General features: G+C 62.8%; 53 protein-coding genes and 1 tRNA gene (2 of these 54 only partly in view). 13 read left to right on the top strand and 41 right to left on the bottom strand.

Translation table 11 applies throughout. The features are described 5' to 3' along the window. The 21 genes from nuoN to LPA36_RS04030 form a co-directional block, all read right to left on the bottom strand. On the bottom strand, positions 1 to 1,467 hold the 5' portion of the coding sequence (gene nuoN, locus LPA36_RS04130; RefSeq protein ID WP_228874854.1) for an NADH-quinone oxidoreductase subunit NuoN. Its footprint begins 6 nt before the window's first position; 1,467 of the gene's 1,473 nt are visible here — the first part of the coding sequence; it begins with the start codon at positions 1,465 to 1,467; its stop codon lies beyond the left edge, outside the window. A 25-nt stretch (positions 1,468 to 1,492) separates the two neighbouring features. Next, positions 1,493 to 2,983 carry an NADH-quinone oxidoreductase subunit M gene (locus LPA36_RS04125; RefSeq protein ID WP_228874853.1) on the bottom strand — a complete coding sequence of 497 codons (1,491 nt, stop codon included), beginning with the start codon at positions 2,981 to 2,983 and terminating at the stop codon, positions 1,493 to 1,495. 14 nt (positions 2,984 to 2,997) lie between these two features. Further along, the gene (gene nuoL, locus LPA36_RS04120) at positions 2,998 to 5,085 is read right to left on the bottom strand and encodes an NADH-quinone oxidoreductase subunit L (RefSeq protein WP_228874852.1); all 2,088 of its coding nucleotides are present in this window, start codon (positions 5,083 to 5,085) and stop codon (positions 2,998 to 3,000) included. A 17-nt stretch (positions 5,086 to 5,102) separates the two neighbouring features. Next, a complete protein-coding gene (nuoK, locus tag LPA36_RS04115; protein ID WP_006052894.1) occupies positions 5,103 to 5,408 on the bottom strand; it encodes an NADH-quinone oxidoreductase subunit NuoK in 306 nt (101 codons plus the stop codon). A 17-nt stretch (positions 5,409 to 5,425) separates the two neighbouring features. Continuing rightward, positions 5,426 to 6,136 (bottom strand): NADH-quinone oxidoreductase subunit J, encoded by a 711-nt coding sequence (locus LPA36_RS04110; protein ID WP_228874851.1) that lies wholly within the window; start codon positions 6,134 to 6,136, stop codon positions 5,426 to 5,428. Between the two features lie 169 nt (positions 6,137 to 6,305). After that, positions 6,306 to 6,794 carry an NADH-quinone oxidoreductase subunit NuoI gene (gene nuoI / locus LPA36_RS04105; protein ID WP_007588142.1) on the bottom strand — a complete coding sequence of 163 codons (489 nt, stop codon included), beginning with the start codon at positions 6,792 to 6,794 and terminating at the stop codon, positions 6,306 to 6,308. A gap of 15 nt (positions 6,795 to 6,809) precedes the next feature. Continuing rightward, the gene (gene nuoH, locus LPA36_RS04100) at positions 6,810 to 7,874 is read right to left on the bottom strand and encodes an NADH-quinone oxidoreductase subunit NuoH (RefSeq protein WP_228874850.1); all 1,065 of its coding nucleotides are present in this window, start codon (positions 7,872 to 7,874) and stop codon (positions 6,810 to 6,812) included. Continuing rightward, positions 7,875 to 10,211, bottom strand: coding sequence for an NADH-quinone oxidoreductase subunit NuoG (gene nuoG, locus LPA36_RS04095; protein ID WP_228874849.1), 2,337 nt, complete (start codon positions 10,209 to 10,211; stop codon positions 7,875 to 7,877). It lies immediately after the preceding gene. 123 nt (positions 10,212 to 10,334) lie between these two features. Beyond that, positions 10,335 to 11,663 carry an NADH-quinone oxidoreductase subunit NuoF gene (nuoF, locus tag LPA36_RS04090; RefSeq protein ID WP_228874848.1) on the bottom strand — a complete coding sequence of 443 codons (1,329 nt, stop codon included), beginning with the start codon at positions 11,661 to 11,663 and terminating at the stop codon, positions 10,335 to 10,337. Further along, positions 11,660 to 12,145: an NADH-quinone oxidoreductase subunit NuoE gene (gene nuoE, locus LPA36_RS04085; RefSeq protein WP_228874847.1), complete on the bottom strand. Its 486-nt coding sequence runs from the start codon at positions 12,143 to 12,145 to the stop codon at positions 11,660 to 11,662. The genes nuoF and nuoE overlap by 4 nt, the downstream gene beginning before the upstream one ends. Before the next feature lie 122 nt (positions 12,146 to 12,267). Beyond that, positions 12,268 to 13,521, bottom strand: coding sequence for an NADH-quinone oxidoreductase subunit D (locus tag LPA36_RS04080; RefSeq protein ID WP_228874846.1), 1,254 nt, complete (start codon positions 13,519 to 13,521; stop codon positions 12,268 to 12,270). A 9-nt stretch (positions 13,522 to 13,530) separates the two neighbouring features. After that, positions 13,531 to 14,133, bottom strand: coding sequence for an NADH-quinone oxidoreductase subunit C (locus LPA36_RS04075; protein ID WP_228874845.1), 603 nt, complete (start codon positions 14,131 to 14,133; stop codon positions 13,531 to 13,533). A 23-nt stretch (positions 14,134 to 14,156) separates the two neighbouring features. After that, positions 14,157 to 14,636 carry a NuoB/complex I 20 kDa subunit family protein gene (locus LPA36_RS04070; RefSeq protein ID WP_006052903.1) on the bottom strand — a complete coding sequence of 160 codons (480 nt, stop codon included), beginning with the start codon at positions 14,634 to 14,636 and terminating at the stop codon, positions 14,157 to 14,159. A gap of 62 nt (positions 14,637 to 14,698) precedes the next feature. After that, positions 14,699 to 15,058, bottom strand: coding sequence for an NADH-quinone oxidoreductase subunit A (locus LPA36_RS04065; protein ID WP_090531360.1), 360 nt, complete (start codon positions 15,056 to 15,058; stop codon positions 14,699 to 14,701). A 227-nt stretch (positions 15,059 to 15,285) separates the two neighbouring features. Further along, positions 15,286 to 15,370 (bottom strand) — tRNA-Leu (locus LPA36_RS04060). 114 nt (positions 15,371 to 15,484) lie between these two features. Then, a complete protein-coding gene (gene secG, locus LPA36_RS04055) occupies positions 15,485 to 15,862 on the bottom strand; it encodes a preprotein translocase subunit SecG (RefSeq protein ID WP_228874844.1) in 378 nt (125 codons plus the stop codon). A gap of 97 nt (positions 15,863 to 15,959) precedes the next feature. Then, complete coding sequence (gene tpiA / locus LPA36_RS04050) at positions 15,960 to 16,742, bottom strand: triose-phosphate isomerase (RefSeq protein ID WP_228874843.1); 783 nt, start codon at positions 16,740 to 16,742, stop codon at positions 15,960 to 15,962. 127 nt (positions 16,743 to 16,869) lie between these two features. Continuing rightward, a complete protein-coding gene (locus LPA36_RS04045) occupies positions 16,870 to 17,886 on the bottom strand; it encodes an NAD(P)H-quinone oxidoreductase (protein ID WP_228874842.1) in 1,017 nt (338 codons plus the stop codon). Between the two features lie 130 nt (positions 17,887 to 18,016). Next, positions 18,017 to 20,158 (bottom strand): polyribonucleotide nucleotidyltransferase, encoded by a 2,142-nt coding sequence (gene pnp / locus LPA36_RS04040; RefSeq protein WP_228874841.1) that lies wholly within the window; start codon positions 20,156 to 20,158, stop codon positions 18,017 to 18,019. A gap of 301 nt (positions 20,159 to 20,459) precedes the next feature. Then, positions 20,460 to 20,732: a 30S ribosomal protein S15 gene (gene rpsO / locus LPA36_RS04035; protein ID WP_025496081.1), complete on the bottom strand. Its 273-nt coding sequence runs from the start codon at positions 20,730 to 20,732 to the stop codon at positions 20,460 to 20,462. Between the two features lie 195 nt (positions 20,733 to 20,927). Beyond that, on the bottom strand, positions 20,928 to 22,145 hold the full coding sequence (locus tag LPA36_RS04030) for a branched-chain amino acid ABC transporter substrate-binding protein (RefSeq protein WP_228874889.1): 1,218 nt from the start codon (positions 22,143 to 22,145) through the stop codon (positions 20,928 to 20,930). A gap of 242 nt (positions 22,146 to 22,387) precedes the next feature. On the opposite strand from LPA36_RS04030, the gene LPA36_RS04025 reads away from it, so the two are divergent. Together LPA36_RS04025 and LPA36_RS04020 are read left to right on the top strand one after the other, a co-directional pair. Continuing rightward, the gene (locus tag LPA36_RS04025; protein WP_228874840.1) at positions 22,388 to 22,957 is read left to right on the top strand and encodes a hypothetical protein; all 570 of its coding nucleotides are present in this window, start codon (positions 22,388 to 22,390) and stop codon (positions 22,955 to 22,957) included. Between the two features lie 86 nt (positions 22,958 to 23,043). Then, positions 23,044 to 23,655 (top strand): carbonic anhydrase, encoded by a 612-nt coding sequence (locus tag LPA36_RS04020; protein WP_228874839.1) that lies wholly within the window; start codon positions 23,044 to 23,046, stop codon positions 23,653 to 23,655. A gap of 121 nt (positions 23,656 to 23,776) precedes the next feature. Here the strand turns inward: LPA36_RS04020 and LPA36_RS04015 are convergent, their stop codons facing one another. Next, a complete protein-coding gene (locus LPA36_RS04015; protein WP_228874838.1) occupies positions 23,777 to 25,321 on the bottom strand; it encodes a 2-isopropylmalate synthase in 1,545 nt (514 codons plus the stop codon). A 160-nt stretch (positions 25,322 to 25,481) separates the two neighbouring features. On the opposite strand from LPA36_RS04015, the gene LPA36_RS04010 reads away from it, so the two are divergent. Continuing rightward, positions 25,482 to 25,646 (top strand): hypothetical protein, encoded by a 165-nt coding sequence (locus tag LPA36_RS04010; RefSeq protein ID WP_228874837.1) that lies wholly within the window; start codon positions 25,482 to 25,484, stop codon positions 25,644 to 25,646. Here LPA36_RS04010 and pssA read toward each other — a convergent pair. From pssA to LPA36_RS03985, 5 genes are all read right to left on the bottom strand, one after another. Continuing rightward, positions 25,640 to 26,506 carry a CDP-diacylglycerol--serine O-phosphatidyltransferase gene (gene pssA / locus LPA36_RS04005; protein ID WP_228874836.1) on the bottom strand — a complete coding sequence of 289 codons (867 nt, stop codon included), beginning with the start codon at positions 26,504 to 26,506 and terminating at the stop codon, positions 25,640 to 25,642. The genes LPA36_RS04010 and pssA overlap by 7 nt on opposite strands. Positions 26,507 to 26,526: 20 nt before the next feature. Next, the gene (locus tag LPA36_RS04000; RefSeq protein WP_228874835.1) at positions 26,527 to 27,165 is read right to left on the bottom strand and encodes a phosphatidylserine decarboxylase; all 639 of its coding nucleotides are present in this window, start codon (positions 27,163 to 27,165) and stop codon (positions 26,527 to 26,529) included. A 140-nt stretch (positions 27,166 to 27,305) separates the two neighbouring features. Beyond that, a complete protein-coding gene (gene ilvC / locus LPA36_RS03995) occupies positions 27,306 to 28,391 on the bottom strand; it encodes a ketol-acid reductoisomerase (RefSeq protein WP_267478600.1) in 1,086 nt (361 codons plus the stop codon). Positions 28,392 to 28,425: 34 nt separating this feature from the next. Continuing rightward, positions 28,426 to 28,917 (bottom strand): acetolactate synthase small subunit, encoded by a 492-nt coding sequence (ilvN, locus tag LPA36_RS03990; protein ID WP_137954521.1) that lies wholly within the window; start codon positions 28,915 to 28,917, stop codon positions 28,426 to 28,428. A gap of 115 nt (positions 28,918 to 29,032) precedes the next feature. Continuing rightward, positions 29,033 to 30,796: an acetolactate synthase 3 catalytic subunit gene (locus tag LPA36_RS03985; RefSeq protein ID WP_228874834.1), complete on the bottom strand. Its 1,764-nt coding sequence runs from the start codon at positions 30,794 to 30,796 to the stop codon at positions 29,033 to 29,035. A 345-nt stretch (positions 30,797 to 31,141) separates the two neighbouring features. Here LPA36_RS03985 and LPA36_RS03980 point away from each other — a divergent pair, with 345 nt between their 5' ends. Genes LPA36_RS03980 through LPA36_RS03965 form a run of 4 tightly spaced genes read left to right on the top strand, consistent with a single transcriptional unit; the run spans position 31,142 to position 33,454 of the window. After that, complete coding sequence (locus tag LPA36_RS03980; RefSeq protein WP_228874833.1) at positions 31,142 to 31,705, top strand: RNA polymerase sigma factor; 564 nt, start codon at positions 31,142 to 31,144, stop codon at positions 31,703 to 31,705. Continuing rightward, positions 31,702 to 32,148 (top strand): DUF3619 family protein, encoded by a 447-nt coding sequence (locus LPA36_RS03975; protein WP_228874832.1) that lies wholly within the window; start codon positions 31,702 to 31,704, stop codon positions 32,146 to 32,148. Before LPA36_RS03980 ends, LPA36_RS03975 begins: the two co-directional genes overlap by 4 nt. A gap of 15 nt (positions 32,149 to 32,163) precedes the next feature. Next, positions 32,164 to 32,907, top strand: a complete 744-nt coding sequence (locus LPA36_RS03970; RefSeq protein ID WP_228874831.1) for a DUF3106 domain-containing protein — start codon at positions 32,164 to 32,166, stop codon at positions 32,905 to 32,907. Positions 32,908 to 32,932: 25 nt separating this feature from the next. Further along, on the top strand, positions 32,933 to 33,454 hold the full coding sequence (locus LPA36_RS03965; RefSeq protein ID WP_228874830.1) for an RDD family protein: 522 nt from the start codon (positions 32,933 to 32,935) through the stop codon (positions 33,452 to 33,454). A 31-nt stretch (positions 33,455 to 33,485) separates the two neighbouring features. Here LPA36_RS03965 and LPA36_RS03960 read toward each other — a convergent pair whose 3' ends face one another. From LPA36_RS03960 to LPA36_RS03945, 4 genes are all read right to left on the bottom strand, one after another. Continuing rightward, positions 33,486 to 34,829 (bottom strand): ABC transporter permease, encoded by a 1,344-nt coding sequence (locus tag LPA36_RS03960; protein WP_228874829.1) that lies wholly within the window; start codon positions 34,827 to 34,829, stop codon positions 33,486 to 33,488. 20 nt (positions 34,830 to 34,849) lie between these two features. Beyond that, positions 34,850 to 36,433: a sugar ABC transporter ATP-binding protein gene (locus tag LPA36_RS03955; protein ID WP_228874828.1), complete on the bottom strand. Its 1,584-nt coding sequence runs from the start codon at positions 36,431 to 36,433 to the stop codon at positions 34,850 to 34,852. A 90-nt stretch (positions 36,434 to 36,523) separates the two neighbouring features. Beyond that, entirely contained in the window at positions 36,524 to 37,480 is a 957-nt protein-coding gene (locus LPA36_RS03950) for a substrate-binding domain-containing protein (RefSeq protein WP_228874827.1), read from the bottom strand. Between the two features lie 104 nt (positions 37,481 to 37,584). Continuing rightward, the gene (locus tag LPA36_RS03945; protein ID WP_228874826.1) at positions 37,585 to 38,649 is read right to left on the bottom strand and encodes a LacI family DNA-binding transcriptional regulator; all 1,065 of its coding nucleotides are present in this window, start codon (positions 38,647 to 38,649) and stop codon (positions 37,585 to 37,587) included. Between the two features lie 261 nt (positions 38,650 to 38,910). Here LPA36_RS03945 and LPA36_RS03940 point away from each other — a divergent pair, with 261 nt between their 5' ends. The 6 genes from LPA36_RS03940 (at position 38,911) to LPA36_RS03915 (ending at position 43,901) form a co-directional block, all read left to right on the top strand. Continuing rightward, a complete protein-coding gene (locus LPA36_RS03940) occupies positions 38,911 to 39,855 on the top strand; it encodes a UDP-2,3-diacylglucosamine diphosphatase (protein ID WP_228874825.1) in 945 nt (314 codons plus the stop codon). A gap of 62 nt (positions 39,856 to 39,917) precedes the next feature. Further along, a complete protein-coding gene (locus LPA36_RS03935) occupies positions 39,918 to 40,949 on the top strand; it encodes a glycosyltransferase family 4 protein (RefSeq protein ID WP_228874824.1) in 1,032 nt (343 codons plus the stop codon). A 20-nt stretch (positions 40,950 to 40,969) separates the two neighbouring features. Continuing rightward, positions 40,970 to 41,605: a diacylglycerol kinase gene (locus LPA36_RS03930; RefSeq protein WP_407674211.1), complete on the top strand. Its 636-nt coding sequence runs from the start codon at positions 40,970 to 40,972 to the stop codon at positions 41,603 to 41,605. A gap of 193 nt (positions 41,606 to 41,798) precedes the next feature. Further along, entirely contained in the window at positions 41,799 to 42,524 is a 726-nt protein-coding gene (locus LPA36_RS03925; protein ID WP_228874822.1) for a TetR/AcrR family transcriptional regulator, read from the top strand. Between the two features lie 2 nt (positions 42,525 to 42,526). Continuing rightward, positions 42,527 to 43,111 (top strand): LOG family protein, encoded by a 585-nt coding sequence (locus tag LPA36_RS03920; RefSeq protein WP_228874821.1) that lies wholly within the window; start codon positions 42,527 to 42,529, stop codon positions 43,109 to 43,111. Between the two features lie 43 nt (positions 43,112 to 43,154). Beyond that, positions 43,155 to 43,901: an SDR family oxidoreductase gene (locus LPA36_RS03915; protein ID WP_228874820.1), complete on the top strand. Its 747-nt coding sequence runs from the start codon at positions 43,155 to 43,157 to the stop codon at positions 43,899 to 43,901. A 36-nt stretch (positions 43,902 to 43,937) separates the two neighbouring features. Here LPA36_RS03915 and LPA36_RS03910 read toward each other — a convergent pair whose 3' ends face one another. The 10 genes from LPA36_RS03910 to kdpA form a co-directional block, all read right to left on the bottom strand. Further along, positions 43,938 to 44,669 (bottom strand): alanyl-tRNA editing protein, encoded by a 732-nt coding sequence (locus LPA36_RS03910; RefSeq protein ID WP_228874819.1) that lies wholly within the window; start codon positions 44,667 to 44,669, stop codon positions 43,938 to 43,940. 178 nt (positions 44,670 to 44,847) lie between these two features. Further along, the gene (locus LPA36_RS03905; RefSeq protein ID WP_228874818.1) at positions 44,848 to 45,258 is read right to left on the bottom strand and encodes a group II truncated hemoglobin; all 411 of its coding nucleotides are present in this window, start codon (positions 45,256 to 45,258) and stop codon (positions 44,848 to 44,850) included. Between the two features lie 37 nt (positions 45,259 to 45,295). Next, entirely contained in the window at positions 45,296 to 47,785 is a 2,490-nt protein-coding gene (locus LPA36_RS03900; protein WP_228874888.1) for an ABC transporter permease, read from the bottom strand. Between the two features lie 92 nt (positions 47,786 to 47,877). Further along, entirely contained in the window at positions 47,878 to 48,489 is a 612-nt protein-coding gene (locus LPA36_RS03895) for a DUF4126 domain-containing protein (RefSeq protein WP_228874817.1), read from the bottom strand. Between the two features lie 298 nt (positions 48,490 to 48,787). Beyond that, complete coding sequence (sugE, locus tag LPA36_RS03890; RefSeq protein ID WP_228874816.1) at positions 48,788 to 49,108, bottom strand: quaternary ammonium compound efflux SMR transporter SugE; 321 nt, start codon at positions 49,106 to 49,108, stop codon at positions 48,788 to 48,790. Positions 49,109 to 49,235: 127 nt separating this feature from the next. Continuing rightward, positions 49,236 to 49,934, bottom strand: a complete 699-nt coding sequence (gene kdpE, locus LPA36_RS03885) for a two-component system response regulator KdpE (protein ID WP_228874815.1) — start codon at positions 49,932 to 49,934, stop codon at positions 49,236 to 49,238. Then, positions 49,927 to 52,884 (bottom strand): DUF4118 domain-containing protein, encoded by a 2,958-nt coding sequence (locus LPA36_RS03880; protein ID WP_228874814.1) that lies wholly within the window; start codon positions 52,882 to 52,884, stop codon positions 49,927 to 49,929. The genes kdpE and LPA36_RS03880 overlap by 8 nt, the downstream gene beginning before the upstream one ends. Positions 52,885 to 53,076: 192 nt before the next feature. Continuing rightward, complete coding sequence (gene kdpC, locus LPA36_RS03875; protein ID WP_228874813.1) at positions 53,077 to 53,655, bottom strand: potassium-transporting ATPase subunit KdpC; 579 nt, start codon at positions 53,653 to 53,655, stop codon at positions 53,077 to 53,079. A gap of 40 nt (positions 53,656 to 53,695) precedes the next feature. Further along, positions 53,696 to 55,807, bottom strand: coding sequence for a potassium-transporting ATPase subunit KdpB (kdpB, locus tag LPA36_RS03870; RefSeq protein ID WP_228874812.1), 2,112 nt, complete (start codon positions 55,805 to 55,807; stop codon positions 53,696 to 53,698). A gap of 33 nt (positions 55,808 to 55,840) precedes the next feature. Next, positions 55,841 to 57,115 carry the 3' portion of a potassium-transporting ATPase subunit KdpA gene (gene kdpA / locus LPA36_RS03865; RefSeq protein WP_228874811.1) on the bottom strand. 531 nt of this gene lie beyond the right edge of the window, so only the last 1,275 of its 1,806 coding nucleotides appear in the window; its start codon lies beyond the right edge, outside the window — the gene reads right to left on this strand; its stop codon occupies positions 55,841 to 55,843.

Here is a 57,115-nt window from a genome sequence, read left to right as displayed (position 1 = left end):
CGGCAGGGTGTGCTGGATAGCCTGCAGGCAGACTGTCATCAGCGGGCCCGGCACGATGCCGAGCACCAGCACGGCCACACCGTTCAGCGCGAGCAGCGTGCGCTTGCAGGCGTCGCCCGTAATCGGCGACGTGTCCTGCGGTGCATCGAAGTACATCAGCTTGACGATACGCAGGTAGTAGAACGCGCCGAACAACGACGTCACCACCGCCAGCACCGCAAGCCACGTCAGGCCAGCGTTCATCGTCGCTTCCAGCACGGCGAGCTTCGCGTAGAAGCCGACCGTCGGCGGGATGCCGGCGAGCGAGAACATCATCACCATCATCACGAACGCGAAGATCGGGCTGCGCTGGTTGAGGCCCTTGAAGTCGTCGAGCGTTTCGGCTTCGAAATCGCGGCGTGCCAGCAGCATCACGATGCCGAACGTGCCGAGCGTCGTCACGAGGTAGACGATGCTATAGAACATCGCCGAGCCGTATGCGCCAGCCGCCCCACCCGCCTTGCCGTCGACCACACCCGACAGCAGACCGAGCAGCACGAAACCCATGTTCGAGATCGCCGAGTACGCCAGCATCCGCTTGATGTTGCGCTGGACGATACCCGTGATGTTGCCGACGATCATCGAAAGCGCCGCGAGAATGACCAGCATTTCCTGCCAGTCGACTGCGAGCGGCAGCAGGCCCATCACCAGGAAGCGCAGACCCCACGCGAACGCAGCGACCTTCGGACCACCGCCCGTCAGGAGCGTCATCGCAGTCGGTGCGCCTTGATAGACGTCCGGCACCCACATGTGGAACGGCACCGCGCCCATCTTGAATGCAACGCCAGCCACGATGAAGATCACGCCGAACAGCAGCACGACGTCATTGATATGACCCGACGCCACGGCCTTCAGCACTTCGCCGAGTTCGAGCGAACCAGTCGCGCCATAGAGCATCGAGATGCCGTAGAGCAGGAAACCCGATGCGAGCGCGCCCAGCACGTAGTACTTCATCGCCGCTTCGTTCGACTGCGCCGCATCGCGACGCAGCGCGATCACCGCATACAGCGAAAGCGACATCAGTTCGAGGCCGAGATACAGCGTCAGGAAGTTGTTGCCCGAAATCATCACGAGCTGGCCGAGCAGCGAGAACATGCCGAGCAGGAAGAAGTCGCCGCGGAACAGGTCGCGATCTTCCAGATACTTGCGCGAGTAGACGATCGACACCGCGTAACCCAGCGACACCACCGCCTTCATCGCGCTCGCGAACGAATCCACGACGTACATGCGCGAGAAGAAATAGTGCTGCTGCGGATCGAACGCGTTGATCGCGAACCACACGCCGGCGACCACCGTCGAGACGACCGCGATGTAATACGTCGTGCGACGGCCAGCCTGGCCGACGAACGTGTCGTTGAGCCACGCGACGACCACTGCGAACATCAGCAGCGCGTCTGGCAACAGAGCATTCATAGGGGCGTTTTGCATGATCTTTAGATTCCTCCGCTCTGTATTACTGTGACAACGGCAGCTTGGACTGCGCGACGTGGGAGAGGAGGTTTTCCACGGATACGTGCATCACATCGGTGAAAGGCTTCGGATAGAGGCCCATGAACAGCGTCAGGACCGCAAGCACAGCCAGCATGTAGAACTCACGACGGTTGACGTCGAGGAGGCCCTTCACGTGATCGTTCGCCACGGCGCCGAAGTACACGCGCTTGTACATCCACAGCGTGTAGCCCGCGCCGAGAATCAGCGTGATCGCCGCGCCAAAACCGATCCAGAAGTTGAACTGGACAGCAGCCAGGATCACCATGAATTCGCCGACGAAACCCGACGTGCCCGGCAGGCCGCAGTTCGCCATCGAGAACAGCATCACGAGTGCCGCGAACTTCGGCATCGTATTCACGACGCCGCCGTAATCGGCGATCTGACGCGAGTGCATGCGGTCGTACAGCACCCCGATACACAGGAACATTGCGCCCGACACAAAACCGTGCGAGATCATCTGGACGATCGCGCCTTCAACACCAAGCTGATTGAAGATAAAGAAGCCAAGCGTTACAAAGCCCATGTGCGCGATCGACGAATACGCGACCAGCTTCTTCATGTCCGTCTGAACCAGCGCGACGAGGCCGATGTAGACCACTGCGATCAGCGACAGCGTGATCACGACCGGCGCGAGGAAGTGGCTTGCGTCCGGCGCGATCGGCAGCGAGAAGCGCACGAAACCGTACGCGCCGAGCTTCAGCATGATCGCGGCCAGCACGACCGAGCCGCCCGTCGGCGCTTCCACGTGGGCGTCAGGCAACCACGTGTGCACCGGCCACATCGGCACCTTCACGGCGAACGCCATGAAGAACGCGATAAATAGCAATATCTGCGGCGTCATGCCGATCTGCGCGTTGTGCCACGTGGCGAGATCGAACGTGCCCGTCTGCGTGTACAGGTACAGGAGCGCGACCAGCATCAGCAGCGAACCCATCAGCGTGTACAGGAAGAACTTGAACGCCGCGTACACGCGGTTCGCCCCACCCCACACGCCGATGATGATGTACATCGGGATCAGCGTGGCTTCGAAGAACACGTAGAACAGCATGCCGTCGGCGGCGCTGAACACACCGACCATGATGCCCGACAGGATCAGGAACGAAGCCAGATACTGCGACACGTTCTTCGTGATCACTTCCCACGCTGAGACAACCACGATCACCGTGATCAGCGCAGTCAGCACGACGAACCACATCGAGATGCCGTCGACACCCAGGTGATACGTGATATTGAAGCGTTCGATCCAGTTGGCCTTCTCCACGAACTGCAGTTCCGCAGTGGTGGAGTCGAAGCCCGTCATGAGCGGAATCGTGACGATGAAGCTGAGTACCGAGCCGACCAGCGCAAGCCAGCGCGCCGGGCCGGGGGTTTCATCGGAACCAATGGCAAGGACCAGGAGGCCGAACAGGATCGGCAGCCAGATCGCGATACTGAGAATCGGATAAGCGTGCATTAGTGTCCCTCGCCTTATTTGCCGCCGAGCGTTACAAACAGGGTCAAGAGCCCCAACATGCCGATAATCATGGCAAACGCGTAGTGATAGATGTAACCGGATTGGAGGAAGCGGATCACACTGGCGAACCAGCCAATGAAGCGTGCGCTGCCGTTGACGATACCGTCGATGACCACGACATCACCCTCTTTCCAGAGACCACGGCCAATGGCCACGGCGCCCTTCGCGAAGACGATTTCGTTGATCTTGTCCATGTAGTACTTGTTGTCGAGCAGCGTGTAGATCGGACCGAACGCGCGCTTGATGACAGCCGGCAGGTCCGGGCGGACCAGATACAGGAACCACGCCACCACGACACCAGCCAGCGCGAGCCACACCGGCAGACCCGACACCGAATGCAGACCCATCGCCGCCCAGCCGTGGAATTCTTCGGCCATTTCGTGCAGCGCCTCGTGGTTTTCGCCGATGAAGATCACCTTGTCGAACGCCACGCCGTGCTGGAAGAAATCGCCGTAAATCATCGGACCGATGCCGATTGCACCGATAACGACCGACGGAATCGCGAGCAGCACCAGCGGCAGCCAGACCACCCAGGGCGTTTCGTGCGGCTCGTGGGCGTGACCGTGATCGTCGTGACCATGGCCGTGCGCATCGTGGCCGTGGCCGTGATCGTCATGACCGTGCGCGGCGTGCGCCGCAGCTTCCGCGCCCATCGGCGACTCCGGATGCTTCGGATTGCGGAAACGCTCTTCGCCGTGGAACACGAGGAAGTACATACGGAACGAGTACAGCGCCGTGACGAACACGCTCGCCACCACCGCGAAGTACGCGAAACCCGAACCCGGCAGATGCGACAGCTTCACCGCATCGATGATCGAATCTTTCGAGTAGAAGCCCGAGAAGAAGGGCGTTCCGATCAGCGCCAGCGAACCGACCAGCGACGTGATCCACGTAATCGGCATGTACTTGCGCAGGCCGCCCATGTTGCGGATGTCCTGATCGTGGTGCATGCCGATGATCACCGAACCGGCGCCGAGGAACAGCAGCGCCTTGAAGAACGCGTGCGTCATCAGATGGAACACGGCAACCGAGTACGCGGACGCGCCGAGCGCGACCGTCATGTAGCCGAGCTGCGACAGCGTCGAGTAAGCCACCACGCGCTTGATGTCGTTCTGGATGATCCCGAGGAAACCCATGAACAGCGCCGTGATCGCACCGATCACCATCACGAACGAGAGTGCCGTGTCCGACAGTTCGAACAGCGGCGACATGCGCGTGACCATGAAGATACCGGCCGTCACCATCGTTGCCGCGTGAATCAGTGCGGAGATCGGTGTCGGGCCTTCCATCGAATCCGGCAGCCACACGTGCAGCGGGAACTGAGCCGACTTGCCCATCGCGCCAATGAAGAGGCAGATACACGCAACCGTCAGCAGGCCCCAGCTCGTGCCCGGGAAGTTCAGCGAAGCCAGTTCGTGGCTCTTCGCGAACACGTCGCCGTAGTTCATCGAGCCGGCGAAGGCCAGCAGCAGACCAATGCCAAGAATGAAACCGAAGTCGCCCACGCGGTTCACGATGAACGCCTTCATATTCGCGTAAATGGCGCTTTCACGTGTGAAGTAGAAGCCGATCAGCAGGTACGACACGAGACCCACCGCTTCCCAGCCGAAGAACAGCTGCAGGAAGTTGTTGCTCATCACGAGCATCAGCATCGAGAACGTGAACAGCGAAATGTACGAGAAGAAGCGCTGATAACCGTCGTCGTCGGCCATGTAGCCGATCGTGTAGATGTGCACCATCAGCGACACGAAGGTCACCACACACATCATCATCGCCGTGAGCGAATCGACGAGGAAGCCCACTTCGAACTTCAGCTTGCCGACGGTCAGCCATTCGTAGACGGTCGCGTTGAAGCTCGCACCGTTCAGCACGTCGAAAAAGACGATCGCCGACAGGATGAACGAGATCGCCACGCCGAGGATCGTAACCGAGTGTGCCCCGGCGCGCCCCACCGCTTTCCCGAACAGCCCCGCAATCAGCGAGCCGGCCAGCGGTGCAAGCGGGACCGCTAGCAGCAGGTTTTCATTGAGTGTCGTTGACATAACAGCTTTGCCTGAATTTAACCTTTGAGCTGATCGAGATCCTCGACGTTGATCGTGTCGAGGCTACGGAACAGGGTCACCAGAATGGCGAGACCGATCGCTGCTTCCGCTGCCGCAACCGTCAGCACGAAGAACACGAAGATCTGGCCATGCACGTCGCCGAGGTAATGCGAGAAGGCGACGAAATTGGTATTCACCGCCAGCAGCATCAGCTCGATCGCCATCAGGATGATGATGACGTTGCGACGGTTCAGGAAAATGCCGACGATGCTGATCGCAAACAGGATCGCGCCGAGGACGAGGTAATGAGCAAGGGTCAACATGTTTTTCTCCTGGGCGCTCAGCCGTTCTTTGCAGGCGCGGCCGCAGCCGTTGCAGCTTCTGCTGCGGCGGCCTTTGCGGCGGCAGCGGCTTCGGCAGCTTCGGTCGCAGCGGTCTTTTCCGACGGCATCTTGACGATGCGCACCCGGTCCTGCGCGCGCACCTTCACCTGATCGCCGACAACCTGGCGCTTGCTGTCCTTCGCATGACGCGTGGTCAGCGCAATCGCGGCGATGATCGCGACGAGCAGCACGAGGCCCGCCACTTCGAACGCGAAGATGTAGTCGGTGTAGATCATCTTGCCGATGATGCGCGTGTTCGACCAGCCGGCGGTTGCGGCTGCAGCGCCGGCCACCGTCGTGTCGCGCACCGGCTGGACGGTCGCGCCGTAGCCGTGCCAGAGGATCAGCGCGGTTTCGATCACGATGATCGCGCCGACAATCGTCGCCATCGGCACGAAGCGTTTGAAGTCGCGTCGCAGCACGTCGAGATTGATGTCCAGCATCATCACGACGAACAGGAACAGCACCATCACCGCGCCGACGTAGACCAGCACGAGCAGGATCGCGAGGAATTCAGCCTCGAGCAGCATCCAGATGGCCGCGGCGTTGAAGAACGCGAGCACCAGGAAGAGCGCGGAGCTCACCGGGTTGCGCGAGGTGATCACCTTCAGCCCTGATACCACCAGGAGCAGCGCGAAGATGTAGAACAGTACGGTCGTGAATTCCATGATTACCGGTTCATCGTTAGGCCATCATCAGGCATGGTTCTTTGGCACGCGCATCCGTGAAAGCAGTACACAAGTGCGCGATGCCGAAGCGGTCAGACTTCAGCTTACGACCCGGCAGCGGGCCGTTGCAGCGTCGAACAAGCAGCGTTTCAACCGCGTTCAGCCGGGTTTAACGATACGGCGCGTCGGCCGCCTTGTTTGCAGCGATCTCGGTTTCGTAGCGATCACCCACGGCCAGCAGCATGTCCTTCGTGAAGTACAGGTCGCCGCGCTTTTCGCCGTGATATTCGAGAATGTGCGTCTCGACGATCGAATCGACGGGGCAGCTTTCTTCGCAGAAACCGCAGAAGATGCATTTGGTCAGGTCGATGTCGTAGCGCGTCGTGCGGCGGGTATTGTCCGCGCGGGTTTCCGACTCGATCGTGATGGCGAGTGCCGGGCACACCGCTTCGCACAGCTTGCAGGCGATGCAGCGCTCTTCGCCATTTTCATAGCGGCGCAGTGCATGCAGGCCGCGGAAACGCGGCGAAATCGGCGTCTTTTCTTCGGGGAACTGCACCGTGATCTTGCGCTGAAACGTGTAGCGTCCGGTCAGCGCGAGGCCCTTCAGCAGCTCCGTCAGGAAGAAGGTCTTGAAGAAGTTTTGAATTGCGGTCATGGGTTCATCCGCCCTTTATTTCCAGATATTCAACGGCGACATGATCCAGAAGCCGACCACCACCAGCCACACCACGCAGACCGGAATGAAGACTTTCCAGCCCAGACGCATGATCTGGTCATAGCGATAGCGCGGGAACGTAGCACGTGCCCAGATGAACACCGACAGCAGGAAGAAAACTTTCGCGACGAGCCACACAATGCCCGGCACGAACGACAGGAAACCGAACGGCGCGCTCCAGCCGCCGAGGAACATCGTCGCGGCGATCGCCGAGATCACGATCATGTTGATGTACTCGGCGAGGAAGAACAGCGCGAACGCCATGCCCGAATAATCGATCATGTGGCCGGCCACGATTTCCGACTCCCCTTCCACCACGTCGAACGGGTGGCGGTTCGTTTCAGCGATGCCGGAAATGAAGTAGACGACGAACATCGGCAGCAGCGGCAGCCAGTTCCACGACAGGAAGTTGAGGCCGTAGCTCGCGAAAATGCCGCGTTCCTGCGAAGTGACGATGTCCGAGAGGTTCAGACTTCCCGACGTCATCAGCACGACGACGAGCGCGAAGCCCATCGAGATTTCGTACGACACCATCTGTGCCGCGGCGCGCATCGCACCGAGAAATGCGTACTTCGAGTTCGACGCCCAGCCGGCGAGAATCACGCCGTACACACCAACCGACGAAATCGCCATTGCGTACAGGAGACCCGCGTTGATGTCGCCGAGCACCGCGCCCGCCTGGAACGGAATCACCGCCCAGACTGCGAAGGCCGGCACCACCACCATGATCGGCGCGATCATGTAGATCCAGCGGCTTGCCTGTGTCGGCTGAATGACTTCCTTCAGCAGCAGCTTCAGCACGTCGGCGATCGGCTGCAACAGACCGGCCGGACCGACGCGGTTCGGGCCGAGACGCACGTGCATCCAGCCGATCAGCTTCCGTTCCCACAGGATCAGATAAGCCACGCACAGCAGGATCACGACGGCCACCACCAGGATGCGCACGAGCGCCCACACCGTGGGCCATGCCACACCGAGAAGCTGGGTGCCGCCCGAGTTGATCGTTTCGAACAAGCTCATTTACGCCTTCTCCACCACCAGTTCACCGAACAGGCTGCCCAGCGCTGCACCAGCAGGCGTGCCTGCCGATACGCGGACGACCGTTTCCGCAAGATTCGCATCACGCACTGCCGGCAGTTGCACCGACAGTTCGCCCTGGCGCACGCGGATCGCGTCGCCCTCTTTCAGACCCAGCTTGTCGAACAGCGAAGCCGGCAGACCGGCCGAATTCGCTGCGCGTGCTGCAGCCGTCAGGTGCAGCGATTCCGCGCGGCGCACCAGCGGATCAGCGTGATAAATCGGTACATCGGCGATGCGTTCGAACCTGCCTTCGGCGGCCTTCGCCGTGCCGTTGCCGCGCGCCACCGCCACTTGCGTCCTGTTCGACAGACGCGGGCTGAGATCGCCGTCGCCCAATGCAGCCGTGCGCACTTCTTCAGCCGTGTCGTAGTCGAAACCCGGCACGCCGAGGATGCTGCCCAGCACGCGCAACACCTTCCATGCCGGACGCGTTTCGCCGAGCGGACGCACGACGCCGTTGAACGTCTGAACCGTACCTTCGGCGTTGACGAACGTGCCGGCCGTTTCCGTGAACGGCGCGACCGGCAGCAGCACGTCGGCGTAGTCGGTGCCCGTCACGAACGACGACATCACGACGACCATTTCCGCCTGCTTCAACGCGGCCAGTGCCTGCGCGGGGTTGGCCGTATCGAATTCCGGCTCCATGTTCAGCAGCACGTAACCCTTGCGCGGCTGCTCGAACACTTCACGTGCGTTCAGACCACCTGCATCCGGCACTGCGCCGACGAGGTGCGCGCCGACCGTGTTCGCCGCTTCCGTGAGGAAGCCGAGCGTTGCGCCGGTTGCATCGGCAATCCATTGAGCCGCTGCGTGAATCTGTGCGAATTGCGGATGCTGTACCGCGCCGTTGCCGAGCAGCACGACGCGCGTCGAGCCACCTGCGAGCGATGCGGCTGCCTGCTTCGCCGCGTCCGATGCCTCGACGCCCGACAGCGCGTCCGGAAGTGCTTCACCGCGCAGCTCAGCGACCGAAGCAGCAATGCCAGCGAGTTCGTTGAGCCATGCCGACGGCGCCGCGACAACGCGCTTCGCCTGCGGAATCAGTGCGTCGTCAGCGGTTGCCTGCAGGAACGTGAGCTTCGCGCCGCTCTTCGCAGCCTGACGCAGACGCGCAGCCAGCAGCGGATGATCGCGGCGCAGCGTCGAACCGATCACCAGCGCGGCGTCGAGGTTCGACAGATCGGCGATAGCGGTGCCGAGCCACGGCGCACCGTTGACCGGTGCGGAGAAGTCCGACTGACGCAGACGGAAGTCGACGTTCGGCGTACCGACTGCCTGTGCGAGCTTCTTCAGCAGGAACAGTTCTTCGACCGTGCTGTGCGGGCTGGCGAGCGCAGCCAGCGCGTTCGCGCCGTGATCGCCCTTGATGCCATTCAGACCCTTGACGACGTATTCGAGCGCCGTCTGCCAGTCGGTTTCAATCCACTTGCCGTCCTGCTTCAGCATCGGCTGCGTGAGACGCTCCGCGCTGTTCAGGCCTTCGTACGAGAAACGATCCTTGTCCGAGATCCAGCATTCGTTGATCGCTTCGTTTTCGAACGGCAGCGCGCGCATCACGCGATTGTTCTTGACCTGCACCACGAGGTTCGCGCCGACGGAATCGTGCGGGCTCACCGACTTGCGGCGGGACAGTTCCCACGTACGGGCGCTGTAGCGGAACGGCTTGCTGGTCAGCGCGCCGACCGGGCACAGGTCGATCATGTTGCCCGACAGTTCCGAATCGACCGTCTTGCCGACGAACGACGTGATTTCCGAGTGCTCGCCGCGACCCAGCATGCCGAGTTCCATCACACCGGCGACTTCCTGGCCGAAACGGACGCAACGCGTGCAGTGAATGCAGCGTGTCATTTCTTCCATCGAGATCAGCGGGCCGACGTTCTTGTGGAACACGACGCGCTTCTCTTCGCTATAACGCGACGACGACTTGCCGTAACCGACCGCCAGATCCTGCAGTTGACATTCGCCGCCCTGATCGCAGATCGGGCAGTCGAGCGGATGGTTGATCAGCAGGAATTCCATCACGGATTGCTGCGCTTTCACTGCCTTGTCCGACTTCGTGCGCACGATCATGCCCGCCGACACCGGCGTCGCGCATGCCGGCACAGCCTTCGGCATCTTCTCGACTTCGACAAGACACATCCGGCAGTTGGCCGCAATCGACAGCTTCTTGTGATAGCAGAAGTGAGGAATGTACGTATCGACCTTATGCGCAGCCTGGATCACCATGCTGCCTTCCGGTACCTCGACTGTCTTGCCGTCTATTTCAAGTTCAACCATGATGGTCAATCTTCCTTAACCTGTTACCGCTCATTCGTTCGCCTGCTCATTCGTCCATTCACGCGCTGGCTCTTCAGGAGTTACAGCGATGAATCCCCGCGGCCGGTGCTTCGTCTTTGTGGCTCAGGCAGCGACTGTTTCCGTTGCCGCTGCCGCGCCCGCATGCCCGCCGACCATGCAATGCTTGTGCTCGACGTGGTACGCGAATTCGTCCCAGTAGTGCTTCAGCATGCCGCGCACCGGCATGGCCGCTGCGTCGCCGAGCGCGCAGATCGTGCGGCCCATGATGTTTTCGGCAACCGAGTTCAGCAGGTCCAGATCTTCCTGGCGGCCGAGCCCGTGTTCGATACGATGCACGACGCGATACAGCCAGCCGGTGCCTTCGCGGCACGGCGTGCACTGACCACACGATTCTTCGTAATAGAAGTACGACAGACGCAACAGCGAGCGCACCATGCAACGCGTCTCGTCCATCACGATCACCGCGCCGGAACCGAGCATCGAGCCGGCCTTCGCGATCGAGTCGTAGTCGAGATCGGTGTTCATCATCATCTCGCCAGGAATTACCGGCGCCGACGAACCACCCGGAATCACGGCCTTGATCTTCTTGCCGCCGCGCATGCCGCCTGCGAGTTCCAGCAGCGTCGCGAACGGGGTGCCGAGCGGCACTTCATAGTTGCCCGGACGTTCGATGTCGCCGGAGATCGAGAAGATCTTCGTGCCGCCGTTGTTCGGCTTGCCCAGTTCGAGGTACGCCTGCGGGCCGATTTCCAGCAGGAACGGCACGGCTGCGAACGTCTCAGTGTTGTTGATCGTCGTCGGCTTGCCGTACACGCCGAAGCTCGCCGGGAACGGCGGCTTGAAACGCGGCTGGCCTTTCTTGCCTTCGAGCGACTCGAGCAGCGCGGTTTCTTCGCCACAGATGTAGGCGCCGTAACCGTGGTGCGCATGGAGTTCGAACGAGAAACCCGAACCCATGATGTTCGCGCCGAGGAAACCCGCGCGACGCGCTTCTTCAAGCGCTTCTTCGAAGACCTTGTAGGTTTCCCAGATTTCGCCGTGGATGTAGTTGTAGCCGACCGTGATGCCCATCGCGTACGCGCCAATGGCCATGCCTTCGATCAGCGAATGTGGGTTCCAGCGGAGGATGTCGCGATCCTTGAAGGTGCCCGGCTCGCCTTCGTCCGAATTGCAGACGAGGTATTTCTGCCCCGGGAACTGACGCGGCATGAAGCTCCACTTCAGGCCGGTCGGGAAGCCTGCACCGCCACGGCCGCGCAGACCCGACGCTTTCACGTCGGCGATCACCTGCTCGGGCGGAATCTTCTCTTCCAGAATGCGGCGCAGCTGCTTGTAACCACCGCGCGCGACGTAGTCTTCGAGATGCCAGTTGTCGCCGTTCAGGCCGGCGAGAATCAGCGGTTTGATGTGACGATCGTGTAAAGACGTCATTTCGAAAGTTCCTCGAGCAGCTGGTCGATCTTCTCGCGGCTCATGAAGCTGCACATACGGTGGTTGTTCACGAGCAGCACCGGCGCATCGCCGCACGAACCCATGCATTCGCCCTCTTTCAGGGTGAACTGGCCGTCCGCCGTGGTTTCGCCGAAGTCGATGCCGAGTTTCTGTTTCAGGTATTCGGCGGCGCTTTCCGAACCGCCGTCCGGGCCGAGCTGGCACGGCAGGTTCGTGCAGAGCGTGATCTTGTACTTGCCGACCGGCGACGTGTTGTACATCGTGTAGAAGGTCGCAACCTCCTGCACGGCAACCGCGGGCATGCCAAGGTAGTCAGCCACGAACTGCATGATTTCGGGCGACAGCCAGCCGTGCTCTTCCTGAGCAGTGGCCAACGCCGACATCACGGCGGACTGTTTCTGATCGGCGGGATACTTCGCGATCGCACGATCGATTTCTTTCAGGCCTTCAGCTGAGATCATTTTCAGACACGACTCTTTCAATTCCTACCGAACGAAAACCTGCCGCTCATTGTTTGCTGCGACAGACCCGGCGTTCCTTTGCTTGACGCGCGAGGGACCGCGCGCGCCGTTATGAAAATTGCCTAGCGATCCACTTCGCCGAACACGATGTCCTGCGTACCGATGATCGTCACGGCGTCGGCGATCATGTGACCGCGCGCCATTTCATCGAGCGCGGACAGATGCGCGTAACCCGGCGCGCGGATCTTCAGGCGATACGGCTTGTTCGCACCATCCGAAATCAGATAGATGCCGAACTCGCCCTTCGGATGTTCGACCGCTGCGTACGCCTCGCCTTCCGGCACGTGGAAGCCTTCCGTGAAGAGCTTGAAGTGGTGAATCAGCTCTTCCATGTTCGACTTCATGCCGACGCGCGACGGCGGCGCAACCTTGTGATTGTCGACCATCACCGGGCCCGGATTCTTCCTGAGCCACTCGATACACTGTTTCACGATGCGCGTGGACTGACGCATTTCCTCGACGCGCACCAGATAGCGGTCGTAGCAGTCGCCGTTCACGCCAACCGGAATATCGAAGTCGAGCTTGTCATAAACTTCGTACGGCTGCTTTTTGCGCAGATCCCATTCGATGCCCGAACCGCGCAGCATCGCGCCCGTCATGCCGAGTTGCAGTGCACGCTCCGGGCTCACCACGCCAATGCCGACCAGACGCTGTTTCCAGATCCGGTTGTCGGTCAACAGCGTTTCGTATTCGTCGACACACTTCGGAAAGCGCGTGAAGAAATCGTCGATGAAGTCGAGCAGCGAACCCTGACGGTTCTCGTTCATCTTCGAGAGCGCCTTCGCATTGCGGATCTTCGACGCCTTGTATTGCGGCATTGCGTCAGGCAGATCGCGATAGACGCCGCCCGGACGGTAGTACGCCGCGTGCATCCGTGCGCCGGAGACCGCTTCGTACACGTCCATCAGGTCTTCGCGTTCGCGGAACGCGTACAGGAACACCGCCATTGCGCCGACGTCGAGTGCGTGGGCGCCGATCCACATCAGGTGGTTCAGCACGCGCGTCACTTCGTCGAACATCACGCGGATGTACTGTGCGCGCACCGGCACGTCGATGCCGAGCAGCTTTTCGATGGCCATCACATAGCCGTGCTCGTTCACCATCATCGACACGTAGTCGAGACGGTCCATATACGGCACGGACTGGATGAAGGTCTTGGTTTCAGCGAGCTTTTCGGTCGCGCGGTGCAGCAGGCCGATGTGCGGATCGGCGCGCTGGATCACTTCGCCGTCGAGTTCGAGCACGAGGCGCAGCACACCGTGCGCGGCCGGGTGTTGCGGGCCGAAGTTGAGCGTGTAGTTCTTGATCTCTGCCATGGCGTTCTCTTAGTGTTTCAGACCGCCATAGCGATCCTCACGGATCACGCGCGGTGTGATTTCCCGCGGCTCGATCGTCACCGGCTGGTAGACGACGCGCTTCTCTTCCGGGTCGTAACGCATTTCGACGTAGCCGGAAATCGGGAAATCCTTGCGGAACGGGTGGCCAATAAAGCCATAGTCGGTCAGGATCCGGCGCAGGTCCGGGTGACCTTCGAAGACGATGCCGTACAGGTCGAACGCTTCGCGCTCGTACCAGTTGGCAGAACTCCAGATATCGACAACCGACGCGACGACCGGCACTTCATCATCAGGCGCGAACACGCGCACACGCAGACGCCAGTTGTTCGCCACCGACAGCAGATGCAGCACGGCTGCGAAGCGCGGGCCTTCATAGGCGCCATCGCCGTACGTCTGGTAATCGACGCCGCACAGGTCCATCAACTGCTCGAAGCCGAGCGACTTGTCGTCGCGCAGGCGCGTTGCCACTTCGAGGTAATCGCTCGCCTTGACGACGATCGTCAGCTCACCGATTGCTTCGGTGACGCTCAGCAGGCGGCCGCCAAAGGCCGCCTCGAGGTTCGCTTTGAGAGTCTCGAGTTTGCTTGCCATATTGTGGGGAAGAGGCGTTGGCCTTATTGACGGGCGATGGTATTGGTGCGGCGGATCTTCGCCTGTAGCTGGATCACGCCGTAGACCAGCGCTTCAGCCGTGGGCGGGCACCCCGGCACATAGACGTCGACCGGCACGATACGGTCGCAACCACGCACCACCGAATACGAGTAGTGGTAATAGCCGCCGCCGTTCGCGCACGAACCCATCGAAATCACCCAGCGCGGCTCGGCCATCTGGTCGTAGACCTTGCGCAGAGCAGGCGCCATCTTGTTGCACAGCGTGCCGGCGACGATCATCACGTCCGACTGACGCGGACTCGGACGAAACACCACGCCGAAACGGTCGAGGTCATAACGGGCGGCGCCCGCATGCATCATCTCGACCGCGCAACACGCGAGACCGAACGTCATCGGCCACAGCGAGCCGGTGCGCGTCCAGTTGATCAGCTTGTCAGCCGTGGTGGTGACAAACCCTTCCTTCAAGACCCCTTCGATACTCATTTGCTTTCCACTCCAGACGGGGCGGCAAGCCATGCCACCCACGCAAACCGGCGATTAATCTGTCATTCCCAATCGAGGCCGCCCTTCTTCCAGATATAGGCGAAGCCAAGCAGGAATTCGAGCAGGAAAATCATCATCGCCATGAAGCCGGGCCAGCCGATATCGCGCAGGGCAACGCCCCACGGGAACAGAAACGCGGTTTCAAGGTCGAAAATAATGAAGAGAATGGCAACCAGGTAGTAGCGCACATCGAACTTCATGCGCGCATCTTCGAATGCCTCGAAGCCGCACTCGTACGGTGCGTTCTTCTCGGTGTCAGGCCGGTTGGGACCGAGGATCTTGCCGATACTGACCAGTGCTACGCCTAAACCGGTTCCAACAATAAGGAACAACAGGACGGGGAAATAGGCTGCGAGGTTCAAGACTATCCTCAATCGGTTGGTTCTGAATGTGGCCAGGCGATACAGCGCAATGCAGGCAGTGAAACGCAAGCGGAAAACCGCGAGCAGCATACCGCATGCAGCGCACTGCAACATCCTGACGCGAAATCACTTCGGGCTGCTTGGCAATGCAAGCAAACAGCAAGCAGTACACCAGAAGTAAAAATGCCAGCCGAAGCAAAGAGCAATCGGCTGGCATTAGATAACATTGGTGCCGACGGCGAGACTCGAACTCGCACAGCTTTCGCCACTACCCCCTCAAGATAGCGTGTCTACCAATTTCACCACGTCGGCACTGTCTGCAATCCGGGAAAACAAGCTATAAAACCCGCGAATCGCTTCAAGACTTGAATTGTAACTGGTTTAAACAGTTTGTTCAACGCACAAAAAGCGTTTTACCCGAAAATTTTATTTCGGCACATCCTGGCCCGGAGCGGACGCAGCGGAAGCCGCGATCGCAGCCGAAACACCTGCCGGTGCCGAGGCAGCGGACGCCACAACCGGTGCCGACACCGCTGCACCGAGTACGCCTGCCGACGGCTTCGCATGATACGAACCGAGGTACGTAAGCGCCAGCGTCGTGACAAAAAACACAGCGGCGAGGACGGCCGTGGTGCGCGACAAAAAGTTTGCCGAACCCGTCGCGCCGAAGAGACTGCCCGACGCGCCACTGCCAAATGCAGCGCCCATATCGGCGCCCTTGCCGTGCTGCAGCAACACGAGGCCAATGACCCCAAGCGCCGACAGCAACTGAACGACGATGATCAACGTTTTCAAATACAGCATCACACTCACCTGAGAGTCTTTATTTAACCGTGCCACACAATGTGCGGCGCACGGAATGGGTCTACCTCGCCCGGGCGCCCTGCCCGGCCGCTACGACTTACGCCGCGTCGGCCATTACGGCTTGCGCCGCGTTGCAGATCGCCAGGAAATCCTTGTCCTTCAACGATGCGCCGCCAACCAGGCCGCCATCGATATCCGGCTGACGGAACAACTCTTCCGCGTTGTCCGGTTTCACACTGCCGCCATAGAGCACGTGCACTTCGGCCACTTCCGCGCCTTTTGCGGCAAGTCGCCCACGCAGGAATGCGTGAACCTTTTGCGCCTGCCCGGCCGTCGCGCTCTTGCCCGTGCCGATCGCCCAGACCGGCTCATATGCGACCACGATGCGAGCCGCTTCTTCCAGCGAAAGCTTCGCGAGCACTTCGTCGATCTGCGCGCCGACGACCAGCTCCGTCTCGCCCGCGTCACGCTGCTCGAGCGTTTCGCCAACGCAGACAATCGGTACCAGCCCGGCTTCGAGCGCACGCTGCGTTTTTGCCGCTACCAGCTCAGCGCTTTCGCGATGATACGCACGACGCTCCGAGTGACCGACAATCGCAAACCTCGCGCCAAAATCGGCGGCCATGTCTGCCGCGACTTCGCCCGTGTAGGCACCCTCGGTGAACGCGGAGACGTCTTGCACGCCCCACGCCACACGCGAGCCACCCAGCAGCGTCTGTGCCTGCGAAAGATACGGGCACGGCACACACAGCCCCACAAGAAGGCCTTCCGGCAATGTATCGACACCTTGCGCCACGGCCTTCATCAGGCTCGCGTTCTGGTCAAGGCGACCGAACATCTTCCAGTTACCGACTACTGCTTTCGCTCGTTGTTTCGACATTGTCTCGTTTTGTCGTGAGACAGGCTCGTACTATGCGTCGGCCCGTCTTCGGAATTCATGAATCACGCGCCGGGCGCAGAACACGCAATTTTACTGTGCGTTGACGGATCGGGTCAAACCAGCCGAATTAAACGTCCGTGCCCCAATTCAGTACGATCTTGCCGACGTGCGTACTGCTTTCCATCAGCGCATGTGCGTCGGCGGCCTGCGAGGCCGGAAACACACGATGCACAACCGGCTTGATGCGACCCGCTTCGATATGCGGCCACACGTGCTCTTTCAGGTTCGCCGCGATCTTCGCCTTGAACTCGACGGGTTGCGGGCGCAACGTCGAGCCGGTAATCGTCAGACGTCGCCGCAGGATGTCGTTCAGGTTCACTTCCGCCTTCGCGCCGCCAAGCAGCGCGATCAGCACGAGACGCCCGCCATTGGCGAGCGCCGTCAGCTCACGCGAAACGTAGCTGCCCGCCACCATGTCGAGAATGACGTCGACGCCGCGATCGTTCGTGAGCGACTTCACGACTTCGACGAAATCCTCAGTCTTGTAGTTGATCGCCCGCTCGGCGCCCAGGTCCTCGCACGCACGACACTTGTCGTCGGAGCCGGCCGTCGCGAAAACGCGAAAACCCAGCGCATGCGCAATCTGGATCGCCGTCACGCCAATACCGCTCGAACCGCCCTGCACCATGAACGTTTCGTTCGCGCCGCCCTCGCCCGCGCCCAGCTTCGCGCGATCGAACACATTGCTCCACACCGTGAAGAACGTTTCCGGCAGCGATGCGGCCTCGATGTCCGTCAATCCCTTCGGAACCGGCAGACACTGCGCGAGCGGCGCCGTGGCGTACTCCGCATAGCCGCCGCCCGCGAGCAGCGCGCACACACGATCGCCCACTTTCAGGCCGAACGGATTGTGCTTCGCATCGATCGAGCCGCCGACGATCTCGCCCGCCACTTCCAGCCCCGGCAGGTCAGACGCGCCTTGCGGCGGCGCATACGCGCCCTTGCGCTGGAATACGTCCGGACGGTTGATACCCGACGCCGCCACCTTGATCAGCACTTCGCCCGCTTTCGGTTCCGGCATGGGCCGTTCGGCCAGCTTCAGGACATCAGGCGCGCCGAATTCCGTAATCTCGACAGCTTTCATCTGCATCACCTCCAAAGGTGTGGATTGCACTGACAGCCGGGGCGGTGCCGTATGGCTGGCAGTGCAATCCATCCTCCATGAAAAACGGCCGGCGCGCATTTACGCTACCGGCCGTCATCCTGCTAACGCGTTACTGCGGCGTCGGCTCGCCCTGCGGCGCGCCAGCCGGCGCTTCGTTCAGCAGCGCCTTGGCCGACAGACGCACACGACCCTTCTCGTCCGTCTGAATGACCTTGACCTTCACGTGCTGACCGTCCTTCAGGTAGTCGTTGATGTCCTTGATGCGCTCGTTAGCGATCTCGGAGATGTGCAGCAGACCGTCCTTGCCCGGCAGAATGTTCACGATCGCACCGAAATCCAGCAGCTTCAGAACCGTGCCGTCATAGACCTGACCGACTTCGACTTCCAGCGTGATGTTTTCGATGCGCTTCTTCGCTTCGGCCATGCCTTCGCTGCTCGTGCTTGCGATGGTCACGACGCCGTCGTCCGAAATGTCGATCGTCGTGCCCGTTTCTTCGGTCAGCGCGCGGATCACCGAACCACCCTTGCCGATCACGTCGCGGATTTTTTCCGGATTGATCTTGATGGTGATCATGCGCGGCGCGAATTCCGACAGTTCCGTGTTCGCACCCGAAACAGCCGAGGTCATCTTGCCGAGGATATGCATACGGCCTTCCTTCGCCTGCGCGAGGGCGACCTGCATGATTTCCTTCGTGATGCCCTGGATCTTGATGTCCATCTGCAGCGCGGTCACGCCATGTTCCGTACCCGCCACCTTGAAGTCCATGTCGCCGAGGTGATCTTCGTCGCCGAGGATGTCGGTCAGGACGGCAAACTTGTTGCCTTCGAGGATCAGGCCCATCGCGATGCCGGCGACGTGCGCCTTCATCGGCACGCCGGCGTCCATCAGCGCGAGGCAGCCGCCGCACACCGAAGCCATCGATGACGAACCGTTCGATTCCGTGATTTCCGACACGACGCGAATCGAGTAGCCGAATTCTTCGGCGCTCGGCAGGCACGCGGCGAGCGCGCGCTTCGCGAGACGGCCGTGACCGATTTCGCGGCGCTTCGGCGAACCGACGCGACCCGTTTCGCCGGTCGCGAACGGAGGCATGTTGTAGTGGAGCATGAAGCGTTCGCGGTACTCGCCTTCGAGCGCGTCGATGTTCTGCTCGTCGCCCTTCGTGCCGAGCGTTGCGACCACCAGCGCCTGCGTTTCGCCACGCGTGAAGAGTGCCGAACCGTGCGTACGCGGCAGCACGCCGGTACGGATTTCGATCGGGCGCACCGTGCGCGTGTCGCGGCCGTCGATACGCGGCTCGCCGTTCAGGATCTGCGTACGGACGATCTTCGCTTCGATGTCGAACAGCACGTTGCCGACCGTTGCCTTGTCGGCCGCAACCGTGCCGGCACCGGCAGCGTCTTCTTCCAGCTTTGCCGACGTGGCTGCGTAGACTTCCTTCAGCTTGGCCGAACGGGCCTGCTTGTCACGAATCTGGTAAGCGGCGAGCAGGTCGGCTTGCGCCAGTTCCGTCACGCGCGCGATCAGCGGTTCGTTCTTTGCCGCAGGCTTCCAGTCCCATTCCGGCTTGCCACCTTCGCGGACGAGTTCATGGATCGCGTCGATTGCGATCTGCATCTGCTCATGGCCGAACACCACGCCGCCGAGCATTACTTCTTCGCTCAGTTGCTGCGCTTCCGATTCCACCATCAGCACTGCGCGCTCCGTACCGGCGACGATCAGGTCGAGTGCCGATTCCTTCATTTGCGGACGCGTCGGGTTCAACACATATTCGTTGTTGATGTACGCCACGCGTGCTGCGCCGACCGGGCCGTTGAACGGCAGACCGGAAACAGCGAGCGCCGCCGACGCGCCGATCAGCGCGGGAATGTCAGCGGGAACATCCGGGTTCAGCGACAGAACGTGGATCACGACCTGGACTTCGTTGTAGAAGCCTTCCGGGAACAGCGGGCGGAGCGGTCGGTCGATCAGGCGCGAAATCAGCGTTTCGCCTTCCGACGGACGGCCTTCGCGACGGAAGAAGCCACCCGGGATCTTGCCGGCAGCGTAGGTCTTTTCGAGGTAATCGACGGTCAGCGGGAAGAAATCCTGGCCCGGCTTGGCTGTCTTTGCACCGACAACGGTGGCCAGCACAACGGTGTCTTCGACATCGACGAGCACCGCACCGCTTGCCTGGCGGGCGATTTCGCCCGTCTCGAGGCGAACGTTATGTTGTCCCCATTTGAATTCTTTGACGATCTTGTTGAACATAGTCACTCCATTTCTTCGTTATGCCGCGCGGACGGGCAGCGGCGCGGCAACGCCAGAACCGGTGCCACACGGGAAGAGAAGTGTTATGCCATTCCAGAGAACCACGCTTTTCTCGCGCGAACCGCTGGAATGACACAAAACTCTGCCCTGAGGCCCGGCCGTATTCTGGTCACCCGCCGCATGATCTTCCATGCGCACCGCGGATGACGCTTCGATGCACTTCACATGAAGCGCATCGTTCAAAAACAAAATGCCTGTATCAGTTGACTGACACAGGCATCTTGCTGAGAGACCAACCCGATTACTTACGCAGACCCAGCTTCTCGATCAGCGCGCGGTAACGGTCAGCATCCTTACCCTTCAGGTAGTCGAGCAGCTTGCGACGGCGGCTCACCATGCGCAGCAGACCGCGGCGGCTGTGGTGATCCTTCGTGTGCGCCTTGAAGTGAACGGTCAGTTCGTTGATACGGGTCGTGAGCAGCGCGACCTGAACTTCGGGGGAGCCGGTGTCGTTTGCTGCGCGCGCGAATTGCGCGACGACGTCGGACTTCTTGCTTGTTTCAACTGCGGACATATCGATTTCCTTGATTACTGAACAGGCGGTCACGGAAGAAAGGCCGTGCCGTGGGGTTACAACGAGCGGCGTATTGTAGCACAGCCCAAACCGGCCGCGAACCCTCCGCTTACAGTCCCTTGCACCGGCGTCCGCGGCAAGCGGCGCCGGGCTTCCTGACGCGCATGGACACGCGTTTGGGAGCCCTCAGGGCGCTTACGGCCGCTTCATGTGGCACACCGTGGAAGGCACCGTGCGTTCGGCCGGCAGCGCCAGCACCGTGCGAAAACCGTAACCCGAGCCTTCGTTGTCGAAACGGACGCCCGGCGTGCCGGCCTTGTCCATTTCCATCACATAAAGGGGCTGGATGAACTGGTGATCCTCCGCGCGCATCCACGACGCGTGAAAACCGTTGTCGAACTTCCGGCCTTCCAGCGCCTTCGCGACGGCTTCCGGCTGGGCGCTTGCCGCGCTGTTCATCGCGGAAGCCACCATCTCGATCAATACTTCCATGCGCAGCACCGGATAGTCGTCGCCGGCAGCCGGGAAACGGGCGCGGAACGCCTTGTACCAAGCGTCCGAAGCCGGCCCGCCCGCGTTCGGATGCCAGTCGGCGACGGCCACGACCCGGCCGACGCCCGCGTCGCCCAGCGCCGCCGGCGCGCCAAGACTGTTGCCGTAGAACGTATAGAACTTCGTGTCGAGCCCCTGCTCGCGCGCCGCCTTGACGAGTAGCGTCAGGTCGTTGCCCCAGTTGCCCGTCACGACCGCGTCCGCGCCGCTCGCGCGGATTTTCGCGATGTAAGGCGCGAAATCCTTCACCCGGCCGATCGGGTGAAATTCGTCACCGACGATGGCAATGTCCGGCCGTTTCGCCTTCAGCGCCTCGCGTGCGAGCGTGCTGACGTCGTGGCCAAAGCTGTAATCCTGGTTCAGCAGCCAGACTTTCTTCACGGAACGGTCGCGCTGGATCACGTCCGCAAGCGCATCCATGCGCATGCCGGCGTGCGCGTCGAACCGGAAGTGCCAGAAGCTGCAGTTCGCATTGGTGAGCGCGGGGTCGTCGGCGGAATAGTTGAGCAGCAGTTCGCGGTTGTCCGGTTCACGGGCGTTCTGCTTTTCGATCGCACCCAGCAGCGCGGCGGCGATCGCCGAACTGTTGCCCTGAAGGATGTAGCCGATATGCTGGTCGGCGGCCGCGCGCAGTTGCACGAGCGCCTCTTCGGCGCTGCCCTTGCTGTCGAGCACGACGAGTTCGAGCAGATGCGCGCCATCCGCCAGTTTCACGCCGCCCGCCACGTTCACACGCTCCACGCCAAGCCGCAGATTCCGCTCCACCGCCGCGCCCGCGTTGGCAAATGGTCCGGACATGCCCTCGATCAGCGCAAGACGCACGGGCTCGCCGCCCGCGTGCGCATGCGTCACCGACACCATCGCGAGCGCGAAGAGCGCCGTTCGCATCCAGTTCGCCACCATCGTTACTCCTGCCGCGGTTGATTCATTCGAAGCGCGGATCATAGAGGCGCGCACGTCGCCGGGCAAGCGCGCCGGTCGCATGCGCCTCGCGCACCAACCCGCGGCGCGAACAAATCTTTTGCCGCGCCGCGTGTCAAAATACCGTGGCTCCCTGACAAAAAACGTAACACGAGGCCACCAGAATGCCACCGGAGGAATTCATGCCTGACCGACTCCCCACCGCACCTCTCCCGGCCGCGACGCCGCCGCAGCCCGCGCGCGCGGGCCGACTGCGGCGCACGGCGCTCGCCTGCGCGTGCTTCGGCGCCGTGATGCTCGCAGGCTGCGCGCAACCGTGGCAGCAGGTCCAGCCGGGCGAAGACCAGTCGACACTGATCACCCGCCTCGGGCCGCCGCGGGAAACCTACGACCTGCCGAACGGCAGCCGGCGCCTGATGTGGCCAACCCAGCCGATGGGCGAAACCACCACCGCTGCGGACGTCGACGCCAGCGGCAAGGTCCTGTCCGTGCGTCAGGTGCTGCAACCCAACGAGTTCTATCGCGCCGAAATCGGCAAGTGGACGCGCGACGACGTGCTCGTCAACTTCGGCCGTCCGGTCGAGACGTCGTATTTCCCGCTGATGAAGCGCGAAGTCTGGACGTACCGGTACCTCGAGGACAACGTCTGGTACTTGATGTTCAACTTTCTCTTTGACGATCACGGCGTCCTGCAGAGCACGCAGAAAAGCCCGGACCCGCTGCACGATCCGGATCGCCGCAGCGCGTTCTGATTTTGTCCCGGTAACATGCACGTACAGGCCGCCTCGCCCTGAGGCGGCTTTTCTGTTTTTCGTCTGCCCGCCCGGAGCCGCCCCCGATGAATCTTCCCAGACAGATGCTTGCCGCCAATGTCGAATGGGCCGAGGAAACCATTACGCGCGACCCGCAGTTCTTCAAGGAGCTGTCGCAGGGACAAAGCCCCCAGGTCCTGTGGATTGGCTGTTCGGATAGCCGCGTACCTGCCGAAACCATCACGCATTGCCAGCCCGGCGATCTGTTCGTCCATCGCAACATCGCGAATCTCTTTCCACCCGATGACGACAACTGCTCGAGCGTGCTCGAATACGCGGTGCGCGTGCTGAAGGTCGGGCACGTGATCGTCTGCGGTCACTATGGTTGCGGCGGCGTGCGGGCCGCGCTGCTGCCGCCGTTGCCGGAACTGCCGCACGTCAACCGGCGCATCGCGCCGCTGTGCGCGCTCGCCCACACGCATCGCGACGAACTGGGCGCTCATCCAACCGACGATGCGCGTATCAACCGGCTTGCCGAGCTGAACGTGCTGGAACAGGTTCAGCGGCTACGTAACACCGCCATCGTGCGCGACAGCCAGCCGGCGCCGCTCGTGCATGGCTGGATCTTCTCGCTCGACGACGGGCGCATCAAGGTCGTCGCTTCCGGTTATGCGGACGACGCACCCTCACGCAAATAAACCGCCCCGCACGCGTAAAGAACGCTGCACCAGAAACGGAAAACCCCGTGCTCTTGTGGAGCACGGGGTTTCGTCTGGACGTCCACGCGGGCGCGCGATCGGCGCGCCGCGATGATTGACGTTACGAACGCTGCGGATTCAGCTTGTCGACGTTCGAGTACAGCTTGTTGAGCGCCGAAATGTACGCCTTCGCGGAAGCCGCGACGATATCCGGATCGGTACCGACGCCGTTCACGATGCGTCCGCCTTTCGACAGACGCACGGTCACTTCGCCCTGCGCCTGCGTGCCCGTCGTGATCGCGTTCACCGAGTAAAGCAGCAACTCCGAGCCGCTACCCACTTCGGTTTCGATCGCGTTCAGCGTGGCGTCGACTGGACCATTACCGCGCGCTTCGCCGGTCACTTCCTTGCCTTCCATCGAAAACACGATCTTCGCGTGCGGCTGCTCGCCCGTTTCCGAGTGCTGCGACAGCGAAACGAACTTGTAATGCTCCTTGTCCTGCGCTTCGGCGGATTCCTCGGTGACGATCGCGATAATGTCTTCGTCGAAGATTTCCGACTTGCGGTCGGCCAGTTCCTTGAAGCGCGCGAACGCCGTGTTCAGTTCGCCTTCGCTTTCGAGCGCAATGCCGAGTTCCTGCAGACGCTGCTTGAACGCGTTACGGCCCGACAGCTTGCCGAGCACGATCTTGTTCGCGCTCCAGCCCACATCTTCGGCGCGCATTATTTCGTAGGTGTCGCGCGCTTTCAGCACGCCGTCCTGGTGAATGCCGGACGCGTGCGCAAACGCATTTGCGCCCACCACCGCCTTGTTCGGCTGCACGACAAAACCGGTGATCTGCGACACGAGCTTCGACGCCGGCACGATCTGCGTCGTATCGATGCCGAGATCGAGGCCGAAGTAATCCTTGCGGGTCTTTACGGCCATCACGATTTCTTCGAGCGACGTATTGCCCGCGCGCTCGCCGAGACCGTTGATCGTGCACTCGACCTGACGCGCGCCGCCGATCTGCACGCCGGCCAGCGAGTTCGCCACGGCCATGCCGAGGTCGTTGTGACAGTGCACCGAGAACACCGCCTTGTGCGAGTTCGGAATGCGTTCGCGCAGGTCCTTCACGAGCTTGCCGTACAGTTCCGGCACGCCGTAGCCGACGGTGTCGGCGATATTGATCGTGGTTGCGCCTTCGGCGATCACCGCTTCGAGCACGCGGCACAGGAAGTCCATATCCGTGCGGCTGCCGTCTTCCGGCGAGAACTCGACGTCGTCCGTAAACTTGCGTGCGAAACGCACGGCGAGCTTCGCCTGCTCGAATACCTGTTCCGGCGTCATGCGCAGCTTCTTTTCCATGTGCAGCGCCGACGTCGCGATGAACGTGTGAATGCGGAAGCGGCTGGCGGGCTTCAACGCATCCGCGGCACGCTGGATGTCCTTGTCGTTCGCACGGGCGAGCGAGCAGATCGTGCTGTCCTTGATCATGCCCGCGATCGTGTGGATCGAATCGAAATCGCCGTTCGAGCTGGCAGCGAAGCCGGCTTCGATGACGTCCACTTTCATCCGTTCGAGCTGCTTCGCGATACGGATTTTTTCTTCCTTGGTCATCGACGCACCGGGCGACTGCTCGCCGTCGCGCAAGGTTGTGTCGAATATGATCAGCTTGTCTGCCATGTCGGGTCTCCGGGACTCAATCAAATGTGGGGATGAAGATACGGAATTCGGGCGTTTGCGCCACCGCTGGCGACGCTAAACAACAGACGAGGCAGACGGAGGGCGAAAACGATCAGCGCGGCAGGCGCGCTAGCGCTAGTGCGCATAGACGCGCACCGGCTTGAAGAGACAGGAAGGGGAACGGGAAAATAACCATGTCAGCGACTATAGCGGCAATCCGGAAATCGTGCAATTAGCGGCGCACCCGGCACCCGGAACGAAAAACGGCAGCCCGAAGGCCGCCGCTTTTGTGCCGCTTTCCCGCCGCGCAGGCAGGTTTCAGTGATCGCGCTGTGACGAACGGGCCGGATTTGCCCTGCCCCGAAGTGCCTGATAGCCCCAGAACACATAGCCCGACAGACCGTACAGCACGAACAGGCCAAACAGCATCAGCGGCGGATCGGACGACACCAGCACGAACGCCATCACCACCAGCAGGATCACGCCGAACGGCACCCGGTGCCGCACGTCGAGCGCCTTGCCGCTGTAGAACGGCGCGTTCGATACCATCGTCACGCCCGCATAGATCGTCAGCACGAACGCGACCCACGGCAGCCAGACGAGCTTCAGCGGCACGCGGTTATCGGTGGCGAGCCACACGAAGCCCGCGATCAGCGCCGCGGCTGCCGGACTCGGCATACCCTGGAAGAAGCGCTTGTCGACCACGCCGATGTTCGTATTGAAGCGCGCGAGCCGCAGCGCCGCGCCCGAGCAGTACACGAACGCGGCAAGCCAGCCCCAGCGGCCGAGGTCCTTCAGGATCCATTCGTACATCACGAGCGCCGGCGCGACGCCGAACGACACCATGTCCGAAAGGCTGTCGAACTGCTCGCCGAACGCGCTCTGCGTATGCGTCATGCGCGCGACGCGGCCGTCCATGCCATCGAGCACCATCGCCACGAAAATCGCAATCGCCGCGACTTCGAAGCGCACGTTCATCGCCTGCACGACGGCGAAGAAGCCGCAGAAGAGCGCAGCGGTCGTGAAGGCGTTCGGCAACAGATAGATGCCGCGTTTGCGCAGGAACTGCTGGCGCGCGGCGCGGCGGCTGTCGACGACAGCCGGCTCCTGCATCGGCTTGTTGCGCCGGAAAGGCCGCGGCTGCGGGCCGGCGCTGCGGGGTCGACGCGGTTTGAATGCGGCCATCGAAACCTCCTTGTGCCGCGTTATAGTTCAGCGAGGATCGTCGACGAGGCAGAGACCTTCTCGCCAATCGAGACGCGCGGACGGCTGCCTACCGGCAGATACACATCGACACGCGAACCGAAACGGATGAAGCCATAGCGCTGGCCGCGCGTGAGCGGTTCGCCCGCACGCACGTAACAAAGAATCCGACGTGCGATGAGCCCCGCGATCTGCACCGACGTGACCGTCTGCCCGCTTGCCGTTTCGATCACCAGCGCATTGCGCTCGTTTTCGAGCGAAGCTTTATCGACTGCGGCGTTCAGGTAAGCACCCGGAAAATATTCGACCTTCGAGATTGCGCCATCCACCGGCGAGCGTTGCGAGTGGACGTTGAACACATTCATGAACACGCTGATCTTCAGCGCTTCGCGGTTGGCATACGGATCATGCGCCGTTTCGACGGCGACGATGCGGCCGTCGGCGGGACACAGCACGGCGTTGGCCTGCGAGGGAATCGGGCGAGCCGGGTCGCGGAAGAACTGAACGATGAAAATCAGGATCAGCCAGAACGGCCATGCAAAGCCGAACCCCGCGATGGCATGGATCAACAACGCAACGACGGCCGCGATGGCGATGAACGGCCAGCCTTCGCGCGCGATGATCGGATGAGGGTAATTCATGAGTGGCTTCTGTATTTTTGTAAAACCGTAGGATAGCAAAAGCCGCCCAGGGTTCATCACACCTGGACGGCTTTTGGGAACATCAGGCCATGCGTTCGCGATTGCTGCGAACGCACAAACCGGACGAATGCAGCGCTGGCCTAGTTCTTCGACTGGTCGACGAGCTTGTTCGCAGCGATCCACGGCATCATCGAGCGCAGCTTCGCACCGACCGTTTCGATCTGGTGTTCAGCCGTCAGACGGCGACGCGATTGCAGCGTCGGCGCGCCAGCGCGGTTTTCGATGATGAAGCTCTTTGCGTACTCGCCCGTTTGAATATCGGTGAGAACCTGCTTCATCGCCTTCTTCGTTTCAGCCGTCACGATCTTCGGACCCGTCACGTACTCGCCGTATTCGGCGTTGTTCGAGATCGAGTAGTTCATGTTCGCGATGCCGCCTTCGTAGATCAGGTCGACGATCAGCTTCAGTTCATGCAGGCACTCGAAGTACGCCATTTCCGGCGCGTAGCCCGCTTCCACCAGCGTTTCGAAGCCGGCCTTGATCAGGTCGACCGTACCGCCGCACAGCACGGCCTGTTCGCCGAACAGGTCGGTTTCGGTTTCTTCGCGGAAGTTCGTTTCGATGATGCCGGCACGGCCGCCGCCGTTCGCCGCTGCGTACGACAAAGCGATGTCACGTGCCGCGCCCGACTTGTCTTGCGCAACGGCGATCAGGTGGGGCACGCCGCCACCTTGCGAGTACGTACCGCGAACCGTGTGGCCCGGCGCCTTCGGCGCGATCATGATGACGTCCAGATCCGCACGCGGGATCACCTGGCCGTAATGCACGTTGAAGCCGTGCGCGAATGCGAGGGCTGCGCCCTGCTTCGCGTTCGCGTGCACTTCCTTTGCATACACTTCGGCGATCTGCTCGTCCGGCAGCAGCATCATGACGACGTCCGCGCCCTTCACGGCTTCAGCCACTTCCTTGACCTTCAGGCCGGCGTTTTCAGCCTTGCTCCACGATGCGCCACCCTTGCGCAGACCCACCGTCACGTTCACGCCGCTTTCGCTCAGGTTCAGCGCGTGTGCATGGCCTTGCGAGCCGTAACCGATGATGGTGACCTGCTTGCCTTTGATGAGGGAGAGGTCGGCGTCCTTGTCGTAGAAAACTTTCATGTTCGTTCCTTGGCGATATTCAGAGAGATTCAGGTACTGCGTGTTGTGTACTGCTGGCCGGGTTTGCATGAAGCGCATCCGGCCGTGATCGATGCAAACGGCGTCACACCTTCAGAATGCGTTCGCCGCGCCCGATCCCCGAGCTGCCCGTGCGGACCGTTTCGAGAATCGCGGTAGCGTCGAGCCCTTCGATGAAGGCGTCGAGCTTGTCGCTCGCGCCCGTCAGTTCGATCGTATAGGTCTTTTCGGTGACGTCGATGATGCGGCCGCGGAAAATATCCGACATCCGTTTCATCTCCTCACGCTCCTTGCCGACCGCCCTTACCTTGATCAACATCAGCTCACGCTCGATGTGGGCGCCCTCGGTAAGGTCGACCACTTTTACCACCTCGATCAGGCGGTTCAGATGCTTCGTGATCTGTTCGATCACGTCGTCCGAGCCAATGGAAACGATGGTCAGGCGCGACAGCGAATGGTCTTCGGTCGGGGCCACCGTCAAGGTTTCAATGTTGTAGCCGCGTGCCGAGAAAAGACCGACCACGCGCGACAGCGCGCCCGGTTCGTTTTCCAGCAGGACTGAAATAATGTGTCTCATGTTTCGCTTCTTCCAGATGTCGATATATCGATGTATGCGGGCCGGTTCGCGCCGCTTCGTCCGCTTTCGCCTTTTGTGAAGGCGCACACGACGAAGCCGGCATCAGAAACGGTCGTTATAGATCTTCCGAACCCATGAGCATCTCCGTGATGCCCTTGCCGGCCTGAACCATCGGCCAGACGTTTTCGGTCGGATCGGTCTGGAAATCGAGAAACACCGTACGATCTTTCAGGCGCAATGCTTCCTTCAGCGCCGGCTCGACATCCGCGGTTTTTTCGACGCGGATACCGACGTGCCCGTACGCTTCAGCGAGCTTCACGAAATCAGGCAGCGCATCCATGTACGAATGCGAATAGCGCTTGCTGTATTCGATCTGCTGCCACTGGCGCACCATGCCCAGATAGCGGTTGTTGAGCGAAATGATCTTCACCGGCGTGTCGTACTGCTTGCAGGTGGACAGCTCCTGAATGCACATCTGGATCGAGCCTTCGCCCGTGATGCAGAGCACGTCGTCGTCCGGGTGCGCCATCTTCACGCCCATCGCCGCCGGCAGGCCGAAGCCCATCGTGCCGAGGCCACCGGAATTGATCCAGCGGCGCGGCTTGTTGAAGCGATAGAACTGCGCCGCCCACATCTGGTGCTGGCCGACGTCGGAACACACGAAGGCATTGCCGTCGGTCAGTTCCCACGCCTTTTCCACCACATACTGCGGCTTGATGATGTCACTCTTGCGGTCGAACTTCAGGCAGTCTTTCGAACGCCAGCCTTCGATGTCCTTCCACCAGTCGGCGAGCGCCGCGGTGTCGGGGCCATGTTCGGCCGTCTGCAGCTGTTCGATCAGTTCCTTCAGCACCTCCTTCACGTCGCCCACGATCGGAATGTCGACCTTGACGCGCTTGGAGATGGAAGAAGGATCGATGTCGATATGGATGATCTTGCGCGGGCGCGACGCGAAGTGCGCCGGGTCGCCGATCACACGGTCGTCGAAACGCGCGCCGATCGCGATCAGCACGTCGCAGTGCTGCATCGCCATGTTGGCTTCGTACGTGCCGTGCATGCCGAGCATGCCGAGGAACTTTTTGTCGCTCGCGCGGTAGCCGCCCAGACCCATCAGCGTATTCGTGATCGGGTAACCGAGCAGATCGGCAAACTGGTTCAGCTCGCGCGACGCATCCGCGAGGATGATGCCGCCGCCGGTGTAGATATACGGACGCTTCGCGGACAGCAGCAGGGCAACCGCCTTGCGGATCTGGCCGGAGTGGCCCTTCGTTACCGGGTTATACGAGCGCAGTGAAATCGACTTGAGCGGCTCGTACTGGCAGGGCATCTTCGACACGTCTTTCGGAATGTCGATCAGCACCGGGCCGGGCCGGCCCGTACGGGCGATATAGAACGCTTTCTTGACGGTTGCGGCGAGCTCGCGCACGTCCTTCACGAGGAAGTTGTGCTTCACGCAGGGGCGCGTGATGCCGACCGTGTCGCACTCCTGGAACGCATCCTGGCCGATCGCGGCAGTCGGAACCTGTCCGCTGATCACGACCATCGGGATCGAATCCATGTAGGCCGTGGCGATGCCCGTCACCGCATTGGTGACGCCAGGACCCGAGGTCACGAGGCAGACGCCGACCTTGCCGGTCGAGCGTGCGTAGGCATCAGCGGCGTGAACCGCGGCCTGCTCGTGGCGCACGAGGACGTGCTGGAACTTGTCCTGCTTGTAAAGCTCGTCGTAGATGTAGAGTACCGAGCCGCCGGGATAGCCCCAGATGAATTCGACGTCTTCGTCGGCCAGTGCCTTCATGAGCACGGTGGCGCCGATAGAGTCAGCTTCGTGATGGGGAGTCGTATCCGACGTGGAGAATTCCGCGCTGGGCATATTCATTGTTCACCTTTCGAATTTTCGGCAAAAAATTGATCGGGTGCTCTCTGCCGGGCTTGTGGCTCGGGTTCAAGCGGCGCGTCCAGTTTGACAGGTGAGCTTCTTGGGCCACACCTCAAATGAGACAAGTCACTTATGTTGCGAACCGTCGACGATATCTGCTGTCGCGATATTGGTCAAGCAGATATTTCCGCGGTGCGGCATGATCCGCGGGCGCGCAGGCACGTTTTACCGTGACCGGTCGCAGCCCTCTTTTCCCCGGCGGAGGCAAAAGTTTGTTAGCATCCGCGGGCTTTACGACATTTTTCGACCGATTACGCGCACGCTCGCTGCGCCGACCCCAAACGGATGGCATCAGACAAGGAACTCGCCGATTTTCTGGCGGGCGTCGAGAGGCGCGCATTCAAGCAGACGGTCTACGCCGTGCGGGATGATGACGCCGCGCTCGACATCGTGCAGGACGCGATGATCAAGCTCGCCGAAAAATACGGTGACCGTCCTTCGGCCGAACTCCCGCTTTTATTTCAGCGTATTCTCCAGAATACGATGCACGACTACTTCCGCCGGCAAAAAGTGCGGAATACGTGGGTCAGCCTGTTCTCGTCGCTCGGCGGCGCCGATGACGACGATTTCGACCCGCTGGAAACGTTCGAAGCCCAGCAAGGATCGGCTGGAGCGGAGAGCGGCGAACAGCGCCTCGAGCGCGAACAGGTTCTGCAGCTGATAGACGAAGAAATCCAGAAATTACCTGCACGTCAACGGGAGGCCTTTCTCATGCGTTACTGGGAAGACATGGATGTCGCTGAGACTGCCGCTGCCATGGGCTGCTCGGAAGGCAGTGTGAAAACGCACTGCTCGCGAGCCACCCACACGCTGGCGCACGCGCTCAAGGCCAAAGGAATCACGCTATGAGCTCCGCTCCCGATACGAAAGAACTCGAGTTTGCGCGGCAGCTGCGTCGTGCGCTCGACGAAAATACTGCCGCTCTCCCGCCTGCCACCGTCGACCGGCTCGCCGCGGCGCGCCAGGCCGCGCTCGCCCGAAAGAAGCCCGAACCGGCCGTGGTACCGGCGTTCGCGCCCGCTTTCGCCGGCGCTGCTGCCGGCATGGGAGTTGGCGCTGCGTCGCCTGAACTCAACACTGCCAGCAAGCCGCGCCGCTTTGCGTTGCGCCGTTTCGCGCTCGCATGGCCACTCGCCGCGCTGGTCGTGAGCCTCGTGGCGATTGCGTACTGGGAAGACCAGCAGCGCACCGCCGAACTCGCCGATATCGATGCCGCCATGCTGAGCGACGACCTGCCGCTCACCGCGTACCTCGATCACGGGTTCAACGCGTATCTGTCGCGCGCGCGCTGAACGGAGGCTGTTCGGGTGAGTTACAAGCGCGGCCTTGCCGTTGTCTCCGGATGCGTGATCGCGGCCCTGGTTTCATTCGCCGCAACCTGGCCACGTTTCAATCCCAAACCCGCTCCCGCTGGCGCACCCGTCGCCGGCGCGCCGGCTTCCTCGTCGGCGCCTTCACTGGGCGTCGATCTGCCGGGAATGGCCAGTCAAAATCCGCTTTCATGGTCCCATCTCACCGGGGCGGAGCACGTCGCGCTCGCGCCGTTCGCGACCCAGTGGGACACGTTCAGCGATGCACGCAAACGCAAATGGATCAAGATCGCATCGCGTTACGCGAAGATGTCGCCTGAAGCACAAAAAAGACTCCACGAGCAGATGACCGAATGGACCCGCATGACGGCAGAGCAACGGCGTGTCGCGCGGGAAAACTACCAGGCGTCGAAAGAATTGCCGCGCGAGGCGCGTCAAAACGCCTGGAAGACCTATCAGCAATTGCCTGAAGAACAGAAGCAGCGGCTGGCGGCGAGCGAGCACAAGCGCCGCCCGACCGTGGTCAGCGCGCCGCCGAGCGGCAAATCCGAAGTCAGGGACATCGACCGGCTCGTGAACGGGCGCGGTGCGAGCGGCGCCGCTGCGGCATCGGCTACGGGCGCTTCGTTGCCCGCGCCCGCCGCACTGCCGCCGGGCACGACGCCCGCCGGCAGCTTCGTCCCCGCGACGCCGACGCCGGTTTCGCCCGCCGAAGCGCCGTCGATCTTCAACGGCTCCTGAACCTTCTCCGAACGACCGACGATCCGTGTCCAGCCCGACTACTACCGCCGACCTGACTCCCGATCGTCCGACGCCCGCGCCGACCGTGCGCCGTCGCCTCGCGACGATGCTCTACGAAGGCGTGATCCTGTTTGGCATTGTGTTTATCGCGGCCTACCTGTTCAGCACGCTGACGCAGCAACGTAACGGCCTCACGCACCACAACGTGCTTGCCGCCTGGGTGGGCTTTGTCGTCGGTGTCTATTTCGTCTGGTTCTGGACGCACGGCGGCCAGACGCTGCCGATGAAAACCTGGCGCCTGCGCCTCGTCGGCGCCGACGGTGCCCCTGTGTCGCCACTGCGCGCGATCGTGCGCTACATGCTCGCGTGGCTGTGGTTCCTGCCGCCACTCGCGCTGCATCCGCTGCTGGGTCTCGCCGTGCCGCAGACGCTCGTTATCGCGGCCATCTGGTTCGTGCTGTGGGCCGCCACCGGTCGTTTCGGCGCGAGCCGCCAGTTCCTGCACGACCGGCTCGCCGGCACGCGGATCGTCGAAATCACGCGTTAGGTGCGCGCATCCGCGCGCCCCGGATAGCGTATCAACGCTTCTCCGTCCCGCCTTCTGACGCCGGCCGCTGCGCTGGCGTCGTGATCGCGTTCTTGCGGCCGCTGAGTCGCGCGAGCATCGTTTGCGGATTCATACGCGTCTGCTGCAGAAACACCGCGACCACGATGATCAGCCCTTTCATCACGAGCTGCGTGTTGCTGTCGATGTTGTTGAGCAGCAGGATGTTGCCGAGAAAGCCGAAGATCAGCACGCCGGCAACCGTCCCGGCGATACGTCCCACACCACCCATCAGGCTGGTGCCGCCGATTACCACCGCCGCGATCGCGTCGAGTTCCCAGCCGACGCCCGCGTCCGCCTTGCCCTGCCGGTATTGCGCCGCATACAGCACGCCGACGAGCGCCGACAGCATCCCGGAGATCGCATACGCGGCAATCTTGTTGCGATCGACCCTGAGGCCGGAAATGCGCGCGCATTTCTCGTTGCCGCCAATCGCATAGAGGTATTTGCCGAACACGGTCCGGTTCAGCACGAAGTCGGCAAGCAACGCGATCACGATGAAAAAGAGCGCGGGCACCGGCACCACGCCGAACAGCAGCGCGCGCAGGATCTCGATGTCAGTCGTCGCGTTGCTGCCACTGTAGATCGAATAAACGGCCGTGTCCTGTCCCGCCACGAGGCGCGCCACACCCATCACGCCCACCATCGCGGCCAGCGTGACGATGAACGGCTGCATCCGTCCGCGCGTGATGATCCAGCCATTCAACGCGCCGATGGCGAGGCCCGCGAGCGGCACCATCCACAGGACCGTCCACAGCGATACCTTCACCGGCAGTTGATGCCACGCGTACGCACACGCGAGCAGCGCACACACGAGCGCAACGGCCACACGCAGGCCGTTATGCTGCACGTGAACGCCCGCCCCTTTCACACGCGTACGTCGCGCCAGCAATCCGCCGGCACCGCAGACAATGATGAAGATGCTCACTGCGTCCAGCCCGAGCGCCGTCCACGACGCGGTGTTCGAGCCTGGCGTCGTCAGCAGGATTGCGGTCAGCACGCTGCCGAATCCCATCACCGAGCCGACCGACAGGTCGATCCCGGCGGTAATGATCACCAGCGTCATGCCAACCGACATCACGCCGACGTTCGCGACCTGGCGGAATACGTCCGAGAAATTCGCCGCCGACAGAAAGATGTTGCTGCCGTCCGCGGCATGCGGCGAGGTCAACGCACCCAGCGCGATCAGCACGATCAGCCCCAGGTAGTATTTGACGTTCGTGAGCCACGCGCGCAGGCGTTGTTGCCGGGAGTCGGGCAACGCATCGAGGGCCGGCTGATGGGTCGGCTTGTGGGCCGGTTCGTTCGCTTTCAGCATGTTCTCTGTCTCCGGATCGATCAGGGCGAGGCCAGCTTCACGAGCTGTTCGGCGGAAAACGCTTCACGCTCCAGCACGCCGGCCGCACGCCCTTCACACAGCACCAGAATGCGGTCGCACATCAGCATCAGCTCGTCGATCTCCGAGCTCGCGACGACGACCGTCAGGCCGGCGCGCGCCGCCTGCAGGATCTGGCTGTAGATTTCGGATTTGGCCGCTACGTCGACACCGCGCGTGGGCTCGTCGAGCAGCAGGATGTCAGGTTGCGTCATCAGCCACTTGCCGATGATGAGCTTCTGCTGGTTGCCGCCCGAGAGCGTCGTGACCGTCTGCGTGACGGCGCCACATTTCACGTTCGACGACTTCGCCTGCGCCGTCACGCGCCGCGCAATCGCGCGGCGCCTGTAGAACGGAAAGCCCTCGACGCGCGCAAGGCTCGGCAGCACGAAGTTCGCTTCCACCGAATGCTCGGGCAGGAGGCCATCTTTCTTGCGGTCTTCGGTGACGAACGCGACGCCGGCATCGACCGCGGCCGCGGGCGTCGCGAATGCGCGTCGCGAAGGGCCGATTTCGATGGTGCCTTCCACGCGATACGCTGACACACCGAAGAGGGTTTCCAGAATCTCCGTCTTGCCCGCGCCGAGCAGCCCTGAAAGACCGAACACCTCGCCATGGCGCACCGCGAACGACACATGATCGACAACCGGACGATGTTCGCCGCGCAGCGTCAGATCGCGCACCGCAATCATCGTATCGGCGGCGCTCTGCAGTTCGCCCGCTTCGCGATGCGGTGCGACGAAGTTCTTGCCGATCATCATCGAGACGAGCTGTTCGGCGGATTCGACGCGACCGATCGGCAGCGTCGCGATATGCCGGCCGTCGCGCAGCACGGTGACGCGATCGGCGAGGTCGAAGACTTCCTGCAGGCGGTGGCTGATCAGGACGATGCCCATGCCGCGCTCGCGCAGTTCGCGCACGAGAACGGACAGCGCCTGCGTTTCGGTGTCGGAGAGCGCGGACGTCGGCTCGTCCATGATCAGCACGCGCGCGTCGGCGAGCAGCGCCTTCGCGATTTCGATCAGCTGCTTTTCGCCGATGCGCAACGGCCCGACGAGCGCATCCGGCGACGGTCTGAAGCCGAGTTGTGCGAGCACTTCACGCGCCTTCGCACGCATCGCGGCGTGGTTGGGAAAGCCGAAGCGCGTTGTGATTTCCTTGCCGAGAAAAAGGTTGTCGACCACCGAAAGACTGTCGACGAGATTCAGTTCCTGGTGAATGATCGCGATGCCGGCGTCCATCGCGTCGGCGCTGGTTCTGAATGCGACGGGCGCGCCCGCGACAGCGATCGTCCCGGCATCCGGCAAGTACAGGCCGCCGAGGATCTTCATGAGGCTCGACTTGCCCGCACCGTTTTCGCCGACGAGTGCGTGGACCTCGCCCGCCGCGATATCGAAGTCGACGTCGGTGAGCGCCGCGCTGCCGCTGAACGCGATCGAAATTCGCGATGCCGCCACAAGCGGCGCCGCCGCGCCGTCGTATGAAAGCGGCGGCGCGGCGTGTTGCGCTTCGCGCGCGGTGTGACTGGCTGCTGCGTGTTGCGTCATGAAAGCCGTTCGCCTGGTCGGTTCAGTCAGGTCAGCGTTGCGAAGCGTGCGCGCCGTGGCAAGGCACGGCGCGCACGGCCCGTGCCTTCATCAGGTGCCGACAAACTGCTTCGCGTTCTCCGCGAAAATGCCCTGTGTCGGAAGGATGACCTTCTTCGGGATCTTTTCTCCGCCCAGCATCTTGAGCGCCTGACGCAGGCCTTCCGCGCCCGGCGTCGGGTACACGAACGTCGCCGTCAGAATGCCCTTTTCGACCCACACAGCGCCTTCGTTCGGCAAACCGTCCGCGCCGACGAACTTGATCTTCTTCTCGACGCCCGCGTCCTTCGCGGCGAGATACGCGCCGTACGCCATCGGATCGTTGTGCGCGAACACCACGTCGACCTGCGGATTCACGCGCAACACGGTCTTCATGTAGTCGTACGCCTTGTCCTGCTTCCAGTCGCAGTCCACGCGCTGGCCGACGATCTTGAGCCCTTTTTCCTTGCCGACGAATTCCATTGCACCGTCGTGCCGGTCGTGCGAAGCCTGCGCGCCAAAACCGCCCCACACTTCGACGATATTGCCTTTCGCCGCGCCCGGGCCGCCCGTCGTCTTGACGATGAATTCGCCGATGCCCTTGCCGATCAGCGTGTTGTCGCCGCCGACAAACTGCGTGTACGCATCGCCGTTCACGGTCCGGTCGAGCACGAACACGGGAATGCCCGCCTTGTACGCTTTTTCGACCACGCCCGTGAGCCCCGCCGACTCCTTCGGCGAGATGAAGATCACGTCCATCTTCTGCGCGATGAAGTTTTCCATGTCGGCGTTCTGCTTGTCGGTGCGATCGTTGGCGTCGGCGATCACGAGGTCGACGTTCGGATGCTTCGCGGCTTCGGCCTTCATGTCCTTGTTGAACTGGACGCGCCACGGTTCGACCGTGGTCACCTGCGAGAACCCGAAGCGATATTTCTTGCCTTGGGCCTGGACGTATCCAGCCTTCATCACGAGTCCGGCAAACGGGGCCGTGACAAGTGCACCAGTAATCAAGCGACGGTTGCGGTTCATCGACTGTCTCCTTTATTTGCGCATTCCGTGATGCGCGGTTGTATGCCTTTCTCTGTTGCGGCTAGTCCTTTTGCTGCATGAAAACTGAAACGTTCCACGCGGTTTCAGCGTGTGATTGCGGCCTGCCCGCGCTGCAGCGCGGGCACTTCGTCAGGCAGGCGTGCCGTGCTCTCGCGCACCAGCAGCTCTGCCTTGAAAGTCAGATGCGCGGGCTCGCCCCGCTCCCCGTTCAGGAGCTTCAGCATCAATTGCCAGATCGCGTGCCCGATCGCTTCGACGGGCTGGCGGATCGAACTCAGATAGGGGCGCAACACCGACATCCACGGCGCGTCATCGAACGAAAGCAGTGAGATGTCCTCCGGCAGGCGCAGATTCGCATCCCGAACCGCCCGCAACGCGCCGAGCGTCGTCACGTTGCCCGCCGCGAAGAGCGCCGTGGGACGCACGGCGGCGCTCAGCACGTCGAGCGTCGACGCATGGATTTCAGCGGCCGTCATACCGCATTCGACGACCTGAACGAAACTGTCGAGCCCCGCGCGGCGCATCGCGTCGATATAGCCGTCCGCGCGTTCCCTCGAATTCACGAGATCGAGCGTGTTGACGAGAAACGCGATGCGTCTGTGACCCAGCGCGACGAGATGTGCGGTGCCGTCGAGCGACGCGCCGTGGCTGTCGGTCGTGACGGTGTTCGCGGGAAACGTTTCGTCGACGCGATCGGCCATCACGAGCGGCACGTTGCACTCGCGCGCTTCCTTGATCGCATGCTCATAGCCCCGGCACGGAATGATGATCATGCCCGCCACCTGGCGCGACATCACAAAGCGGATGCGTTCCATTTCGCGCGCCGGATCTTCGTCGGCGTGCGCCATGATCAGCTGGTAGCCGTGTTCGAGCGCGTGGTTTTCGAGCGCACGTGCGATATCGACGAAGAACTGGTTCGTGAGGTCCGGCAGCACGAAGCCGATCGAACTCGGCCGGCCGCGCCGCAGGTCCGCTGCGATGCCGTTGCGGCGATAGCCAAGCTGGCGGGCGGCGTCCCATACGCGCTGTGCCCGCGCCTCGGAAACCCCGGGCACACCGGACAGCACCTTCGATGCCGTACCGACCGACACCTCGGCGGCATTGGCAACGTCGCGCAGCGTGGGAAGCACCCTGTTGACCTCGCGCATGGATTTCGTGACCCGGTGGACCAACGGGAATTGAAACGTTTCAGAGGATATGCAATCGATTACATGACTGCAAGGCAAGCCCACCTGGGGCTTTCCCGACGCGGCGTTTTCTCGCCGCAATGCACAACGGAAGCGCTGCGCGCGTCATCGGGGTTGCACAGGCATGAATCCGTGTCGCCGTAATAAGAACTTCTCGTGACTGTCACGGCACCGACACACGCCGATGGCCGAATGCACGTACCGCAACCCGACGCGTGAGCCATGGACAACCAGACGTCCGCGACTTCCCTCTTCCGCCAGACCGGCCCCGGCGTCGACCCCGTCGCTTTCGGACCGGGCGCCCTTCCAGGCAACGCCCTTCCGCTGTCCCATCCATCCTCGATGCCGGTGCCCGGCACAGGTCATCACGACGACGACCACGACGCGCAGCATCGCTACCGCACGATCTGGCTCTCGGATATCCATCTGGGTTCGAGCGGGTGTCAGGCGCCGTACCTGCTGGATTTTCTGCGGCATAACGAATCGGAATACCTGTACCTCGTCGGCGACATCATCGACGGCTGGCAGTTGAAGAAAGGCTGGTACTGGCCGCAGGCGCACAACGACGTCGTGCAGAAGATCCTGCGCAAGGCGAGAAAAGGCACACAGGTCGTCTACGTGCCCGGCAATCACGACGAAGGCGCGCGGCAGTTCTGCGATCTCGCGTTTGGCGACATCCACGTTCGCGGCGAAGCGTTTCACACGACGCTCGCCGGCAAACGCCTGTGGATCACGCACGGCGACCTGTTCGACGGCGTGATCCAGCACGCGAAATGGCTCGCCTATCTTGGCGACTCGCTCTACACGCTGATCCTGCTGCTGAACCGCTGGTTCAACCGTATCCGCAGCCGGCTCGGCTTCCAGTACTGGTCGCTCTCGCAATACCTGAAGCATCAGGTGAAAAACGCGGTGAACTTCATCTCGTCGTTCGAGCGTGTGATGACCGACGAAGCGCGCCGCCGCGGCTGCGACGGCGTTGTCTGCGGGCACATCCACAAGGCCGAGATCCGCGACATCGACGGTGTGCTGTATTGCAACGACGGCGACTGGGTCGAGAGTCTGTCGGCGCTCGTCGAAACCCTCGAGGGCGAACTCAAGGTGATCTACTGGACCGTCATGCGCTCGCCGGAGGCAAGCACGCACAAGGCGCGGGCCACCGCCGCCTGAACCGCATCACGTTTAAACCTGCTGAACACGCGTCATTCCTTCACCTTACCTGGGTCACAACGATGAAGATCATGATCGTCACCGATGCATGGGAACCGCAGGTCAACGGCGTGGTTCGCACGCTGAAGAACACGACGCGCGAACTGACCGCGCTCGGCCACCGCGTCGATCTGCTGACGCCGCTCGAATTCCGCACGATTCCGTGCCCCACCTATCCCGAGATCCGTCTGTCACTGCTGCCGAAAAAGCGCCTGCGCCAACGTATCGACGAATTCGCGCCCGACGCACTGCATATCGCCACGGAAGGCCCGCTTGGTCTCGCGGCGCGCGCGTATGCGATCCAGCACAAGCTGCCGTTCACGACCGCGTATCACACGCGTTTTCCTGAATACGTGCAGGCGCGTTTCGGCATTCCGCTCTCCGCCACGTACAAATTCCTGCACTGGTTTCACAAGCCGTCGCTTGCCGTGATGGCGCCGACGCCCGTGGTGAAAGCGGACCTCGAAAAATTCGGCTTCACGAACGTCGTGCTGTGGACGCGCGGGGTCGATCTCGACATCTTTCATCAAATGGATTCGAAGGTGCTCAACACCGCGCGACCGATCTTTCTGTACGTCGGGCGCGTGGCGGTCGAGAAAAACGTCGAGGCGTTTCTGAAGCTCGATCTGCCAGGCTCGAAATGGGTCGCGGGTGAAGGCCCCGCACTCGCCGAACTGAAGTCGCGTTATCCGGCCGTGAACTATCTGGGCGTGCTGACGCAGGCCGAACTCGCGAAGGTCTACGCCGCCGCCGATGTCTTCGTGTTCCCGAGCCGCACCGACACGTTCGGGCTCGTGCTGCTCGAAGCGCTCGCCTGCGGCACGCCGGTCGCGGCCTACCCGGTGACCGGCCCGATCGACGTGCTCGGCGACGGCGGCGCCGGTGCGATGAACGAAGACCTGCACGAGGCGTGTCTCGAAGCGCTGAAGATCGATCGCAACCGTGCGCGCGCGTGGGCGGAACGTTTCTCGTGGGGCGCTGCATCCGAGCAGTTTGCCGCTCACCTGAAACCGCTGCCGCGCACATCGTTCAGCGAGGAAAGTGCCGCCGCATGACGCCGCGCGCAGAACCCACCATGCATGCGCGAGCGTCCACTGGCCGGCGTCCGTCCGCGGACGCGCTGCGCGCGCCGCGTGACGCGGCGCGCCCCCATTCCGCCGATGCCGCCGATACACGCAATACCGGCAACGCAGCCAGCACAGGCGGTATCGATCCTTTCGACGACGATCCACACCCAGAGGCAAACGAAATAGATACGCACAGCGGCGCACCCGGCGAGCCGCTCAGCCCCGACGATCCACTCGCGCCGCTGCCGTTCAACCCGTATAAAGGCAATCGCGGACTCACGCGCGCGTGGCACGCGATGAAGAATTCGCTCGCCGGCTTCCAGGTCGCGATCCGCGAGGAAAGCGCGTTTCGCCAGGAACTGACGCTCGCGGCGATCCTGCTGCCGATCGGTCTGATCGTGCCGGTCGAGCCCGTTGCACGCGTGCTGCTGCTCGGCTCCGTGCTGCTGGTCCTGATCGTCGAACTGCTGAATTCCAGCGTCGAGGCCGCCATCGACCGCATCTCGCTCGAACGACACGAACTGTCGCGCCGCGCGAAGGATCTTGGCAGCGCCGCCGTGATGGTCGCGCTGGTGATGTGTCTGATGACGTGGGGGCTGGTGCTGACGCCGCTCGTCATCCGCTGGATCGACACGTGGCGCTGAACTTCCCAAAGCGCATCCTGACTGCGTCCTGATGCGTCACCTGAATGTCGCCCGGCACATGGCCGCGCGGGCGCCCTGGTCGAATTACGTCCGGTTTATAATCTGACGATCAATTCTGACAATACCAACCGTCCGGGTGGATTCCGCTGCAGATGTTGCCGCGCACCAACCCGGCCAACCAGGGCCGGACGATATGGAAGCCAAACCTCCCCGCCGCACCCGCGAACGGATTCTCGAGCTTTCTTTAAAGCTCTTCAACGAAATCGGCGAGCCGAACGTTACCACGACAACAATCGCCGAGGAAATGGAGATCAGTCCAGGCAACCTGTACTACCACTTCCGCAACAAAGACGACATCATCAACAGCATCTTCAGCCAGTTCGAGCAGGAGATCGAAAAGCGTCTGCGTTTCCCCGACGATCATCGCGCGACGATCGACGAAATGTGGTCGTATTTGCAGTACATGATCGATTTCACATGGCGTTATCGCTTCCTGTATCGCGACCTGAACGACCTGCTCGCGCGTAACCGCACGCTCGAGACGCACTTCAAGCAGATCATCAGCCACAAGGTGCGCTTCGCGAGCCAGTTCTGCGAGCAGCTGGTCACGGACGGCGAAATGGTCGCGACGCCCGACGAACTGCACGTGATCGCAACCAATATCGGCGTGATCGCAACCTACTGGCTGTCGTATCAGTTCGTGATGAATCCGCGCAAATACAACGAGCAGGAAGCGATCCGCGTCGAGCTGCATCAGGTCAGCGTGCAGATCATCTCGCTCATGGCGCCTTATCTGCGTGGACGCTCGCGTCAGATCTTCGACGATCTCGTATCAGGCAAGCTGCCAAAGCGCGAGTTTTACGATTACCTTCCGCCCAAGGACGGGGCCGCGCCGCGCACCGAATCGAAGGACAGTTGAGCATGAAAGCAGTGTGTGTCTATTGCGGGTCCTCGGATGGAGCCCGCCCTCTTTACGCCGAAGCCGCCAGGGCGTTCGGCCGCGCACTCGTCAAGGCCGACCTCGCGCTCGTATATGGCGGCGGCAAGGTCGGTCTGATGGGCGTGATCGCGAACGAAGTGATGGCCGCTGGCGGCCGTGCAATCGGCGTCATTCCCGAATTGCTGGTGAACAAGGAAGTCGGCCACGACGGGCTGACGGAACTGCACGTCGTGCCCGACATGCATCAGCGCAAGAAAATGATGGCCGATCTCTCCGACGCGTTCGTCGCGATGCCAGGCGGCGCCGGCACACTCGAAGAACTGTTCGAGGTCTTCACCTGGGCGCAGCTTGGCTATCACCAGAAGCCGGTGGCCGTGCTCAACATCGACGGCTTCTACGACCCGCTCGTGTCGCTGCTGCGTCATACCGTCGACGAAGGTTTCATGCAGCAGAAGTACTTCGACATTCTGCAGATCGACGCCAATCCCGAAGCGCTGATCGGCAAGCTGCAGCGCTACCAGCCGCCGGTCGCCGACAAGTGGGCGCAAAACCGCGAGAACGTCTGAGCATCTGACTCAACGCCTGCGGGCATTTTTCCGGGTTTCTGCCATGACCAAAGTCGTTCTGATCACAGGTGCAAGCCGCGGCATCGGACGCGCCACCGCGCGGCTTCTGGGTGCGCGTGGCTGGTCTGTCGGCGTGAACTACGCGCACAACGAGGCGGCCGCGCGTGAAACCGCAGCGGAAGTCGGCCGCGCCGGTGGCCACGCGCGAGTGATTCCTGGCGATGTCGCCGATGAAAGCGCGGTCATTGCGATGTTCGATTCGCTCGTCCACGCATTCGGACGCATCGATGCCGTGGTCAATAACGCAGGTATCGTCGCGCCTTCGATGCAGGTCGCCGATATGGACGCCGATCGGCTCAGACGGGTGTTCGACGTCAACGTGCTGGGCGCGTTTCTGGTCGCGCGCGAAGCCGCACGCCGGATGGCAAAAGATCGCGGCGGCGACGGCGGCGTGATCGTGAACGTGTCGTCGGCGGCGTCGCGGCTTGGCTCGCCGAACGAATACGTCGACTACGCCAGTTCGAAAGGCGCAGTCGACACGATGACGATTGGTCTTGCGAAAGAACTGGGCCCGCAGGGCGTGCGCGTGAATGCGGTGCGCCCTGGCTTGATCGACACCGAGATCCACGCAAGCGGCGGTCGCCCGGATCGCGCTGCAGTGCTCGGCGCGCAAACGCCACTGGGCCGCGCGGGTAGCGCAGACGAAGTGGCCGAAGCGATCGTGTGGTTGTTAAGCGATGCGGCTTCGTACGTGAACGGCGCGTTGCTGGACGTCAGCGCCGGGCGATAAGCCAGCGGCTGAACGCCGCCGTGCCTGAAATGCGGATCAGGCGAATTCCAGCACGATGCGGCGCGTACGCGCACTCTTCTTTTCCAGCTTCGCCACACGCAGCGCGCCGATCTCCTGCGTGTTGCGCACATGCGTGCCGCCGCACGGCTGAAGGTCCACGTTTTCGATGCGCAACAGACGCACGCGCCCGAGGCCCATCGGCGGCTTCACGCTCATCGTGCGAACGAGGTCCGGGCGCTGCTCCATTTCTTCGTCCGTGATCCACTGCGTCGACACGCCGTGCGCGCCGCCGACGAGTTCGGCAAGACGTTTCTCGATCATCTCGCGTTCGATCGGCTCGACCGTCGCCAGGTCGAGGCGCGCGTATTCGCTCGTGATGCTGCAGCCATCCACCGGATACGGCAACACCGCGCAGATCAGATGGCTCGCGGTGTGCAGACGCATGTGACGGTAGCGACGCTCCCAGTCGATGGCCGCCGTGACGCGTGCGCCCGGCTGAAAGCGCGCAAGCAGCGCGTCCTGATCCGGCGCGGGTACGTGCACGGCGTCGTCGGGCGTGGCGCCTTCGAATTTTGCCTTGCGCGTATCCGCAATAACCAGACGCGTGCCGTCAGCCAGCGTCAACGTGCCGGCGTCGCCCGCCTGACCGCCGCCGAGCGGATAGAAGACCGTCTGGTCGAGATGAATGCCCTGCTCATCCATCGCGGTGATCGTGGCGTCGCATTGCGTGAGATAGGCATCGTCGCGAAAGAGCGCGCGCGTGGTCATGGGGAATCCTTCGTTGTTCGGCGAAAAATCATTATGCCAGGCAGGCTGGCGAGCCGGAAGCCTGCCTGCGCATCGTAACCAGCCGGACTGTACCGGTCGTTCAGACAGGCCAGCTTGCCTGCCCGATGCGGATGACGCCAGAATTGCCGGCGCGTTGCAGCGCGCCCCGAACGCGCGCTCAACCGGGGCGGTTGCGCATCCAGTCAGCCGTTTCGAAGAACGAGTGCAGGAGTCGCTCGCGCAGCGCTTCCGGCAGGCCGATGTCTTCCATTGCAGCGGCCATGCAGCGCAGCCACTGGTCGCGTTCATCCGAAGCGATCGCGAACGGCAGGTGCCGCGCGCGCAGACGCGGGTGTCCGAAGCGGCTGATGTAATGGTCCGGGCCGCCCAGCCAGCCACACAGGAACCAGAAGAACTTGTCGCGCGAGCCTTCGAGCGTCGGCGGATGAAGCGCGCGGATGCCGGCGAACTCGGGTTCGAGGTCCATCAGGTCATAAAAGCGGTCGATGAGTTCGCGCACGCCCGTCTCGCCGCCCACGAGTTCGAAGGCCGTGGTCTGTGCGGGTGCTTCGTCGATCGGATCAGTCATACGTAGAAACAGAAGGAAGTCGAAAAAACAGGCAACGTCATGCGTCGCGCAGCGATTGCAGCGCCGGACGCGCCAGCACGTGTCGCAGGCTCAGCCAGCCGCCGATGCCCGCGCACGCGACGCCGGCGGCAATCCCGGCCGGCAGCAGCCACGGGTTGAACTCAAGATGAAACTCGAAGACGCGCGTCGCGAGCACCCAGCCGATGGCCTGCGCGCCCAGTGCCGCCATCAGGCCCGCGAGGGCGCCGACCGCGACGAACTCCGCCACCTGCACGGCGCGCACCTGCGTGTGCGATGCGCCCAGCGCGCGCAGCAGCGCGGATTCTCGCATACGCTCGTCGCGCGTGCCGGCGAGCGCCGCGTACAGCACCAGCACGCCCGCCGCGAGCGTGAATGCGAACAGGAACTGCACCGCGCCGATCACCTGCTGCAATACTCGCTGCACCTGCGCGAGAATCGGGCCGGTGTCGATCGCGGTGAGATTCGGATACGTGGAGATCAGGCCGTCGATGGTCGCGCGCTTTTCGGGCGGCAAATGGAAACTTGTGATGAAGGTCGCGGGGAAATCCTGCAAGGAAGACGGCGGCATCAGCACGAAGAAATTGACCTTGAACGAACCCCAGTCGAGCTTGCGCACGCTCGTGACGGGCGCATCGATCTGCAGGCCGGTTACATCGAAACGCAGCGTGTCGCCTGGCTTCACGTCGATGATCTTCGCGAGCCCCTGTTCGATCGAAATCTGCGGCGAAGTCGTTTCGCCGTACCACTTGCCGGCTTCGATGCGGTTGTCTTCAGGCAGGCTCGTCGTGTATGAGAGATTGAATTCGCGGTCGACAAGGCGCCGTGCGTCTTCGGATTTGTACCTATCGGGATTGACCGGCTTGCCGTTGATCGCAATCAGGCGGCCGCGCACCATCGGCGACAGTTCGGTGCCCGGCAGGCCGTGCGCATCCAGATACTGCGTCACGGCTTCGCGCTGGTCGGGCTGGATGTCGATGATGAATTCGTTCGGCGCATCGGGCGGCGTCGATTTGCGCCAGCCGGCCACGAGGTCGTTGCGCGTCATCGCGATCAGCAGCAGACACATGAGCCCAATGCCGAGTGCGGTGATCTGCAACGCGCTTGCATTGCTGCGCCGCTCCAGCGAAGCCAGCGCATACCGCCAGCCGATGCCCGCGTTCACGCGCTCGCTGCGCACGAGCTTCGACGCGCCCCACAACGATAGCCGCGCGACAAGCGCGAACATGAGCAGCCCGCCCGCGAAGCCGCCCGCAACGATTCCGCCCAGCTTCAGCTCGCCCGCCGCGACGATCAGCAATGCCGCGAACAGCGCGATACCGAGCGCGTACGCGGCCCACGCGATGCGCCCTTCCTCGCCCCACTCGCGGCGCAGCACCCGCACGGGCGGCACGCGCGTGAGCGGCAGCAGCGGCGGCAGCGCGAAACCGAGCAGCAGCACGAGACCCGCCGCGATGCCTTCGAGCGCGGGCCACGCAGTGGGCCACGGCAACGCGACGTCGATGAGACTCGCGAGCCACCACAGGAGCGCGAGATGACCACCAAAACCAAGCAGGACGCCAAGCGCGCCGCCGGTCACGCCCAGTCCGACGAATTCGAGCGTGAAGAGCGCGCGCAACGTTTTCTGGCTCACGCCAAGACAGCGCATGGCCGCGCAGCCGTCGAGATGCCTGCGCATGTAGCGATGCGCGGCCATCGCGATCGCGACGGCGGCCAGCAGCGCCGTGAGCAGCGAGACGAGCGTGAGGAAATGGCTTGCACGGTCGAGCGTCTGGCGCACCTGCGGCTGGCCGTCCTGCAACGATTCGAGTGCGACGCCACGCATCTTGCCGCCGTCGACGCGCGCATGCGACCACTGCGCGAACTGCGCGACGGCTTCGTCCGGGCCCGCGACGAGCAGTCGATACGTGACGCGGCTGCCGTACGCGATCAGGCCCGTCGACGCGAGCTCGTCGTCGCGCATCATCAGGCGCGGCGAAAAGTTGACGAACGAAAAACCGCGGTCCAGTTCGCGCGTGATCACCGCGCCGATCACGAACGAGCTGCTGCCGACCTTCACCGGGTCGCCCACGCGCAGCTTCAGCGCGTCGAGGAGCGCCTGATCGACCCACACAGTGCCCTTCGGCGGAATCGCATTGACGGCGTGATCGGGCGCATCGGGCGCGGGCGCGATCCGCAGCGCGCCGCGCAACGGATAGGCGTCGGTTACGGCCTTGATCGCGGCGAGCCGCGACACCGGCTGGGTCGCGGTCGAACTGATCATCGACGGAAAAATCGCGGTGCGCGCCGTGTTCAGCTTGAGTGCCTCCGCTTCGCGGCTGAACTGCGGATCGACCGGATGATCCGCGCGCACGATGAAATCGGCGGCGATCATCCGTCGCGCGTCGCGCTCGAGCCCTTGATGCAGACGGTCGGCGAGAAAGCCGACGCTTGCGAGTGCCGCGACGGCCAGCACCAGCGCGAGCAGCAACATCGTGAGTTCGCCCGCGCGCCAGTCGCGCAGCGTCATGCGAGCGGCCTGCGCGATGAGATCAGCCAGCGTGAAGCGGCGCGCGGCCCTTTCGCGTACCGGAACGTTGATCGAAATGCGCTGCGAGTCGCTCAATCGTGCCGGCTCCTGACGAGTCGCGACACCATATGGTTCGCCATCCCGCGAAAGCCGCCCTGCACGCCGCGCCACAACCGCGGCAACGCCCACGCGGCCGCCATCAGGAAGCCGATCAACAGGAGCAGGAACAGGAACGGCACGAAGAGCGCGAGCAGCAGGCCGCCGAACACGAGGCCGTCTTCCGCGGAAGACGCGACCACATTCGACACCGGTTCCGGCGAGAGATTGATGAGCGCACGCGTGCCGGCCTTCGCGAGATGCGCGGTGCCGGCGAGCGTGCCGCCCGCAAGCGCCGCGACCGTCAGCAGCGCCGGGTCGGCGTGACCGAGCGCGCCGGCGGCGAGCATCGCGCCAGCGGGAATGCGGATGAACGTGTGAATGGCGTCCCAGAGGGAATCGAACGCCGGAATCTTGTCGGCGAGAAATTCAGCGACGGTCAACACTGCGGCGGCGCCAATGACCCACGGCGACGACAGCACGGACAGCGTTTCGGGAAGATGGATGAGGCCAAGCCGTTCGAAGACGCCAGCCAGCAACACGGTCAGATAGAGGCGCAAGCCGCTGCCCCAGGCGAGGCCGGCTGCAAGCGAAAGTGGTTCAAGCATGGCTGCCTCCTGACGCGCTGCACCTGGCGGGCGGAGGTCCATACGCGCCGCGTGGGCGACATGCATGGCGAACGCGCTGGCCGGCACGATGACGGATCTCGCTGCGCCAGAGGGGTCGGTCAAACCCGAAGCGACGCCAGACCAGCCGCGCGAGGCTATTTGTGACTGGATCCGACTTCATTATAGCCACGTTGATTCGCAGCCCGCTGAATGGCGTCCCTGGACACGGCCCAGCGTTGCGCAACGTCCACGGCTCGGCGGGGCCGCCGCGCGTCAATGGAAGCGCTCAGCGGCTCGCTCAGTGGCCAGAAGAAAGCTTCAGCCCGATCAAGCCGATGACGATGAGGGCCGCGCTCGCCACGCGCGCCATTGTCAGTGCTTCGCCCATCATCACGACGCCGAAGATGAACGCGCCGACCGCGCCGATGCCCGTCCAGACGGCGTAGGCCGTGCCGAGCGGCAGCTGGCGCATGGCCATCGCCAGCAGGATGAAGCTGCCGAGCGCCGTCACGATCGTGAACGCCGACGGCCAGAAACGCGTGAAACCTTCCGAGGATTTGAGGCCCGCTGCCCATGCAACTTCGAGCAAACCGGCAATGAAAAGAAGAATCCAGGACACGAGGGACCTCCATGGATGAGATGGGGTCGTCCCCGCCAGACAGAACGTGCAAGGTCGTCCTTACACCACTGTAATTATATCAAAATGAATCTGGCCGTGCCGTATCGGCATATGCGAAACCATATGATTACGCCGCGCCGACGAGCCGGTAGCCGACGCCCGTTTCGGTCACGATGTGTTCCGGCTGGGCCGGATCGCGCTCCAGCTTCTGCCGCAGATGCGCCATGTAGATGCGCAGATAGTGGTGGCTTTCGACGTGCGACGGCCCCCACACATCGCGCAACAGCTGGCGATGCGTCAACACGCGGCCGGCGTGGCGCACGAGCGTCGCAAGCAGACGGTATTCGAGCGGCGTCAGATGAACCGGCGCGCCTTCGCGCGTGACCTGCCGCAAGGCCAGATCGACCGTGATCGCGCCAAAATGAACCTGGGGCGCCTCGTTCGCGCCGCCGTGATTGCGGCGGCGCAGATGGGCGCGGATGCGCGCGAGCAGTTCCGACACACCGAACGGCTTGGTCAGATAGTCGTCCGCGCCGGCGTCGAGCGCCGCGACCTTTTCGCTTTCCTGCGTGCGCGCCGAGAGCACGATGACCGGCAGTTCGCTCCAGCCGCGCAACTCGCGGATCACGTCAAGGCCGTCGGTGTCGGGCAGGCCGAGATCGACAATCACCAGATCGGGCTTGCGCGTGGCCGCTTCGACGAGACCCTGCTTGCCGGTCTCCGCGTCGTGGACCACCATGCCCTCGCCTTCCAGCGACGTCCGCACGAAGCGGCGAATCTGCTTTTCGTCTTCGATCAGGACGATCGTAATGCTCGGGTCACTCATGGGCGGGCTTTGATATCGGCGCGGATTCGGCCAGGGGTTTGGCCGGGGCTACGGGCGAAATCGTCGAGCTTGAGGCGGGTGATGCGCTATCAGGCAACGATGCCTCTTTCAGCGCGGTGCCGGTTTCGGGTGCATCGGGTGCATCGGGCGCTTCGGACGCTTCGGACACATCGAACGCTTCCAGTAAATCGGACGCATCGGGTGCGGGCGGCGGCGTCTCCACCGGCAACGTGAACCAGAAGCGCGCGCCTTCGATCCGGCCATCCGGCGCCACGCGATTCGTCGCGCCGATTGTACCGCCATGGGCGTCGACGATCGCGCGGCAGATCGCGAGCCCAAGACCGATGCCGGGCTTGGCCGACTCTTTCTCGCCGCGCGTGAACTTCTCGAACACGCGCGCTTCCATGCCGGCAGGCAAACCCGGGCCGGCGTCGTCGACGTTGACGCGCACGAACGGCTTGCCGTCGTCTTCGATGCGTTCGGCGCCGATGACAAGCGGCGTATCCTGCGGCGCGTATTTCGCGGCGTTTTCGAACAGGTTCGAAAAGAGCCGCTCCATCAGCACGGCGTCGAGCTGAAGCAGCGGCAGGTCGAGCGGCAGCTTCACCTGCACCGGATGCCGCGCGAGCACCCGGCGGCATGCGCGTAACGCAGCGCCTACGGTTTCCTCGAGCAGCGACCACTGGCGGTTCAGTTGCAGACCGCCTGCCTGAAGCCGCGCCATGTCGAGCAGATTCGTGACGATGCCCGTCATGCGCAGCGCTTCCTCGTGGATCGATTCGACAAGATCGTCGCCGGGTTTCGACTCCAGGCTCGCTTCATGCTGCTGCGCAAGCATCGACGAAAAGCCGACGATCGCGGTGAGCGGCGTGCGCAGATCGTGCGAAATCGCCGACAGCAACGAATTGCGCAGGCGCTCCGATTCCATGTTCACCAGTGCGTCGCGCGCGATGTCGACGTAATGCACGCGTTCGAGCGCAAGCGCGATCTGCGCGGCGAACGCGTCGAGCATGCGCTGCTGTTCCGGGACGTCGAGTTCGCGGTCGTCGTGCGTGACGACCGCCAGCACGCCGCGCGTGCGCATCGGCGCTTTCAGGGGCAGGTAGAGCGCCGTGGCGGCCGGCAGCGTATCGGTGCCATGGCCCGCCGGCTTCTGCTGGTCGTAGACCCATTGCCCCACGTCGATATCGAGCGCGGCGCCATCGAGCGTGATGGCCGGATCGGTTTCCTCGATCTTCTGCTTCACCTGATCGGCGCTATCGGGCAACAGGATCGCGACGCGCGCGCGAAACACATCACTCACGTGCCGGCTGCCGATGCCGACGATCTGTTCGGTCGCCAGCGCCGCAGCCAGTTCGCGCGCCATCTCGTACATCGCGCCCGTGCGCTGCTCGCGGCGCCGCGCGACGCTCGCCTCGTGACGCAGGCTCGATGTCAGATGGCTGATCACGAGCGACGTCAGCAGCATCCCGATGAACGTCAGCAGGTATTGTGTATCCGTTACCGACAGCGACATGCGCGGCGGCACGAAAAAGAAATCGAAGGCGGCGACGCTCAGAAACGACAGCACGACGCCCGGCCCGCGACCAAGCCTCGCTGCCGCGAAAATCACGCCGAGCAGATACAGCATCACGAGGTTGGTCAGATCGATGTGATTCGCGAGCTGACTTGCCACGGCCGTGATGACCGCGCAGATCGCCAGCGCCCCACCGTACGCGGAGGGCGGCGAGCGGCGCTCGCGGGCCGCGCCGAGCGCGTCGCGCCATGCGCTTGCGCCGGCGTCGAGTGGCGCACGTCGCGCATCTGCGTCGCTTCCCTGCGGCGTGCCGATCAACGTCAGATCGAGGTCGCCCGCGCGCTCCGCTATGCGATCGCCAAGCGGACGCCGCAACCAGCGTGAGAACCCCGAGCGCGACGATGCGCCGGCCACCAGCTTCGATACGTTGCGCACCCGCGCGTAACCGATCACGGCGGCGACGGCGTCGGTGCCCGCGAGCGTGGCCGTTTCCGCGCCGAGTTCGGCGGCGAGCTTCAGCGCGTTGAGCGTGCGCTCGCGCCGGGCGTCGGGCAGCCGTTGCAGCTTCGGCGTCTCGACGTACACAGCAATCCAGTCGGCGCGCAGGCTCGCGGCGAGGCGCGCCGCGCCGCGCACGAGCATGGGCGCATCCGGCCCCGGTCCGACGCAGACGAGCAGACGCTCACGCGCCTGCCAGATCCGCTGGATCGACTGGTCGGCGCGATATTCGCGCATCTGCGCATCCACCCGGTCGGCCGTACGCCGCAACGCGAGCTCGCGCAGCGCGATCAGGTTGCCCTTGCGAAAAAAATTGCGCACCGCGCGTTCGGCCTGTTGCGGCAGATACACCTTGCCGTCGCGCATCCGGTCGAGCAGTTCTTCAGCGGGGAGATCGACGAGCGTGACTTCGTCGGCGCCATCGAACACGCGGTCGGGCACTGTCTCCCAGACACGAATGCCTGTGATCTGTCCGACCACGTCGTTGAGACTTTCGAGGTGCTGGACGTTGACCGTCGTATAGACATCGATGCCGGCATCGAGCAGTTCGTGAACGTCCTGCCAGCGCTTCAGATGCCGCGCGCCAGGCACGTTCGAATGCGCGAGTTCGTCGACGAGTATCAGTTGCGGCTTGCGTGCGAGCGCTGCGTCCAGATCGAATTCACCGAGCTTGCGGCCGCGGTATTCGATGTGCGCAAGCGGCAGTACGTCGAGCCCTTCGAGCAGCGCGGCGGTCTCGGTGCGCCCGTGCGTCTCCGCAATGCCGATGACGACGTCGGTGCCTTCGTCCGCACGACGGCGCGCCGCCAGCAGCATCGCATACGTTTTCCCCACGCCCGCCGAAGCGCCGAAGAAAATCTTCAGCTTGCCACGCTGGCTTTTGGCTTCCTCGCGCTGCAGACGGTCGAGGAGCGCATCGGGATCAGGTCGGTTCATACGGAGTACGTCGTCGTTCTGGTGTTGCCGCAGCCGCGTGCGCGCAGGCGGCAAATGATCCGTGCATGGTCGCACGCCAGTGAATCCACCGCAATTCGATGCCTGCCGTGCGAATGCAAAGGGCGACGCGCGAGCGCCGCCCCGAACTGCATGTGCACCCGCATGCCACCCGCATGCCACCCGTCAAAAAATTTACCCGTGATGCGCGGCGTCGAGCGCGAGATTCAGCAGCAGCACGTTCACGCGCGGCTCGCCGAGGATCCCGAACTGACGGCCGCTCGTATAGCGGTCCACCAGCGCCTGCACATCGTTTGCGTTCATCCCGCGCGCCTTCGCGACGCGTGCCGTCTGATACGCCGCCGCGGCCGGGCTGATCTCCGGATCGAGCCCGCTGCCCGACGACGTTACAAGATCGACGGGCACCGGCTGCGACATGTCGGTGCCAGCGGCCTTCAACGCATCGATGCGGCCTTTGACTTCATCGACCAGCGCCGGGTTGGTCGGGCCGATGTTCGAGCCCGACGAGCCTTGCGCGTTGTACGGCATCGGCGCGGTGGCCGACAGACGGCCCCAGAAATACTGCGGCGCGTCGAACTGCTGGCCGATCAGCGTCGAGCCGACTGCCTTCCCGTCTACTTCGACGAGGCTGCCGTTTGCCTGATCGTGGAAGGCAGCCTGCCCCACCGCCGTCATCACGGCGGGATACGCGAGACCCGTTACCGCCGTAAGCACGGCAAAGATCACGATGAGCGGACGAAATAACGATTTCATGATGATTCTTTCCTTTTGGAACGATCAGCAGCGAGCCTGATCACACCCAGCCCAATGCGGCCAGCACCATATCGATGAGCTTGATGCCGATGAACGGCACGATGATCCCGCCCAGGCCATACACCAGCAGATTGCGGCGCAACAGCACCGCCGCGCCGAGCGGCCGGTACTTCACGCCCTTCAGCGCGAGCGGAATCAGCATCACGATGATCAGCGCGTTGAAAATCACCGCCGACATGATCGCGGACGCCGGTGTCGCGAGATGCATCACGTTCAGCGCGTTCAGCGCCGGGTAGGTCGTGGCGAACGCGGCCGGAATGATCGCGAAGTACTTGGCGACGTCGTTGGCAATCGAGAACGTCGTGAGCGAGCCGCGCGTCATCAGCATCTGCTTGCCGATCTCGACGATCTCAATCAGCTTGGTCGGATTCGAATCGAGGTCGACCATGTTGCCGGCTTCCTTCGCCGCCTGCGTGCCGGTGTTCATCGCCACCGCAACGTCGGCCTGCGCGAGCGCGGGAGCGTCGTTCGTGCCGTCGCCCGTCATCGCGACAAGGCGGCCTTCGGTCTGATGCGCACGGATCGTCGAGAGCTTCGCTTCCGGTGTGGCTTCGGCGAGAAAATCGTCGACGCCCGCTTCGGCTGCAATCGCGGCCGCGGTCAGACGGTTGTCACCCGTCACCATGACGGTCTTGATGCCCATCTTGCGCAGTTCGGCGAAGCGTTCCTTGATGCCGCCCTTCACGACGTCCTTCAACTCGATCACGCCGAGCACACGCGCCGCGCCTTCGACCCGTTCGGCAACGACGAGCGGCGTGCTGCCGCGGCGCGCCACTTCAGCGACCGTGTTGCTGACTTCCGACGGATAACGTCCGCCATGCGCTTCGACGTAATGCTTTACCGCGTCGGCCGCACCCTTGCGGATCTCGCGACCTGTTGCGCCGGAGGAAGTCCCCTGCGGAGCGAGATCGACGCCGCTCATCCGCGTATGGGCGCTGAATGAGAGGAACACCGGATGCAGCGTCGCCATATCGCGTTGACGGATGTTGAAACGCTGCTTCGCGAGCACGACGATGCTGCGGCCTTCCGGCGTTTCGTCGGCAAGCGACGACAGTTGCGCGGCATCGGCAAGCGCTTCTTCGGTGATGCCCGGAGCGGGCACGAAGAGCGACGCCTGACGGTTGCCGAGCGTGATCGTGCCGGTCTTGTCGAGCAGCAGCACGTCGACGTCGCCCGCGGCTTCCACTGCGCGGCCCGACGTGGCGATCACGTTTGCCTGCATCATACGGCTCATGCCAGCCACGCCGATCGCGGAGAGCAGGCCGCCGATCGTCGTCGGAATCAGGCACACGAGCAGCGCGACCAGCGCCGTGATCGTCACGACGTGCCCCGCTTTCGCGGCTTCGACGGAGAACATCGAGAACGGCAGCAGCGTCGCGGTGGCGAGCAGCATCACGATCGTCAGCGCGACGAGCAGAATCGTCAGGGCGATTTCGTTCGGCGTCTTCTGACGCTTCGCGCCTTCGACCATCGCGATCATGCGGTCAAGAAACGCTTCACCGGGATTCGCCGTCACCTTCATGACGATCCAGTCCGACAGCACGCGCGTGCCGCCCGTCACCGACGAAAAGTCGCCGCCCGACTCGCGGATCACCGGCGCCGATTCGCCGGTAATCGCCGACTCATCGACCGACGCGACGCCTTCGATCACTTCGCCGTCGGCCGGAATGACGTCACCGGTTTCGACGAGCACGACGTCGCCGCGACGCAGATCGGTGGCCGTCATGATGCGGATCGGCGACTTCGGATGCGGCTCATTGAGCTTCTTCGCCATGACGTCTTTCTTCGCGCTGCGCAGCGACGCAGCCTGGGCCTTCGAACGGCCTTCGGCAAGCGCCTCCGCGAAGTTGGCAAACAACACCGTGAACCATAGCCACAGCGTGACCGCGAGAATGAAACCCGCGGGCGCTTCGGCCTGGCCGGCCAGCGCGGCGACCCAAAGGATCGTCGTCAGGATGCTGCCGACGTACACACAGAACATCACCGGGTTACGAAACTGCGTACGCGGCGTGAGTTTTCTGAAGGCGTCCGCGATCGCCGGGCGCACCAGCGCCGGGTCGAACATGGACCGGGTTGCAGAATGGTCAGTCATTTTCTTTTGTCCGAATTCCAGTGAAATGCCACATCAATGGCCCACGATCATCATCAGATGTTCGACACCGGGCCCGAGCGCAAGCGCAGGCACGTAGGTCAGCGCACCGACCAGCAGCACCGTGCCCAGCAGCAGTACGACGAAGAGCGGGCCGTGGGTCGGCAGCGTGCCGCCCGTGACGGCGATGCGCTTCTTCGCGGCGAGCGAACCGGCAATCGCCAGCACCGGCACGATCGAGCCGAAGCGACCGAACCACATCGCGATACCGAGGAGCGAGTTGTAGAACGGCGTGCTCACGGTGAGGCCGGCGAACGCGCTGCCGTTGTTGTTCGCGGCGGAACTGAACGCGTAGAGGATTTCGGAGAAGCCGTGCGCGCCGGGGTTCAGGATGCCGGCCTTGCCTGCATCCGCGAGTACCGCGATCGATGCACCGACGAGCACCAGCATCGGCGTCAGCAGCACGACGATCGACACCATCTTCATCTCGTACGCCTCGATCTTCTTGCCGACATACTCCGGCGTACGACCGATCATCAGCCCCGCGACGAATACAGCGAGGAGCGCAAACACGAGCATCCCGTAGAGACCCGAACCGACGCCGCCGAAGACCACTTCGCCGAGCTGGATCAGGAGCATCGGAATCAGGCCACCGAGCGGCGTCAGCGAATCGTGCATGTTGTTGACCGCGCCGCACGAAGCTGCGGTCGTCGCCACCGTGAAGATGCCCGACTGCGCGATGCCGAAGCGCGTTTCCTTGCCTTCCATGTTGCCGCCTGCCTGCAGGGCGCTCGCCGACTGGTCGACGTGCAATGCGCTCAACGCAGGATTGCCGCTCTGCTCAGCGCCGATTTCGCCGGCCACACAGGCGGCAAATGCAATCACCATCACGGCCAACACGGCGATGCCCTGCTTCCGGTCGGCAATGACCTGCCCGAACACCAGACACAGCGACGCCGGAATCAGCAGCATCGCGAAGATCTGCAGGAAGTTGGCGAACGGCGTCGGGTTTTCATACGGATGCGCCGAGTTGCCGTTAAAGAAGCCGCCACCGTTCGTGCCGAGCATCTTGATCGCTTCCTGCGAAGCCACCGGGCCCATCGCAATCGTCTGCGTCTTGACGGGCGTATCGACCGTGACCGGATTGCCCTTCGCGTCCTTCACCGGATTGCCTTGCGCGTCGAGCTTCGGCGCAGCGTAGGTAGTGGTTTGCAGCGTCGGAACGTCCTGATACGCCTTGAAGTTCTGGATCACGCCCTGGCTCATCAAGAGCCCGGCGATCACGATCGACATCGGCACGAGCACGTACAT

This window comes from Paraburkholderia saeva, from assembly GCF_907164555.1.
Lineage (GTDB): Bacteria > Pseudomonadota > Gammaproteobacteria > Burkholderiales > Burkholderiaceae > Paraburkholderia > Paraburkholderia saeva.
The sequence above is the reverse complement of the archived record's forward strand: the minus strand, read 5'-3'. Positions and strand labels throughout refer to the sequence as shown.

Bases quoted from the DNA above. Each gene is read 5' to 3' on its own strand.
- LPA36_RS04125 (WP_228874853.1), bottom strand. From the start codon at position 2,983: ATGCACGCTTATCCGATTCTCAGTATCGCGATCTGGCTGCCGATCCTG.
- nuoL (WP_228874852.1), bottom strand. From the start codon at position 5,085: ATGTCAACGACACTCAATGAAAACCTGCTGCTAGCGGTCCCGCTTGCA.
- nuoK (WP_006052894.1), bottom strand. From the start codon at position 5,408: ATGTTGACCCTTGCTCATTACCTCGTCCTCGGCGCGATCCTGTTTGCG.
- LPA36_RS04110 (WP_228874851.1), bottom strand. From the start codon at position 6,136: ATGGAATTCACGACCGTACTGTTCTACATCTTCGCGCTGCTCCTGGTG.
- nuoI (WP_007588142.1), bottom strand. From the start codon at position 6,794: ATGACCGCAATTCAAAACTTCTTCAAGACCTTCTTCCTGACGGAGCTG.
- nuoH (WP_228874850.1), bottom strand. From the start codon at position 7,874: ATGAGCTTGTTCGAAACGATCAACTCGGGCGGCACCCAGCTTCTCGGT.
- nuoG (WP_228874849.1), bottom strand. From the start codon at position 10,211: ATGGTTGAACTTGAAATAGACGGCAAGACAGTCGAGGTACCGGAAGGC.
- nuoF (WP_228874848.1), bottom strand. From the start codon at position 11,663: ATGACGTCTTTACACGATCGTCACATCAAACCGCTGATTCTCGCCGGC.
- nuoE (WP_228874847.1), bottom strand. From the start codon at position 12,145: ATGATCTCAGCTGAAGGCCTGAAAGAAATCGATCGTGCGATCGCGAAG.
- LPA36_RS04080 (WP_228874846.1), bottom strand. From the start codon at position 13,521: ATGGCAGAGATCAAGAACTACACGCTCAACTTCGGCCCGCAACACCCG.
- LPA36_RS04075 (WP_228874845.1), bottom strand. From the start codon at position 14,133: ATGGCAAGCAAACTCGAGACTCTCAAAGCGAACCTCGAGGCGGCCTTT.
- LPA36_RS04070 (WP_006052903.1), bottom strand. From the start codon at position 14,636: ATGAGTATCGAAGGGGTCTTGAAGGAAGGGTTTGTCACCACCACGGCT.
- secG (WP_228874844.1), bottom strand. From the start codon at position 15,862: ATGCTGTATTTGAAAACGTTGATCATCGTCGTTCAGTTGCTGTCGGCG.
- tpiA (WP_228874843.1), bottom strand. From the start codon at position 16,742: ATGTCGAAACAACGAGCGAAAGCAGTAGTCGGTAACTGGAAGATGTTC.
- LPA36_RS04045 (WP_228874842.1), bottom strand. From the start codon at position 17,886: ATGAAAGCTGTCGAGATTACGGAATTCGGCGCGCCTGATGTCCTGAAG.
- pnp (WP_228874841.1), bottom strand. From the start codon at position 20,158: ATGTTCAACAAGATCGTCAAAGAATTCAAATGGGGACAACATAACGTT.
- rpsO (WP_025496081.1), bottom strand. From the start codon at position 20,732: ATGTCCGCAGTTGAAACAAGCAAGAAGTCCGACGTCGTCGCGCAATTC.
- LPA36_RS04030 (WP_228874889.1), bottom strand. From the start codon at position 22,145: ATGGTGTCGGTGACGCATGCGCACGCGGGCGGCGAGCCCGTGCGTCTT.
- LPA36_RS04025 (WP_228874840.1), top strand. From the start codon at position 22,388: ATGCCTGACCGACTCCCCACCGCACCTCTCCCGGCCGCGACGCCGCCG.
- LPA36_RS04020 (WP_228874839.1), top strand. From the start codon at position 23,044: ATGAATCTTCCCAGACAGATGCTTGCCGCCAATGTCGAATGGGCCGAG.
- LPA36_RS04015 (WP_228874838.1), bottom strand. From the start codon at position 25,321: ATGGCAGACAAGCTGATCATATTCGACACAACCTTGCGCGACGGCGAG.
- pssA (WP_228874836.1), bottom strand. From the start codon at position 26,506: ATGGCCGCATTCAAACCGCGTCGACCCCGCAGCGCCGGCCCGCAGCCG.
- LPA36_RS04000 (WP_228874835.1), bottom strand. From the start codon at position 27,165: ATGAATTACCCTCATCCGATCATCGCGCGCGAAGGCTGGCCGTTCATC.
- ilvC (WP_267478600.1), bottom strand. From the start codon at position 28,391: ATGCAAACCCGGCCAGCAGTACACAACACGCAGTACCTGAATCTCTCT.
- ilvN (WP_137954521.1), bottom strand. From the start codon at position 28,917: ATGAGACACATTATTTCAGTCCTGCTGGAAAACGAACCGGGCGCGCTG.
- LPA36_RS03985 (WP_228874834.1), bottom strand. From the start codon at position 30,796: ATGAATATGCCCAGCGCGGAATTCTCCACGTCGGATACGACTCCCCAT.
- LPA36_RS03980 (WP_228874833.1), top strand. From the start codon at position 31,142: ATGGCATCAGACAAGGAACTCGCCGATTTTCTGGCGGGCGTCGAGAGG.
- LPA36_RS03975 (WP_228874832.1), top strand. From the start codon at position 31,702: ATGAGCTCCGCTCCCGATACGAAAGAACTCGAGTTTGCGCGGCAGCTG.
- LPA36_RS03960 (WP_228874829.1), bottom strand. From the start codon at position 34,829: ATGCTGAAAGCGAACGAACCGGCCCACAAGCCGACCCATCAGCCGGCC.
- LPA36_RS03955 (WP_228874828.1), bottom strand. From the start codon at position 36,433: ATGACGCAACACGCAGCAGCCAGTCACACCGCGCGCGAAGCGCAACAC.
- LPA36_RS03950 (WP_228874827.1), bottom strand. From the start codon at position 37,480: ATGAACCGCAACCGTCGCTTGATTACTGGTGCACTTGTCACGGCCCCG.
- LPA36_RS03945 (WP_228874826.1), bottom strand. From the start codon at position 38,649: ATGCGCGAGGTCAACAGGGTGCTTCCCACGCTGCGCGACGTTGCCAAT.
- LPA36_RS03940 (WP_228874825.1), top strand. From the start codon at position 38,911: ATGGACAACCAGACGTCCGCGACTTCCCTCTTCCGCCAGACCGGCCCC.
- LPA36_RS03935 (WP_228874824.1), top strand. From the start codon at position 39,918: ATGAAGATCATGATCGTCACCGATGCATGGGAACCGCAGGTCAACGGC.
- LPA36_RS03930 (WP_407674211.1), top strand. From the start codon at position 40,970: ATGCATGCGCGAGCGTCCACTGGCCGGCGTCCGTCCGCGGACGCGCTG.
- LPA36_RS03925 (WP_228874822.1), top strand. From the start codon at position 41,799: ATGGAAGCCAAACCTCCCCGCCGCACCCGCGAACGGATTCTCGAGCTT.
- LPA36_RS03920 (WP_228874821.1), top strand. From the start codon at position 42,527: ATGAAAGCAGTGTGTGTCTATTGCGGGTCCTCGGATGGAGCCCGCCCT.
- LPA36_RS03915 (WP_228874820.1), top strand. From the start codon at position 43,155: ATGACCAAAGTCGTTCTGATCACAGGTGCAAGCCGCGGCATCGGACGC.
- LPA36_RS03910 (WP_228874819.1), bottom strand. From the start codon at position 44,669: ATGACCACGCGCGCGCTCTTTCGCGACGATGCCTATCTCACGCAATGC.
- LPA36_RS03905 (WP_228874818.1), bottom strand. From the start codon at position 45,258: ATGACTGATCCGATCGACGAAGCACCCGCACAGACCACGGCCTTCGAA.
- LPA36_RS03900 (WP_228874888.1), bottom strand. From the start codon at position 47,785: ATGACGCTGCGCGACTGGCGCGCGGGCGAACTCACGATGTTGCTGCTC.
- LPA36_RS03895 (WP_228874817.1), bottom strand. From the start codon at position 48,489: ATGCTTGAACCACTTTCGCTTGCAGCCGGCCTCGCCTGGGGCAGCGGC.
- kdpE (WP_228874815.1), bottom strand. From the start codon at position 49,934: ATGAGTGACCCGAGCATTACGATCGTCCTGATCGAAGACGAAAAGCAG.
- LPA36_RS03880 (WP_228874814.1), bottom strand. From the start codon at position 52,884: ATGAACCGACCTGATCCCGATGCGCTCCTCGACCGTCTGCAGCGCGAG.
- kdpC (WP_228874813.1), bottom strand. From the start codon at position 53,655: ATGAAATCGTTATTTCGTCCGCTCATCGTGATCTTTGCCGTGCTTACG.
- kdpB (WP_228874812.1), bottom strand. From the start codon at position 55,807: ATGACTGACCATTCTGCAACCCGGTCCATGTTCGACCCGGCGCTGGTG.